This is a genomic window from Bradyrhizobium sp. BRP56 (genome assembly GCF_020194035.1).
In the GTDB taxonomy this organism is placed as follows: domain Bacteria; phylum Pseudomonadota; class Alphaproteobacteria; order Rhizobiales; family Xanthobacteraceae; genus Bradyrhizobium; species Bradyrhizobium australafricanum.
On the sequence record NZ_JADYVV010000015.1, the window covers coordinates 57,672 to 115,342 of the forward strand.

Here is a 57,671-nt window from a genome sequence, read left to right on the forward strand (position 1 = left end):
GATGCGTAGTTGCCAAGCCGCACTGCGACCGCCCGCCCGTCACCGAGTAGTGCGTTGGCCGTGAAGCCGCAGCATATCGCTTCGACCGCCCGGGCAAACTTCTCCTGGTCCGTAGCCCTGCGCTTGCGTTGACGGAGCCCTTGACCATCCTCATCGGCCAGAAGCGATGCAGTGAGCTGCGCGATGAACGCCTTGAGGTCAGGTGCGGCGGCACGCCATCGAGTTTCTAGCGCTACGGGTTTGGGCGCGGTGGTCATGCTGTAGAGTCCGCCTCAAAGTGACTGGCTTGATGCACGAGGATGGACGGACGGTCGCCCCGGCACTTGATCGGTCACACGTGCCACGGAGGAAATTCGGAGGCTAGCAAGGAGGTAACCCGGGATGCCGGCCGTATCGCCTCACCTTCAGGGCCAACACAGCAGCCATGTGCTCAGCGGTGGCCCATTCGCAGATGTCCTCAACGCGCTGCCCCATGATTCTGAGCACCTGCCCCGAGCTACGCGGGAACTTGTGCAACTCGCTGCGGTGCTTCCGGTCCCGGATGTAGAGCTCATTGACGACGTGATGCCCGGACGCCAGCCGATGCAGCGCCTTGGCGACCTGCACTAGCCGGAATTCCTTCACGCGGTGCGGACGCGGGTCTTCTTCAATGAGGGTGGAGATGGCGATGTGAACAGCAAGGAGTCGCTCGGGCTTCACCCCCTTCTTGCGCAGCCGTCCGAACGCAATGGCTGCCCGCGCCTTCGCCGACATGCCGCGCAACCGCGTGGCAATCTCAAAGGGTGATTGCTCCAGCAGCAGCGCCAGATGCATCACGGCGTCTTTGATGAACGTATCGGCGTGCAGCCGTAGCCGGACGTATGACAGCGCGGCCTTGAGGTACGGCGCCAACTCACCGGCCGCGTAACTGCGCTTCCAGTGGCTCCCGTGCCTCGCCTTATGCTCAACGTGTCTGCGACAATGGGAGGACGCAAGCCCCTTCCCCGCCGCCTGCATCGTCGGTTGTGCACAACCCGCGACCACGCAGCGGTCACCCGCGTGGCCGGACCTGAGGCGAGCCGAAAGCCACTGCTGTCCGTTCTTCACGAGACGTACTTGCGCATCTGATCCGCGTAACCGCCGATGAGCCGCAGATATTCGATGGTGGTCGCGATGTCCTCATGCCCGAGGTACTGCCGCAATATCTCGGTCGGCATGCCGTTATCGTTTGCCCGTCGCGCGAACGTCCGGCGGAGTGCCTTGAGGGTGGCCGTCTTATTCCTCTCCAGACCGAACGCCACGCGGACGTGGTGCCATTTCTTCTTGGCTACCTCATAGCTGAGGTCCACATACGCCTCTAGTGCCAGTGCACGGGCATCCGATGGCGAGAAGTGAAAGAGGAAGCTATCACCGCGTCCGTGCCTCAACCTGTACTTCGCGATGGTGAGTGCTTCAGTGAACAATGGAATGGTGCGCTCCGCTGTTGCTGTCTTCGTTCCTGGTATCGTGCACTCACCGGCCTCAAAGTTGAAATGGTCGCGTTGCAACCGCAGCGCTTCCTCAACGCGGCAACCCGTGTGAGTGATGAAGGTGATGAAGTCGGCTAGGTCGTTCTCACCGCGTTCGTAACACCACGTCACGATCTTCGGCTCTAGCTCGGGCTTTAGCCACCACTTCAGCACCTTGGCTTGAGAGCGCCACGGCATGCCCGGCGCATTGAACGGGAGGCGTGGATCAAATGGATTCCGCAGCTCAGCCGCGAACTCGGTGTACAGAGCGGAGTAAAACGAGAGCTTCAGGTTGATGGTGGCCGGTGCGTTCCCTGCCTGCTCACATTTCGCGGCGAATGCGGCTAGGTCGTCAGTAGTGAGGTCTTCAAGACACCGTCCGGCAAAGAACTCCTTCGCTTCCCGCCCGTATTGAGCGATGCGCCGTGCGGTCCGCGCTCCCTGATAGCGACGGGGAATGATTCTCGTGACAGCGTCCGCAACGAGTAGTCCCCTCTTAACGTCCAGCATTCATCAGCCTCCTCATCCCAACATCAAAGGCTTCAAGAGCCCCAGCGCAGAAGATGACGGCACGCGGATTCCCGGTCAAGAAGAATGCTCCGCGAATACTTCGCAAGAAGGCCACTCAACTCAATGAGGTAACTACATAAACAGGATACTCTATGTATTTCCGCGATGAGGTGTATGTGGTGCAAGTATAGATGGCGTGAGGCGACACTAGACCACCATGCCCTTAGCCAGCAGGTGCGAGGAGTTGCGGAGGCACTGGCTGGCAGTCGGTCCACGTAATGCCCGGCACGATGTAACGCTCGGGGTTGAGCCTGAAGTCTGCCAAGACATCCTTGTTGATGGCCTTCGCTATCGCCCCGCATCCTTCAAGCCAAAACCCCTCCTGCGGCGAGGCAGGCGCTCGTTTAATGATGTGCGGCAGCTTGCCTATACGGTCCAGCTCTGCCCAAGCAGGAAGACCATCCATCGTGAGGTCTCCAGAGCGCAGCGATTGACTCACTCGCTTCTGTGCAGTGATCCAGACATGCTCCTTGCTGATGCACGCGATTGTCTCGCCCTCGCCCCGATCCACCACTTGGAGAGCGTGAAGGATGGCGCGAGCTAACCACGTGTCGGTTGCCCGTTCGCAGCCTCCCAGCACGTAGAGCTGAGGCGCGCCGTGAGGCGGGATGTGGAGTGCACACGCAGCCATCGGTGCTAAACCATCGATACGGATCAATGGCTTGATGCACGTTGCCGCGACCACAAGGAGGTGCTCCATCGTTGCTTTCACATTCCGATGGCCTTAAGGGGCGGCTCTGTGGTTGGTGAGGATGCTGGTGAGCTGCTGGGCAGGTTTACCTTTGGCAGGCTGAGACCATACGGCCTGAGCAATTGATCCAGCGCATTCATCCTCGCCTGCCCCGCCACAGCCGGCACGCTCTTGGCGCCACTCGCTACGGCCTTAGCCACGTCCAGCTTGTGCTGCATGACCGCCTCCTGTAGCTCGGGGCTCTCACTGAGGGTTTGCTCCCATGCGGCCTCACGGTACTTCTTCATGACATCCATGAGCGCGCTCTCCTTGGTGCCTTCGTCCGCAGCCGCGCCATGAGGCAGCTCCCTGTATCCATCAGATGTCACGAGGTCTGTGAGCGTCTCCTTCAGCGACACGCCGTCACCCGGCCGGGCTGATAGCTCAAGATATCGATCGTATGCGGTGCGCCCTGCGGCCGGTCCGGACTTCAAGGTGAACTCCCTGAGGTCCACACCATCCTTCTTCGGTGCGGGAGGATCGAAATAGCGTCCGGTGTATTGGAAGCTTTCACCCAGGGCGTCCGCCAGCGCTCCGGCATTACGCTGGGACACCGTGAGCCCTTGCGGCGCCAACACCACATCACCGAAGAGATCACGCTGAGGCGGCAGCTTGCTGGACCAGCCCGGCACCTTCGCCATCAGGGCATCGGTGACGGTTCGCACCTCATGGACCACCGGGTCCGGATTGACCATCGGCATGAATGAGGAGAACGGCAACAAGCCCGGTGCGGTACGGCGTGCAAGGCTCGCTATCTTGTCGTCATCGTTCATCGCCGCAATGAAGTCCCCGACGCTCTTGAGGTACGACTTATCCTTGAGGCGGTTGGCGAGTGCGAGCACCACAGAGGTGGCCAGTCCATGCTGGTCATCTTCACGGAGCTGTCCGGAGTTGATGAGCGATGCCGCGTCCGCCACCAGGACCATCGGCATGCTGACGGGGTCGTAAGGATTCAATTCAAAGAACTGACGTTCCCCCTTCTCATCGGTCCACGCGATGGAGAACTGACGGTTGCCCTGCTTGCGCCATTCCTTGGCCTGCTCCGGGTCCTGTGGTCCTGATCCTGTGAGGCGGCCCGATGCCCAAAGGCTGTACGCCATACCCGAAAGCGCTACGCCAAGGGTCATCTGCCCGGCAGCCCGTGCCTGTGCCTCCATGCCGGCCGCACCAGTGAAGGCGTTGAGGTATTCCTTCTGAAGCAGGTTCAGACCGGGGCTCAGCTTGATGCCGTACCGGAAGAGGTTCGCTGGTGTCTTGATGAAGGGGGTGAGGATGCGAAGGTACGCTTGATCGGCGGCAATGGAGGCGTAGCTCTGGGCGATGGAGCGACGCTGAAGCCACGTGTTATCCGCACTCACGAACGCCTGTTGGAAGGTGGAGGTTTGCGCCTCGGCAATGGCGTCCTTATCTACCCCTCGGCCCAAGTCGTCCACAGACGCATCCAACCGAGATGACACGTAGTCGCGATACGCCTTGCTCCCTGCGGTAAGTCCCTGCTGGTCTGCCTCAATGCTGGCCTTCGCCGCCACGATGGCGCGATACCTCAGCGTCTTCACCATCTCATCTGCCGCCCCCATCACACGCAACGACCCGAACACGGCGGCCTTGCCAAACATCGTGGCAGTCATGGCGTTCACCGCAAGATCATCCACGGAGTTGATCGGGCGGAAGCCCTGCGCCAGCTCTGCAAGGTTGTCGGTGGCGGTTGCCGTGAAGTGCTCGGTGGACTTCGGGACCAGGATTGAGTCCCCCTCAATGAAAGCATTCTTGGCCGCGTTCCATCCATCGCTGAGCATTGATCCGAGGTACGTCACCTCCCGAAGGGACTGCTGCCTGACAGCGTTCGCTCCCGCCACCATCGCTGCGTCACCCCGCACTGCGCCAACGCCGCGAAGGATGGCACTGCCGATGCCCGCCTCAAGAGGACGCCACACGAGCATGGCGGAGGACGTGGCCATGTTGACCACCTGCGTCTTCCAGCCCCAAAGAAGGTTGGCCGCCTGCATGCCCGCGATGGGATCGATGATGCGTTGAGCCCATGTGATGCGCGAGGCCTTGGCTAGGAGCTTGGGGTCTCCGCCCGTCTCATTGACCAGCCTGAGGAGTTGCTCGGGGTCTGCGGTGGTGATGTTGGCTAGCTGATCGTCGGTGATCCGGAACTCTCCACGCATGCGGCGCATGGTGCGGGCGGCATTCGACACGATGGCCTTCGCGTTGCCATACATCGTAGTGGCCATTGCCATGCGGTGCTGGAGAGCCGCGAGCGCCTCCTCTCTGGACCCAAAGCCGATGAGGTTGTCATTGCTGATGCGTGAGGCCAGCTCATAAGCGTCCTGATAGGCCTTATTCGCGATGAGGAAGGAGGTCTCCATGTTGGTGGCCATGTCGGGCGCACCATCACCAGCGGCTTTAAGGGCGCCCATGAGGTCGGCCGGGCTTTCGTTCCAAGTGGCAGCACGCTGCTTGACCATCGCCTCCACAGCTTGGTCGCTCAGCACTCCCTCGGCGTCACCCCCACGCCTCGCATTGATATGCGCCGATTGCTCACTGATGAGGTGGTCCATCCACGCCTTGGTGTTCTCCGTGGTGTTGAGCTTCTGCCACGGGATGAGGCCGGATGTCTCAGGCTTGAACTCGTAGCCCGCCGCGATGGCGTCCATGCGGGAGCCATAGGTGGTGAGCGCGGTGGTGTCCGCCCTTACCTGCGAGAGGACCCGTTCAACCTGTCCGCCAGACAGGCCAACGTCAGCTCCGAGTCCCTCTTGTCGAAGTTTGAACTCACCTCCGCCATCGCCCGGGCGAGGCCCCGACACTCCGAGAGCATCTGCTGCTTCACTCGCTCCGGGCTCGCGGGTCCCAGAAGCCACTGGAGGAAGTTCACGAGAACCGCCAGCACCATCGCCAGGGACACTCCCGCTGACAGAATTGTCCACGCTCTCTGCCGCGAGGTCCCGGCTCGATACTCCGCTATCTCCGCCTGCAACGCTTTGCGCATCATGGCCCGCTCCCGCCCCTTGTTCGCCCTCTAGCTTGATTCCTCCGGACTCCTCGCGCAAGCCCCCTGAAGATGGTGATGCTAAATTCTCGCCCGGTGCGCTGGCCTCATGGTGTGCGTTCGCGAATGCCGCATCCGCCTCTTCAGCAGCTTTATTGGCACCAGCAACGTCACCCGCCCGAAACAGCTTGATGCTCTTCGCCGCGAGCACCATGGCGCCCGCAAGAGCCGCGTCCATCACCACGCCCTCAACGGCATTCTTCGCGCGGCCCTCCAGGTCTGTGTCTCCCGGCTTGGCCGCAAGGTAACTGCTGATGGGATTGGCGAGCGCGGGGTACTGCTCAACGAGATTGCTAAGCCGCTCCTCATGCGGGTCCATGAAGCCGAAGCCCGCCGCCGCGCCGCGAGCAGCCTCATAGCTCCAGTGGATAAACCGCCCGGCGTCCTTGGCCTTCGCCGCTAGCCCGGTCACCGCGCCGATCTTGCCGAGACCCATGAAGCCGACGCCGAACTGCGAGACACTCTCGGCGACGCCGTTGAATGCGCTCTGCTTCCGGAGGTCGCTGCTGCGGTTTTCGATCCACTGACGCACCGACCATTTGTCCTGTTGGTCAGGTTCGCCACCCGAGAAGAGGTCTTTCAGTTCGATAGCCGATTTGGCTGCGCCGATAGCCATGGAGCCAAGCGCCTGCCCAACCTGCCTGTTGCTGGCGGTGATTGCTTCGTCGGTGTTGCTGGACCAAATGGAGGGCTGCTGCTGCGACGCCGCTGAGGATTGGCCACCATCGTCATCGAACTTGAGCTGGTCTAGCTGGTCATCGAAAGATAGGCTGTCTAGCTGATCCTCGAATGACTGCGAGGGCTGCTGCTGTTGAGCGGTAGTTGTGCTGGCGGTGGAATCTGTGGCGGCGCTGCCTGCGTCCATGTTCGGGTCGGTGGCCATGGCAATAGTCCTCGTTGCTCCCCGCTAGGCCTAGGGGGAGAGATGAAGGTGATGAAAGATGCTGTTGGATGGAGGGCCGAGCGTACTCAGTCGGTGCTAGAGTCGCTGGCGTCGCTCACTCGCCTGCTACCGGAAGCCAATGCCTGTTGGTACGGGATGCCGAGAAGCTTGGAGGTCCACACGGCCATGAACTCACGGGACGTGATGTTGTCCACTGAGCCAAAGAGGCGCTTCATGTTGTCGGGCACGTTGCCCCAAATGGCCTGCTTCGCCCAGCCCGGACCCTTACGCTGCCCCTCGCCCGTTGAGTACATGTTCTCCCATGCCGGGCTCTCGGGGTTGCGCTCATGAGCCCTGAGGCCCGCCTCTCCCTGCTGATGCATGAGGTACAGCTCGGTGGCGCTGGGCTCTCGGCCGAACTCACGCCTGAAGGCGACCTCCTTGCGCTGGATGATCTTGACGCCCGCCTCCAAGTTCTGGCGAGGATCGAAGATGTCATCTCCCCCGTATTGCGCGAACTCCTTCTGCGAGAGCTGAAGCAATCCGTGGTAGCTGCCCGTGGAGGCGTTCGGGTTGCCGCTGGACTCAATGCTCACCATCACGGCCAGCTTGTTGGGGTCCATCCCGTTCGCCTGGGCCACTTGCTGAATGAGGCTTCCCTGCGAGCCACCGAGTATCCGTTGGGCACGCGCCGAGTCCATCACCTCCGTGCTGGTGGAAGTCGCCCGCTGCTGCGCGGGTGCGTCCGGTACATCGGCCGACGTGCCGCTGAGGTTAACTCCGAGCCTGTCCGCTACCTGTCGCGCAACGGCCGCCACTGCGGGAGGCACGTTGGCAGCGCCGTATGAGGTTGGGGAGAACGGCAGAGCCTCGCTGCGCGGCCCTGATGCGGGTGCATTCGGTGCGGCCGGCGAGTTGCCCGGAGTCGGAGGCGGAGCGAACTGCCGCTGCCACTGCCTAAGGACTCGCTCAAGCGGCTGGCCATTCCGCTGCGCCCATGCGGAGGCCTTGGAGATTTGGTCCGGTGTGAACGCACCCTGTAGGTCGGCTGGAAGACCGGGCTGCTGCGGTGATGCTGGTGACGCTGGCTGAGTTGGTGTGGCTGAGCCTTGAGGTGGAGAGGGATTGGTGATGTTCTGCAATGCCCGCTTCGCCGCCTCGCCGACATTCTGCGGGGTGAACGGGGTCTGCGGGATGTCCTGCATGGACGGTGGCAGCGTGAAGGTGCTCGGCTTGCCCAACCCCGCCGGTGTGAACTTGCGGAATATCTCCTCGCCCCGCGTGGCAGCCTCCTTCTCCTGGTCCAGCACCGATGCACCGGGATTTTGGAGAGCCCATTGCATCAGGCCGAAGCGATAGTTGAACAGCGCTTGCCGGGCCTCGGGCGTCAACACGGGCGGCGCACCTATCGGGCGGCTCTTGGAGAACTTGGAGTCAACACCCTGCTCTTCTAGCTGAGAGATGTACATCCGCGCGGCGGAGGTGGTGAGGATGCTGCTGCCGGACTTGTTGTAATCCTGCACACTCTTGATGAAGGTGAACGCTTTCGACACGTTGTCCTGCGAGCGAACGTCCCCCGCTCTGATCGCGGACATGAGCTTGTCCATCCCATCACCGCCACCCTCAAGGATGTCCGTGAACAGGTCATTTACCTTGCGCGGATCATCGGCGGTCTGAGACTGAAGGACCTGATCGCGCCACTTCATGATGTCCAGCTTGAAGTCCCCGTCCACCTTCTGCACGGTGGAGATGAGACGATCATCCAACGGAGCCTTGGGGTCCTTGAGGAGTTGCTCAATGATGGACGCCTTGGCCGAGTTGGCCGCGAGCTTGTCCTCACGCTCCTGCTGAAGCCGCGCCTCCGTGGTCTCCTTCTTCCACATCTCCGTGAGTGTGCTCTCGGTCTTCAGCTTCACGTCACGGCCATAAGGCGTGTCCGAAAGCTTCGGCCCCGCGCTGCTCTTGTTCTCTAGGAGCGAGAGGAGGTCGGGGTCACGATACTGAAGGGTCTTCGCCTGAATGGCATCGACCACGGCGTTATCGATCTGCTCGCGCTTCATGCCCATGTCGTACCCGCGCTGGCGGATCGTTTGGAGCGTTCCCGCGAGTGCGCCCATGTCGGGCTTGTAGAGTTCACCGTCACCAGCGTCTTGGCGCCAGTCCTGCATCACGTCATCGATGGCACCACCAGCCGCCGCGCCGAAACCCGCGATGGCCGTGTACTGCGCGTTCTGCTCAACGCTCTTCTGCCACTTGTCGTGATAGCGGTTGTGGACCTCGTTGAGGTGCGGGATGAGTCCCTTGAGGAACCACTGGTTGTTGTTCTTGATGGTCCCGTTAGCCTGCCCTCGGAACCAATCCTCAAAGGCCTGAGGGTTGGGATCGTTCTTTCCCTCCCACTTCTCATAGGAGGCCGCGAAGTTCGACTCCAAGCCGTAGCCGGCAGCAGCGCCCATCGCCTGGTTAGCACCGCGCTGGTACCACGGGCTGGCGTTCGCGGGAATCTCCCCAGAGCGGACACCCTCGGCGTAACCCTGATAGGTGCCGTTGAGGAAGTCCGCTTGGCCCTTGAGGAAGTCTGCCTGCTGTTGCTCCTTCTGCTGCTCGCCGGCCCATGACGAGAGGTCGGAGGACAGAGAGGACAGAGCTTGAGCCACACCATGCAGCGGGCTCGGCGCGGGAGTTGCCGGACGGTCATAGAGGCCGAGAGGCGTTGCAACGGGCGTGAGGGCCTCGTTGATCTTGATCTCGGGTGTAGCGGGACGCGCCATCAGCTCGCCCTCCCCGCCTTGAGGACGCGAACGCCTCCGAGTGCTGCCATCAAGCCGCGACGAATGAGATAATGCCGCAGGCCGGTGTACTCCTCACGGTCCAGGCAGTTAACAGCCGCTTCGATGTCTTCGCCGCAATGCCGGATGAGAAACTGCGCATCCTCAGCATCAACGCCAGCGTTTGGGTCCGGTGCGATGAGGTTGATGAGGCGGGTGAAGTCAGCGAGCGTCATACCTGCAAGCGCTTCGGCCAAGCTTATCGGTGAAGGCGTGCGTGATGGTTCGGTGGTGGTCGATGCCATCCGTTGCGTGTCCTGATGTTGATGATGGTGGTGAGGTGGCGGGAGAGCCCGTGCCTAAGCGAGCCGCTCTAAGAACTCGCCGCACAGATTCTGAGCGTCATAGTAAGAGTGAATTGCCGCCGAAGATGCCAACGGCGCTCGCGTCGTAGTAACAGGGTAAAGCCGCGCGGACCTTCACGCCCTAGTAGAAGGCAATTGGCGGCGTGCTCCAGCAGAAGACGACGCGTCGTCATAGTAGGTGGGAATAGGCCGGGCGCTGCATCGACTATCCGTAAGGGTATAGACCAACGGACAACAGCCAATCGGACGCAAAGCCTGTCCGTAAGGGTTGACTTCCGCTCTACGGACAGATTATATACGGACATCATCCTAACGGACAGGAGGACCAGGATGACGACCGTTCTGTACGCCCGCGTCTCGACTTCGGACCAAACGCTAGACCATCAGCGAACGCAGGCTGAGGCCGCTGGCTTCACGATTGACGAGGTGGTCGCCGATGATGGTGTGTCGGGCATCACCACCCGCCTCGCGCACAGACCCCAAGGCCGCAGGCTCTGGGACATGCTGCGCAAGGGTGACACCCTCGTGGTGCGTTGGGTAGATCGCCTTGGCCGCAACTATGAGGATGTCAGCGACACCATCCGCGAGTTCATGCGCCGTGGCGTTGTCATCCGTACCGTTATCAACAACATGACCTTCGACGGCGCGACCAAAGACCCGATGCAGCAGGCGGTGAGAGATGCGCTCATCGGCTTCATGGCCGCACTCTCGCAGGCCCAGGCGGAGGCAAACAAGGAAGCGCAAACGGCGGGCATCGCCCATGCCAAAGCAAACGTGCTGAACTACCTAGGCCGCAAGCCGAGCTTCACGCGGCAACAGCTCAAGGCCGTCCACGACATGCTTGAGCGCGAGGAAGGCACGAGCAGCATCGCAGCGGCAACGGGGCTGAGCCGGCAAGCTGTCCTGCGCATCAAAGCAGACCCCGCAGGTGCCGAGCAGATGTTGGCGCGTTGGGAAGCCGCTGAGGAAGCACGCAGACAGGCTTGAGGTCTCCGCCCTCTCCTAGCCCTTGCTCTTGGTCGGCTCTCGCCCTCACCCTCCTAGGGCCGGGCCTGCCGAGGGCATACGGGGGAAAAAGCAGCAGCCGCGCCTCGGGCGTACCCTTCGCGTTTGTGACCCTAAAATGAGCCCGGGCCTAGCTCTGGGGATCGAAGAGAGAAGGCCGCACCCGATTCTTAGGCAGCCGGCCGGCCGCTTGTAGCTGCGCAATTTGCTCTGCGTTCGGATCAGGATGTTCTTTCAGCACATCGTTGAACACCCTTGAACGAAGGCACCGACCGACCACTAATTGCATATCGTTGATCGGGTCTTCTCCATACCGATCATAATACTTCGAGTACTTTCGCGAGTCGTACACATCGGGCGCGCCGCCGTGCAGCACTGAGTTGCGCAAATCCATAAGGAGGTTTAGGCGCGCTTCAGGCACGTGTGACCCGAGCGTGGCACGGACGCCATCGATGATTGACCGCGTGGCGATTCCGTCCTCACCAAATATAGCATCAAGCGTCATGCACAGGATCGGAAACCGCTCAGCGGGATCTAGTGGCCACGCCCTATAGAAATACTCTAGCGCCTTGATCTGCCTCGTGACATCTGCGGCATTTGAGACGAGTTTCGACGCAAGCATGTCTAGCCACTGCACGTCCTGGTCTTGAATAATGATATCGGAGGCTAGAGCCGGCGTGTGTGGGTCGCCGCGACTGAATGTGACCATACCGCCATCCGTGATCGTGCAGCGGCCTCCAAACATCTTCCGTCCGGAAAACAGATGTCGCTGATAGGCTACCGGAGTTAGTGCTAAGGCTCCGAGGATGGCAGCCTTGATCTTGTTGGCCGCGAGGAAATCGGGCGACCTCACCCCAAGCCAAACAGAGGGTGTGTCGCGGACGCCGGGCAAATCCGAGAAAGGGGGAAATGCATCACCAACTAGATTGGACACTCCGGGCAACAGAGGTTGCAGAGAGGGTGTACTTGCGGCGACAAGGAAGAATGGCTCCGAAGAAAATTCCGTCTTCGCGACCACGGGAATTATAGGGAAAAGCGTCACCTCGTTGCGCGGTTGGAATACCGACGATTCAGCGAGGGCGTCGGCAAAGGCAGACTTGGTAGACCCACTAATCGCTGCCGAGTAGCTGCCGGCGAACCTCTGAAGAAACGTCTCGTCGGCAAGCAGCCCGTAGTGCTCAATCACGAAGCTCCGAAGCATTCCCGAGATTGCGCTTATTGGCAGATACTTGAGATAGGGCGGACCATTCTTGCGCACATAGAGTGCGGCTCGGACTAGCTTGACTGGATCAATGTATATCTCGATGCCCATGCGCCTTTCGAACGGAGGAGCTCCCGGCCGCATGCCAAAAAAGAACGATGCTTTTAAGAGGTAATCGCCGGGCTGCCTGTATATTGCGTCCAGTATCAACTCCGCCGCCTGATCGTGAATGGCGCTCTTCATGGCGATGGACGACTTCCGGAACGGTCAACACGATATATAACTTGATGATCAAGGCCTTTGGCGGATGCGTCCTTGATCCAGACAAAACGGTCCCCTGCACGATCATAGCGAAATCTATTCTGTAGCGCGCCAGTCTCTCGGTAAATTTCCAAGACGTCTCCCTTTAGCTGCCAGCGGGTTTCATTGTGATTCCCCCCTTCTCCGAACAGGCCGCCGTTCAAGAAATCAAGTTGCTTTACTCTCGATCTGGTTGGATCAAAGGTGAGCATCCAAGTCTCATTCAGCAGCCTGCTTTCGAGCGGGGCCGCAAGTCTTGCGGGAGGCTTGGGAAGTTTCCTCAATGGCTTGGAAGGCGGTTCGGTGGAAGTGTCGGGTGGGTAGCTGACTTCCCAGAGCTGATTGAAAATTTCCTGATAGGAATTCACAACGTTTTCAAACCGTCTCTTTGTGACCGTAAAACTTGGTCGAGAATTGGCCTTCGAGAATGGCGCTACCAACTCGACATGGACCCAACCGGTGCTCTTGTCAGAATCGCCGATCAAGACAGATTGCTGCACCATCGCCTCGCACCACCGAACCTCAATCTTGATATCATCACGGCAGACTGCTGTTGCTCTCAGCACAGACTCGGACAAGTTTGGCTCGCCCGTGCTCTGTTCATAAAATCGGAATGAATCACTACGGGGGTCGGGGAGGATCAATCGCCGAATGCGACGGAACCGTTTCGAGTCGTTCCGGATGAAGGATCGACCGGTAATATAAATCGCATCAATCGATTCAGTGCCTCCGATTAGATCATCGAAGCTCCGGTGCTGCTCCAAGGCTACCCGAGATGAGAAGAAGTCAGCACCGAAGCCAATCATCGCTCGCCCATGCCGCGCCAGTAGCCAGCTAGCGAGCTGCCTCAGTCCGACCCACCGCAACCATCGGGAATTCGAAATGGCTTGAAGTAAACTCTGCGCCCAATCCGGCATGGTGATTCCGAGCACCGCGATTCGCCACCAATAATAGCTGAATCGGAACTCGGAACGTCGAGCAGCCCGGAAAGACGGGGCGTTTTCACTTGAACAAAGCGTTGAAGTCAGGCGTTAGGGGCAGCGTTGGGGTACGCGACCGCGCTGCCGCTCTAGTCGGCTGATTTCACTGGGAAAATCTGAAGACCACGGAATTGGCTGGGGAACCTGGATTCGAACCAAGACAAACAGAGTCAGAGTCTGTTGTGCTACCGTTACACCATTCCCCAAGAATCGTCCGTGGTATCAACAGCTTAGCTGAATGACTGGACATCTCAGTGCAGCGGGTTCGCCTGCCAAATCAGCGCCCGCGCGAGAGCGACCTTCTACCCGCTTGGTCCCACGCTTGGCAAGCATTGTTGGCGAGGAATGGGCGTGAAAATCGCGGCCCGAAGGCCTGCCCGCCAAGCCTCAGTACAGCCCGCCTGTCCCTGACCGCATCACGGCCCGATCGGCGTCCGGCGAAATGCCCTGCTGGGTGCCGTCGATCACGTCGGTGCCGGCGACCATCCCGGGATCATTGAACGGCGGCGCCTGGCCCGGCTTGAAGGCTTCGAGCACCACGCCCCTGTTCTGGCCAGGCGCGGCGCGCTGGCCGGTCTTGGCATCGACCAGGACCAGCCGGATGCCGACCGGCTGCTTGAACGGGGTGGCGGGCTTGTCGGCCAGCGCGAGCTTCAGGAAGTCGCGCGCGATCGGCGCCGCGGTATGGCCGGCCTGCGCGTTGCGGCCGAGCGAGCGCGGCTTGTCGTAGCCGACATAGAGACCGACCACGAGGTCCGGCGAGAAGCCGACGAACCAAAGATCCTTGGCCTCGTTCGAGGTGCCGGTCTTGCCGGCAAGCGGCTTGCCGACGTCCTTCAGCGCGGTGCCGGTACCGGCCTGAATCACGCCCTCCATCAGCGAGGTGATCTGGTAGGCGGACATCGCGTCGAGCACCCGCTCGCGGCGGTCGACGAGTTGCGGCTCCGGCTGGCTCTTCCAGCCCTCCGGCGCGTCGCAGCCGCGGCATTCGCGCTGATCGTGCTTGAAGATGGTGTGGCCGTAGCGGTCCTGGATGCGGTCGATCAGGGTCGGCTTCACGCGGACGCCGCCATTGGCGATCATCGAATAGGCCGTGGCCATCCGCATCACCGTGGTCTCGCCGGCGCCGAGCGCATAGGCGAGATAGTTCGGCAACTCGTCATAGACGCCGAAGCGCTTGGCATACTCGCCGATCAGCGGCATGCCGATTTCCTGCGCCAGCCGCACGGTCACCGTGTTGAGCGACAGCCGCAGCGCGTTGCGCAGCGTCACCTGGCCCTGATACTTGCCGGTGGAGAAGTTTTCGGGCCGCCAGATGTTGCCCTGCCCCTGGTCGATCTCGATCGGCGCGTCGATCATCATGGTCGATCCGGTGTAGCCGTTGTCGAGCGCCGACGAATAGACGATCGGCTTGAAGGTCGAGCCGGGCTGCCGATAGGCCTGCGTCGCGCGGTTGAACTGGCTCTGGTCGAACGAGAAGCCGCCGACCATCGCCAGCACGCGGCCGGTGTGCGGATCCATCGCCACCATCGCGCCCGACAGTTCGGGGATCTGGCGCAGCCGGTACTGGCCTTCGATGCGCTGGCCGTCCTTGCTGAAGAGCGGGTCGGCGTAGATCACGTCGCCGGGCTGCAGCACCTGCGCCACCGATGTCGGCGTCTTGCCCTTGCTCTTGGCCCAGCGCACGCCGTCCATCGTGATGATGCCGGTCTCGCGCTGCTTGCTGATGGCGCCGCCGAGCTCGCGGCCCGGCTGGAATCCGATCCGCGCCGACTGGTCGTTGCTCTCCAGCACCACCGCCATCCGCCACGGCGAGATGTCGGACAGCGACTTGATCTCGGCGAGCGGCACGCCCCAGTCACTGGTCAGGTCGAGCCTCTGGATCGCACCGCGATAGCCCTGCTGCTCGTCATAGTTGACGAGCCCGGCCACCATGGCCTTGCGCGCCATCACCTGGACCTTGGGGTCGAGCGTGGTACGCACCGACAGGCCGCCTTCATAGAGCTTCTTCTCGCCATAGCGCTCGAAGATGTCGCGGCGGACTTCTTCCGAGAAGTATTCGCCGGCGAAGGTGTGCGCGCCATTGCTGCGGTTGGTGACGGTCAGCGGCTCCTTGCGCGCCTTGTCGGCGTCGGCCGCGGTGATCCAGCCGTTCTCCTGCAGGCGATCGATCACGTAGTTGCGGCGCTCGACGGCGCGCGCGCGGTTGCGCACCGGATGCAGGCTGGCCGGCATTTTCGGCAGCGCCGCCAGATAGGCCGCTTCCGCGACCGTCAGTTCATTGACGGACTTGTCGAAATACACCAGCGAGGCCGCCGCGATGCCGTAGGCGCCAAGGCCGAGATAGATTTCGTTGAGATAGAGCTCGAGGATCTTGTCCTTGGAGTAAGCCCGCTCGATTCGCATCGCCAGCAAGGCTTCCTTGATCTTGCGGGTGAACGACACCTCGTTGGTCAGAAGGAAGTTCTTGGCGACCTGCTGGGTGATCGTCGAGGCGCCCTGCGGCCGCCGGTTGGAACCGAAGTTCTGGATGTAGGCGACGCCGGCGCGCGCCATGCCGGTGTAGTCGACGCCGCCATGCTCGTAGAAATTCTTGTCCTCGGCGGCGAGGAACGCGTTGATCACGAGCTTCGGCACCGCCTGGATCGGCAGATAAAGCCTGCGCTCCTTGGCGTATTCGCCGAGCAGCGAGCCGTCGGCCGCGTGCACGCGGGTCATCACCGGCGGCTCGTAGTTCTGGAGCTGCGAATACTCGGGCAGGTCCTTGGAGAAATGCCAGAACAGCCCTGCGACCGCGGCCAGACCAGCCAGGAACAGGATGGTGCCTGCGGTGAACAGGAACCCGAAGAACCGCAACAGAAATTTCATCGACCAGATTTCCGTGGCGAATACGTCGCTCGTTCTGAGCGCGCTGCGTGCCACTTAGGCCGCCCGGTATATCGGTCGCTCCATGGACCTGCAATTCAACACCAGAGAATTAAAGCAAGCCAGGCGTCAAACTTATGCCATAGAGCCCGGCTCGCGCCCGCAGCCAAATCGGCAGACCTCGCCGACTGGCGGTGCGCGCGGAGGCCGCATCGATCTTCGCTGCAGCGCTGCGCGATTCGCGCGCCCGCCTGATAGCGCCGCGGTCTCGATACGCTTGCGCGGAGAGCACGCTACGAAGAAAAGCGCGGGCCGGACGGATCGATTCCCCTATCCGGCCGACGATTTGGGTGCTGCGACATCAGAAACCGGTGGACAGAACTGGTGCGCCAGTCACATTAAGGATTTGTTAACTATAACTACCGCAAGTTGTTGGGCATACACCGACTCGCGACGGGCTGATTTGGATGGCACTGCGCGGATTCAAACGGCCATTTACGGCCGACCCTAACGTTCTTGGATTTCCAAGATCACCCGCATCGGCCATGGGCACAGAAGCCTTGGACCTCGTCTACCAGGCGGCGGATTTGTTCCGCAGCATCGAGGACAGGGCTCGCGCCGGCGAAGCGCGCGCCGAGGCCGCCGAACAGGCGCAGCTCGAAATCATTGCCGCCACCGAGCGCAAATTGAGGGATGCGTCGCGGGCGCTTGAGGAAGCCCGACGGCGCATCGAGTCCCAACAGGAGCAACTCGATGCGGCCGAATTCCGCGCCCAGGCCGCCGAAGCCGAGGCGCGCGAAGCCAAGCAATCCCTGGCTCTGATCGAAGACGCGATCCGCCAGCGCTTGCTGCTGACCGGCGGGCAAAAGGACGGCAGGTCGACCGCCGTCGCCTAACCGCAGCACGGATCAATTGGAGCGGCAGCCCGCACGAGCGGAGCGACATGCGGGAGCTCAACAAGACCCGGATATCGCTTCGCTCATCCGGGCTACGGATTGTCGCTAGCTAGCCGTCACCATCAATAGCCCGCGGCGAGCCCCGAATTGCGGCGCGGGTCGTTCGCGCCATAGAAGCGGTTGCTGCCGACCGGCTTGCCGCCCAGCGACGGCGCGCCAATGATGATCACCGCGAGGTGGTTGGCCGGATGCGGCGGGCCGAATTTATGGCCCATGCCCTCCAGGATCCTCTGCGTATCCGGCGACAGCGTGTAGTCCTCGAGGTTGGTCGCCTCGGGAAGCCACTGCTGGTGGAAGCGCGGCATGTCCACGGCCTCCTGCGCGTTCATGCCGTAGTCGATGGCGTTGATCATCGTCAGCAGCACGGCGGTGATGATGCGGCTGCCGCCCGGGGTGCCCATCACGATGACCGGCTTGCCGTCCTTGGAGACGATGGTCGGACTCATCGAGGACAGCGGACGCTTGCCGGGGACGATCGCGTTGGCCTCCCCCTGCACCAGCCCATACAGGTTCGGCACGCCGACCTTGGCGGTGAAGTCGTCCATCTCGTCGTTCAGCAGCACGCCGGTCTTGGCCGCCGTCACCTTGGCACCGAACCAGTCGTTCAGCGTGTAGGTGACCGACACCGCATTGCCGTCCTTGTCGGCAATCGAATAGTGCGTGGTGTTGCTGCCTTCGTGCGGAGGAACGCCGGGCTTGATGTCCCTGGACACGCCGGCCTTGGCTGGATCGATCGCGGCACGGATCTTCGCGGCGTAGGTCTTGTCGAGCAGGCGCTCGAGCGGATTTTTCACGAAGTCCGGATCGCCGAGATAGCTGTTGCGATCGACATAGGCGTGGCGCATTGCCTCGATCTGGTAGTGTACCGCCTGCGCCGAATGGTAGCCGAGCTCCTTCAGCGGATAGCCCTCGAGGATGTTGAGCATCTCGCAGATCACCACGCCGCCCGAACTGGGTGGCGGCGCCGAGACCACGTGGTAACCGCGATAGTCACATTCGACCGGCGCCAGCTCGCGAACCCTGTAGTTGTCCAGATCCTCCTGCGTCAGCAAGCCCTTGCCGGCCTGGCTCGCGGCGACGATCGCCGCACCGACCCAGCCCTTGTAGAAGCCATCCGTGCCGCGCTTGCTGATCTCGCGCAGCGTCTCGGCGAGCTCATGCTGCGTCAGCCGCTCGCCGACCTGGAACGGGTTTCCATTATTGAGGAAGATCGCGGCCGAGGGCGGATCCTGGCGAAGATCGTCGACCGCAGAATCCAACATCTGAATGTCGCCCCGGTCGAGCACGAAACCGTCCTCTGCGAGTTGCAGCGCCGGCGCGATCACGTCGGCGCGCTTCATGGTGCCGTATTTCTCGCGCGCATATTCCATGCCCGCGACCGAACCGGGCACGCCGACAGCGAGATGGCCCTTGGTGGAGAGGCCGGCGACAATCTTGCCTTCCTTGTCGAGATACATGTCGGCGGTGGCGCCCTTCGGCGCGGTCTCGCGGAAATCCAGGAAGGTCTTGCGGCCGTCGGCGAACTGGATGGTCATGAATCCGCCGCCACCGAGATTGCCGGCGGCGGGATAGGCCACTGCAAGCGCATAACCGACGGCGACCGCCGCATCGACCGCATTGCCGCCCCGCTTCAACACCTCGACGCCGACCTGCGTGGCAAGATGTTGCGCGGAAACCACCATGCCGTTCTCGGCGGCGACCGGCGCAACCGAGGCCGCGCGACCGGGAACTGCCGACACGATGCCGACCGAGACGAGCGCGGCGACCATCCATCGCGCGCGTGCATTTGGATTTTTCATGAAGCCTCCCGGGACCTGCGCCGGCTGTCGCGGCTTACAGCGCTATCTCAACGCGTACATCTAGCAGGGCGCACGCGCGCGCACTATAGGCCCGCGCGGTCTCCACCGCTCGCCCGCAGCCGGCTATGCCGTCTGCCATAGGCCGCATAGATCACAAGCCCGATCAGTAGCCACACCGCGAGCCTGATCCAGGTGTCGAGCGGCAGGCCGAACATCAGGAACAGCGAGGTTGCAGCGGCAGCCGGGGCCACCAGCCAGATCGCCGGCGCCTTGAACGGACGCGGCAATTCCGGATCGCGCACGCGCAGCACCAGCGTGCCGATCGAGACCACCGTGAATGCGAACAGCGTGCCGATCGAGACCAGTTCGCCGACCAGCCCGATCGGCAACAGCCCGCCGAGAACAGCGGCGATGGTGCCGGCGAAGATGGTCGAGACATAGGGTGTCTGGAAGCGCGGGTGGATTTTGGCGGCAAAGCCCGGCAGCAATCCGTCATGCGCCATGGCGCGAAAGATCCGCGGTTGCGCCAGCAGCATGATGAGGATCACCGATGTCAATCCGAACAGGATGCCGAGCTTGATGAACGGACCGAGCCAGCCGATGCCGACCGCATCGATGCCGACGGCGATCGGATCGGGCACGCTGAGCCGATCATAGGGCACGATGCCGGTCAGCACGAATCCGACCGCGACATAGAGCGCGGCGCAGATCACGAGCGAGCCGAGAATGCCGATCGGCATGTCGCGCTCCGGCGTCTTCGCCTCCTGCGCCGCGGTCGAGATCGCATCGAAGCCGATATAGGCGAAGAACACCACCGCCGCGCCGCGGACCACGCCGGACCAGCCGAACACGCCAGGACCGGCATTCGGCGGGATCAGCGCGCCCTCCGGATTGCTCGCCGTCACCCAGTTCGCCAGCGTCACCGAGGAAGCCGCGGTGGCGAGAAACAGCGCGATCACGACGAGCTTGACCACAACGACGAAGCTGGTGAAGCGCGCGGACTCGCGAATGCCGACCACCAGCAGCGTGGTCACGAAGGCGATGATCGCCATCGACGGGATGTTGATGACCGCACCGGTCGACGACCACGCGCCGGTGTTGACGTCGTAGGCGAGCGGCGCCGAGGTGAATTGCGGCGGCAGGTTGATGCCGATATCGCGCATCAGACTGACGAAATAGCCGGACCACCCGACCGAGACCGCGATCGCGCCGACCGCGTATTCGAGGATCAGGTCCCAGCCGATGATCCAGGCGATCAGCTCGCCGAGCGTGGCATAGGCATAGGTGTAGGCGCTGCCGCAGATCGGCACCGTCGACGACATCTCGGCGTAGCACAGGCCGGCGAAGGCGCAGGCCACCGCACCAATCATGAAGGAGAGCGTGACCGCGGGACCGGCATTGGCGGCAGCCGCGTGGCCCGTCAGCACGAAGATGCCGGCGCCGATGATGCCGCCGATGCCGAGCGTGACCAGTTGCAACGCCGACAGCGACCGCCTGAAGATCGGCGTCTCCACGTCGCCGTCGGCCCGCGCCGCCTCCCGCAACAGGTCCGAGGTCGACTTTCGGTCCCAGAAACCGGCCAGGGTGTCTGTCACGCCGGGTGCCCTCCGCCGCCCGGGTCCGGCGGGACCCGACACGATCGGCAGACTATAACGCGGCTAACGTCCAGTCGTTCGCGCGCCGGGCGAATGCCGGCGCCCTTATCCACCGCCAAGCGCGGTGCAGGGTCTTATCGGCAGGGATGGCGGCGGCCGTCGCGGCCAAGGAAGGTACCGGACGCCGGATCGAATGAACGGTAACGCGCGCAGGCGGAAGATGGCTCCGCCGCGGACATGGCGCCGTAGGCGTTCGCCGGATTGCTGCCGCGCTGCGCGGCCTCCTGGGCCTCACCCCATGGCGTCAGGGCGCCGCCATTGATCGCGCTGCGTCCGGGATTCTGCGCGTCGAAATATGCCGGCTCCGACATCTGGGCCGCGACCGGCGTAAACGTCATTCCCACGAGCAGCATGGCGGCTGCGACTGCCCATGACCTGGTCATGCGGCCTCTCCTATCGATCATAAACGTGTGCCGGATGACGGCCGAGCCGCCCCCAAACGGAGATAGGGACGGCAATCCTCCGGGCACAGGGGCCACGACGTCACGATGCTGCGAGCAAGCCAGCCGTGGCCCGCCGCTCAATGGTTATGCACGTCCGGCCGCGGGTCGGAGACGAACCCGTCGCGGTTCGGCATCTTGATCGTGGCGAGCGACTTGGCGTCGAGCACCGCATTGGCCGGCACGATGCCGTTCAGGCTGAGGATGTAGGCGGACACCGCGTAGACGTCCTCATTGCTCAGCGACTGCGGCGCGTTCTGCGGCATCGCGCGGCGGATGTAGTCGAACAGCGTCGGGGCATAGGGCCAATAGCTGCCGACGGTGCGGATCGGTTTTGGGCTCGCCAGCGTGCCCTGTCCGCCGACCAGGCGGTCGCCGACGCCGCCCTGCCCGCTGTCGCCATGGCACGCCGCGCATTGCTCGCTGAACACCGTGCGGCCGCGCTCGACGCTGCCGCTGCCCGGCGGCAGGTTGGAGCCGTCACGGCCGATATCGATATTCCAGCCGGCGATCTCGGCAGGCGTCGCCGCACGCCCGATGCCAAAGCGATCCTCGGCCTGCCCGGCAGTGGCGAACATCGCGACCGCACTCACAAGGAACGCCGCCTTGAGCTTAAGCCTGGCCATTGGTCACCTCACCATTCGCATCGATGCGCCAGGGCCAGATCGCGTTGTTGTGGTAGAACGAGTTGAGACCGCGCACCTTGACCAATTCCGCCAGCGTCGGCTGCACGTATCCGGTCTCGTCGATGGCGCGGCTCTGGATCACGGCGGGTTTGCCGTCCCAATGCCAGGGCAAGCGGAAGCGCGTGAGCGCGCGCGTCAACACCGGCTCCTGCAATTCGGCCTGCTGCCAGCTCTTGCCCTCGTCGAGCGAGACCTCGACGCTCTTGATCTTGCCGTGACCGCTCCAGGCGATCCCGGTAATCTCGTGAAAGCCCTGCGTCGTCAGCTTCTGCCCGCCGGACGGCCGCGTGATGATCGACTTGGCTTCCATGTAGAAGGTGAATTCGCGCGACGTGCCGTCGGGCATCGGGTCGGTGTATTTCGAGGTCTCCTCGCGCGAATAGGCCGGCTCGGCGACGACCTTGAGCCGGCGCAGCCACTTCACGTTCATGTTGCCCTCGAAGCCGGGCAGCAACAGGCGCAGCGGATAGCCCTGCTGCGGGCGCAGCCGCTCGCCATTCTGGCTGTAGACCAGCATGGCGTCGTCGAGGCATTTCTCGATCGGGATCGAGCGCGTCAACGCAGCGGCGTCGGCGCCTTCGGCCACGATCCATTTGGCGCCCGCCTGCAGGCCCGCCTCGTCCAGCACCGTCTTGAGCGGCACGCCGGTCCATTCCGCACAGCTCAGAAGGCCGACGAGGTCGGAGGCCGTCTTGCCGTACGGCTTGGTGTAGACCGGATTGCCGGAGCACTCGAGGAAGTGGATGCGCGACTGCGACGGAAAGCGGCGGATGTCCTCCATCGTGAACACCAGCGGGCGATCGACCATGCCATGCAGCACCAGCCGGTGCTCGGCCGGGTCGATGGTCGGCACGCCGCCATGGTGGCGTTCGTAGAACAAACCGTTCGGCGTGATGATGCCGTCGAGCTCCTGCAGCGGCGTGCGGCCCGAAGCGGAGATGTATTGCGGCAGCGTCTTCGAGATGTTCTTGACGACAGCCTTCTCGTGAACCGACGGCGTGCCATAGGGCTGGCTTCCCATCGGGTCGCCGGGCGCTTTCATCCATTCCGGCACATTGGGCGGAAGATTATTCCCCTGTTCGGCAAGCGCGGTAGAACCGGCAACTCCCGATATCGCGGAGCCACCGGCCAGTGCTGCACCGGCCTGAAGGAATCGCCTGCGAGACGCCTCTCGCACGCGCTTGTCCGTCGTGTGTTCACTCATCGACGTTTTCCTCTGACGTTACCAGAGCATGATCCGGAAAAGTGCGAAGCAGTCTTCCGAAAAGATCATGCCAGGACAACAATCCAAAGCGCGATGACGATTCATCGGGCTTTGGTGCAGCCTAACACCAAAGGGCTGAGGCGAGGCAATGCTCTATCGCGCAGAGCTGCATCGACAGCGCGTCGTGGCCGCTGCTTACCGGTCCCGACCTTTGTTGCCACTCACATCCGTTCGCCTGGCAATTGACTGGCTTGCTTCACCCATGCGGTGAACTGGGCTTCGTCGAGCTCGTCGTTCTCGTGAATGTCGAGATAGCGCGTGTGCTGCTGCTTGGACTCGCCCGGCGGCACCGGATGCAGTGACGCGCCGCGAAAGAACGCCACCTTGACGTAGCGCGTGAAGACATGGATGCCGAGGAACCAGCCGTCCCCTTCCATGCCGTAGAGCGGCGAGTTCCACTTCACCGCCTTGTGCACGCCGGGGACGGCACGCACGATGAGCGCGTCAAGCTTGCGTCCGACGTCGCGCTTCCACCCGGGCATCGCGGCGATATAGGCTTGCACCGGAGCATCGCCATAGCCTTTTGCGATCTGCGGATTGCCGCCCGCGAGCAGACGCGGCTTTGCAGAGCCACGCTTCGCGGCGCTCTTTTTCGCCCCCTTCGCCGACGTCTTTCGCGTCTTGCCAGCCATTGTGCCCACTCTCACCGGTTCACGTCTCGCGCGGCGCGGCGCCCGCCGCCGCGAACCGGATCATATCGGTTGCGCGTCGGTGTTGTCGTCAGCGAGCGCGCGTGTTCGCGGCGGCGTATCAACGCGCTCGGGCGGCTTTTCGTGCGGCGGTCTCGCATCTAGTCGATCACTGGCGGGGTGCCGTGGGTATGGAACGACTCGATCGTCTTCAACCCCCACGCCTGTCCCTTCCTGCGCTCTTCCTCGGTCCACACGATCGGCTTCCAGTCCGGCGCGAGGATCAGGCGTGCGCCGGCGTTGGCGACCTCGACGCGGTTGCCGCCGGGTTCATAGACATAGAGGAAGAAGGTCTGCTGGATCGCGTGCTTGTGCGGCCCGGTCTCGATATGCACCCCCTGCTCGAGAAAAATATCCGCGGCCCGCAGGATCTCCTCGCGGTTGTCGAGCGCATAGGTGACATGGTGAAACCGGCCGCGCTTGCCGTAGTGGTCGCGCGTATAGGCGAAGTCGTAGCTCTTGTTCGACATCGTCATCCACATCGCGGCTTCCGTGCCGTCGTTGAGCACGATCTGCTCGGTGGTGCGGCAGCCGAGGTAGTTTTCGAAGAACAGGCGGTTGGCCTTGATGTCGACCGCGAGGCAATTGAGATGGTCAAGCCGGCGGACATTGACGCCGCGCGCTGGAAAGCGCTGCGCCTGGTTTTTCAGCGCGGGCTTCAGCTCGACCGGCGCCTCGTACCACTCGGTCTCGTAATAGAGCTCGATGACATGACCGTCGGGATCGCGGCAGCGGAATGCCGGCCCCTGCCCCATGTCACCGTCGATCCAGCCGATATCGAAGCCCGAGCCCTTCAGCGCGGCAACGCGGCGTTCGAGCGCCTGCGGGCTGCGCGCCCGCAGCGCCATGTGTTCCATCCCTGAAGTTTTCGACGCCGTCAGCTTCAGCGAATAGCGCTCGTAATCGTCCCAGCCGCGCAGATAGACCGACTCGCCCTTGCGGCCGCTGACGGTCATGCCCATGACGTCGACAAAGAATTTCAGGCTCTCGTCCGGCTTCGGCGTCAAAAGCTCCATGTGCCCGAGATGTGCGAGATCGAAGATCGGTTCCGGCTGCATGGACGGTCTCCCTCCGCGACGACGCCGGATCGACGACTTGCGGTTGGACAGGTGAGCGGCGCGCCGATTTGTACTAGTGTACAAATGATTAGGTCCCGTCAACAAATTACTGGCGACGGCAATTGCGCTCGCAGGGCATTCCGTCGCCGGAATCACCTCGTGAAAGCGGTCGAGACAGGCGTCAGGCGACCGAGACGGCCTTCTCGCGATCCGACGACAGGAGCTTGCGGATTTCAGCCGATGACACCGGCCGGCTGAACAGATAGCCCTGCATCTCGGTGCAGCCGAGGATGCGCAGCAGGTTGCGCTGCTGCTCGGTCTCGACGCCCTCCGCAGTCGTGGTCATGTCGCTGGCAGCGGCGATGTTGACGACGGCCTGGACGATCGTGGACGACGCGCCGGTGCCGGCGAGATCCTTGATGAAGGCGCGATCGATCTTGATCTTGTCGAAGGGGAAGCGCTGCAGATAGCTCAGCGAGGAATAGCCGGTGCCGAAATCGTCGAGCGCGATACGGACGCCGAGTTCGCGGAGCTGATGCAGGATATCGAGCGCAGCCTCGTCGTCGCGGATCAGCACCGCCTCGGTGATCTCGAGCTCGAGCCGCGAAGGTGCAAGACCTGTCGCGGCGAGCGCGGCGGCGACGTTGAGCGCCAGCGTCTGGCTCTTGAACTGGATCGGAGACACGTTCACCGCGACATGAACATGCTCCGGCCAGTTCATCGCCTCGCGGCACGCGGTGTTGAGCACCCAGTGACCGAGATCGTTGATCAGGCCGGTGTCCTCGGCGATCGGGATGAAATCCGCCGGCGAGATGGTGCCGCGTTCGGGATGACGCCAGCGCACCAGCGCCTCGCAGCAACTGACCTGGCCCTCCTCGAGATGGAGCAGCGGCTGATAGTGCAGCTCGAAGCTGCCGTCGGCGATCGCCTGGCGCAACTCGAGCTCGAGGCTGCGCCGCGCCTTGGCGCGTGCGTCCATGCCGGTCTCGAAGAACCGGTAAGTGCGGCGGCCGTCGCTCTTGGCTCCGTAGAGCGCGAGGTCGGCATTGCGCAGCAATTGATCGATGTCGAGGCCGTCGGCGGGCGCAACGGCGATGCCGATGCTGGCATCGGTGGTGATCAGATGCCCGCTGCAGTCGATCGGCCGGCGGATCGACTGATAGATCGCAGCGAGGAGCTGCATGGTCTCGGTCTGATCGCGGACGGCGGTCTGGATCACGGCAAACTCGTCACCGCCGAGCCGCGCCGCGACGTCGGTGTCCCCAACGCAGCCGCGCAGGCGGTCGGCGATCGCCCTGAGCAATTCGTCGCCGATCTGATGGCCGAGCGCGTCGTTGACGGCCTTGAACTCGTCGATGTCGATATACATGACCGCGAGCTGCTGATCCGGCCGGATCGCCTTCAGCGCCCGCTCCAGGCGTTCGCGGAACAGCACGCGGTTCGGCAGGTCGGTCAGCGCATCATAGTGCGCCATGTGGGCGATCTTGTTCTCGGTGCGCGCACGCTCGGTGACATCCTGGATGGTCGCCACCCAGCCGCCTTCCGGCAGCGGCTTGTTGACGATCTCGATCGCGCGCCCGCCCGGCGCCTGCGTCAGCTGACGCGTGGCGCGGCCAAGCTTCACGTTGCCGATGATGGCGTCGCAGAAGTCGTCGACATCGCCGTCGAACGAGCCCGTCTCCTGTCTATGCGCAATCAGCCGGTGCATCGTGCAGCCGGGCTTGGCGACGTCGGGCGAAAGCCCGAACATCTCGATGTAGGGGCGGTTGCAGATGATGATGCGCGCCGATGCATCGTAGAGCACGAGGCCCTGCGGAATGTTGTTCACGGCGGTCATGAGATTGCGACGTTCGGTGGCGAGTCGCTCGTCGGAGATTTCGTGCCGCTTGAGCAACAGGAAGACGATCACGGCCATGATCGCGAATGCCGCCATCAGCAGGCCTTCGCGCTCGCTCCATTGCGCGGTCGCGCTTCCGAGCAGGCTGCCGACCAACAGGCCGGCACAGAACGCCAGCCCCTTGGTCGAGCCGGCGTCGGCATTTCCTGACGATGAATTGCGGTGTTCGATGCGCACGCTGATCTCTCCCAGGGCGCGGCATCGTTACGCAGCACAAATGGAAAGGTCGTTACAACTCGCAGTTAGCAATCGGTTACGCGATACCGGGCGACAGCGTATGACAAATCGCGCCCAATGCCCCGTAAACCTACGGAGCTGCCGATGCACTCCTCAGAGATGGTGAATCCCGCTTTAACGGAAAAACCAGGAAACAAACGCGGCTGTGCCGGAAAGCGACGATTCCGCCGCCGATGCGCGCGACAGCGCATAATCTCCCGGTACGATAGAAACAAATCGTCACCGGGAAGGTGTAGATTTAGCCGATGCGGAACCCCGGCGATTTAACGGTTTTTCCAATCCCGGGCGGGCATATTGGTCCGGACATTTAGATTTTGAGAACGAGCCAGGCTGGAACTGTGACACCCTTCGGACGTGTGATCTCTGTGCGCGGCTCGCAGGCCCGGGTTGGGCTGCTGGCGGGCGGCCAGATGCAACTTTCAGAGATGCGAGCGACCGTCGGCCGGTTCGTCAGTATCCGCTGCGCGAGCTCGGTCATCGTCGCCATGATCACCGAAGTGACGTGCGAGAACCTGCCGGCGTCCGACGAATACATGGCGACCGCCTCGGTCGACCTGCTGGGCGAGATCCTGGGCGGCGACCGCCCGAAATTCCAGCGCGGTGTCACCCACTATCCGACCATCGGCGACAGCACCGATCTGATCACGAACCAGGAGCTGCGCACGGTCTATGCGCCGAGCGGCTCGGACCAGATCAATGTCGGCACGCTGCAGCAGGATCGTTCTGTCATCGCCTATGTCGACGTCGAGGAGATGCTCTCCAAGCACTTCGCGGTGCTCGGCTCGACCGGCGTCGGCAAGTCGACCGGCGTGTCGCTGCTGCTCAACGAGATCCTGAAGTCGCGGCCGAACCTGCGCATCTTCCTGCTCGACGTGCACAACGAATACGGCCGCTGCTTCGGCGAGCGCGCGCAGGTGCTCAACCCGCGGAACCTGAAGCTGCCGTTCTGGCTGTTCAACTTCGAAGAGATCGTCGACGTGTTGTTCGGCGGCCGGCCCGGCGTGCCCGAGGAGCTCGACATTCTCGCCGAAGTGATCCCGATGGCGAAGGGCATCTACACCCAGTACCAGAACTCCGACCGGGTCGGTCTCGGGCTGAAGCGCATCGACCCCAAGCAGGTCGGCTACACCGTCGATACGCCAGTGCCCTATCGCCTCGTCGACCTGATCTCGCTGATCGACGAGCGCATGGGCAAGCTGGAGAACCGCTCCTCGCGTATCATCTATCACAAGCTGATCTCGCGCATCGACGCGGTGCGCAACGATCCGCGCTACGCCTTCATGTTCGACAATGCCAATGTCGGCGGCGATACCATGGCCGAGGTGATCAGCCATCTGTTCCGCCTGCCCGCCAACGGCAAGCCGATGACGATCATGCAGCTCGCCGGCTTCCCCGCCGAAGTCGTCGATTCCGTGGTGTCGGTGCTGTGCCGCATGGCGTTCGATTTCGGGCTGTGGAGCGACGGCGTCTCGCCGATGCTGTTCGTCTGCGAGGAAGCGCACCGCTATGCCTCCGCCGACCGCAATATCGGCTTCGGGCCGACCCGCAAGGCGGTGTCGCGCATCGCCAAGGAAGGCCGCAAATACGGCGTCTATCTCGGCCTGATCACCCAGCGTCCGGCCGAGCTCGACGCGACCATCATCTCCCAGTGCAACACGCTGTTCACGATGCGCCTCGCCAACGACCGCGACCAGGCGCTGCTGCGCTCCGCGGTCTCGGACGCCGCCGCCAACCTGCTGTCCTTCGTGCCCTCGCTCGGCACCCGCGAGGTGCTCGCGTTCGGCGAAGGCGTGGCGCTGCCGACCCGGTTGCGCTTCAAGGAGGTGCCGCCGCACCAGCTGCCGCGCGGCGAGGCCACCATCGCCACGGTACCGTCGGTGACCGCCGGCCATGACATGCATTTCGTCAGCGCCGTGCTGGAGCGCTGGCGCGGCGCCACCTCGCATCGCGATAGCCCGAGCGGCGACGCCAACTTCAACTCTCCGGCGCCGGCGCGCACCATGGCGCCGGCCGAGGCGCCGATGCTGCAGCCCTCGCTCGGCCTCGATCCGGACCGCTTCTCGCTTCTGAAGAAGCCGCTGCGTTAGCCGAATTCCGCCAAGGTGCCGATGCGCCTTGCGCCCGACCCGTCATCGACTATGGTCTCGGCGTGACGCCGCATCCAGGCGGCACGCCGGAACCATCTCATGACGCAGCCGACTGCAAATCGCTTCCCGACGCCCGCTCTCGACAAGCTCCCCGAGGACATCCGCGCCCGCATCCTGGCGGTGCAGGAGAAATCCGGCTTCGTGCCGAACGTCTTCCTCACCTTGGCCTATCGCCCCGACGAGTTTCGCGCCTTCTTCGCCTATCACGACGCGCTGATGGAAAAGGACTCCGGCCTCTCGAAGGCCGAGCGCGAGATGATCGTGGTGGCGACCAGCGCCGCCAACCAGTGCCAGTATTGCGTGATCGCCCACGGCGCGATCCTGCGCATCCGCGCCAAGAATCCCGAGATCGCCGACCAGATCGCGGTCAACTACCGCAAGGCCGACATCACGCCGCGGCAGCGCGCGATGCTCGACTTCGCCATGAAGGTGAGCCGCGCAGCCGAGGAAGTCTCGGAGGCGGACTTCGCCGCGCTTGCCGCCCAAGGCTTCAGCGACGACGACGTCTGGGACATCGCCGCGGTTGCGGCATTCTTCGCGCTGTCGAACCGGCTCGCCAACGTCACCGGCATGCGGCCGAACAGCGAGTTCTACATGCTCGGCCGGCAGCCGAAATAGAGGACGCCTTGGCGGACTGGAGCGAGATCGTCCTGCGTCTCGGCGCGGCCACCCTTGCCGGCTGCGCGATCGGGCTCGACCGTGACCTGCGCGGCAAGCCGATCGGCCTGAAGACGCTGGGTCTCGTCAGCCTTTCGACGGCCATGGTCGTGCTGTTGGCATTGCAGGCCGTCGAGCCCGGCAAGTTCACCGACGCGGTGAGTCGCGTGATCCAGGGCGTGCTCACTGGCATCGGATTCCTCGGCGCCGGCGTGATCGTGCGGCAGGGCGACCGCTTCCAGGTCCGCGGCCTGACCAGCGCCGCATGCGCGTTCTTCGCCGCTTGCGTCGGCATCGTCTGCGGCGCCGGACATTGGCCGATCGTCGTCACCGCCGTCGCGCTGGCGTTCCTGCTGTTGACCTTCGGCAAGCGGACCGAGCGGTGGCTGCACCACGCGCTCGGCGGCAGGGAGGATCAGCACAGGCCGGAGGCCGCGGCAGATCAGTCGTCAGATGCCGGCCCGCACCAGCCGGGCAAATAGACTGCGTCCTTGCTGCGGCCGAGCGCCAGTCCCTTCTCCAGCGCCTTGGCGAAATTATTCTCCACCGTCTTGCGCGGGATGTGGCGGCGCAGGAAATCGGCCCACAGGAATTCGCTGAATGGCGTCGTGTCCTTGGCAAAGCCGCCCGCCCGGCGCATCTCGCCGGCGAGGCTGCGGAACGGATCGTCCCTGAGGTCCTTGATCGATTTCGGAATGTCTTTGAAGTGGCGGCGCTCGCCCTTGGAATCGTAGGGATAGACCCAGCGCTTGTTGTCCATCACGCCCCAGAACACGTCACGCTCGACCATCGTGAGATCGCCGATCACCGTGACCAGGATGTCCTTGACGCCCTCATCGTGCAGCGCCCGCGCCATGTGATGGTGATCGACCACGTAGTAGCGATCGTCGGGACCATGGACGACCGGGATCATGTGCTTGCCCAGCAGTTCGGCGCGCTTCTTGTCCGACTTGTGCTCGCGCCAGCGCTTCCGCTTCTCCGTCACCTCCTGCATGCCGACCGTCATCTGGGTCGGCCGCAGCGACAGGATCGGGACCGGTTTGACGTAAGGCTCGCGCGTGTGGGCCATGATTTATGCTCCCTTTTGACCGGCACTCCGGAACGGGTTCCACTATGTCATGAGCCCGCAGGCGGGTGAAAGAGTCCGGTGCGCCGGAATGGCTTCACGAAGCGGTGGGGGCCGATGGCCGGATGGTCCGGCCTCGGCTGTCGATGCTCCCGGGCTGTCAATGCCCGGGCGCGCAGCCTCAACCTCCGTGACGGCGTTGCAGCGCAAAACTGTGCATGCGCGAAGGTCGAACGAATATGTCGACATGGTCATCGCCGAGCATCCCGCGCGCCGCAGCAGCCGCCTCGACGGCAAGCCAGTTCCTGGAGGTGATCGACGCATGAATACCACCTCTGCGCGCACCAAGATTTTAGGTGTGAAGTGCAGCGAACATGCTAAACATAACCGGCGACGCGACCGGACTGACAACAGTGAAGACGCAGCGGCCAATCTCCTCGGATGCCGAGCACGTTGTGCTCAAATTCCGGCCGCGTACCTCGGCGCAGCCGCCCGGCAAGCGCGAGGAGCCGCACCGAACGACGCGCCCGGCTTCCGTTGCCAACGATCTCTCTCGCTATGAGAAGCCGCGCGAGGAGCCGGACGATTTCCGCCAGCGCATGCTCGCCAACATCGCCGCCTTCGCCTTCACGGTGGCGCTCACCGCGATCGGCATCTGGCTTGCCATGAGCATCGCCGATTTGCGCAAGACCCAGGATTGCGTGCTGATGGGCCGCCGGGATTGCGCGAAGATTACGGTGATGCCGCGCAGCTAGGCTGGCCGGAACCCTGCCTAAAACCGTCCTTGCGATGCCGGCCAAGCTCCATTGAACTAACGGCCCTGCTCCGATATACGGGCACACGACTCCGGCACCAGCAATCGGGCATTCCGGGGCAACGCGCCCGCCTCCTCTGAGCCGACCCGGAATTACCTTCAATATATCAAAGGCTTAATGATGTCACCCACATTCGAGCAGATCGCCAACATTATCGCGGAGACCTGCGACATCCCGCGCGACACGATCAAGCCGGAGAGCCACGCGATCGACGATCTGGGGATCGACAGCCTCGACTTCCTCGACATCGCCTTTGCCATCGACAAGGCCTTCGGGATCAAGATGCCGCTCGAAAAGTGGACCCAGGAGGTCAACGACGGCAAGGCCACGACGGAGCAGTATTTCGTGTTGAAGAATCTCGCCGACCGCATCGACGAGCTGGTTGCAGCCAAGAACGCGGGCACGGGCACGGGCTCGTAATCGCCCATCATGCAGCTCGAGATCTTTCAGCTGATTGATCGGATCGTCGACCTCAACCTCGACGCAAGGACCATTGTCGTCGAGGCGGATGTTCCGCCCGACAGCCATTCGGTGTTCGCGGGGCACTTCCCGGGCTACCCGATCATGCCCGGCGTACTGCTGACCGAAGCAATGGCCCAGAGCTCGGGCTGGCTGATCCTTGGTCTGACCAAGTTCGAGCGCATGCCCTTCCTCGCCATGGTCAAGGAAGCCAAGATGCGCGGCTTCGTCAGCCCCGGCTCGGTCCTGACCATCGAGGCCAAGATCGAGCACGAAGGTTCAGGCTTCGCCGTGACCTCGGCGAAGGTTCGCGTCGGCAAGGAGCTCAAGTGCAATGCCGAGCTGACCTTCCGTCACATCCCCTTCCCCAGCCCGGACTTGCGCGTGCACATGGATGCGATGGCCGCCAAGATCGGGTTTCCGCAGCAGGCAATGAGTAATGGCTGAGAAGGAAGTCTGGATCACCGGCGTAGGCCTGCTCTCCTCGCTTGGCGAGGGACTGGATGCGCATTGGGAGGCGCTCGGCGCCCGGCGCGTCAATGCCGACGAGAAGCGTCTCGCGCCATACGTGATCCATCCGATCGCTCCCGTCAGCTTCGACGCCCAGATCCCGAAGAAGGGCGATCAGCGTCAGATGGAAACGTGGCAGCGGATCGGCACCTATGCCGCCGGGCTGGCGCTCGATTCCGCCGGCGTCAAAGGCAATCAGGAAATCCTGTCGCGGATGGACATGATCATCGCAGCCGGTGGCGGCGAGCGTGACCTCACTGTCGACCTCGCGATCATGAACGCCGACGCACAGGGCAAGTTGCCGCCAGCCCTGCTCAACGAGAAGCTGATGAACGAGCTGCGCCCGACGCTGTTCCTGGCGCAGCTCTCCAACCTGCTCGCCGGCAACATCGCGATCGTTCACGGCGTGTGCGGGACCTCCCGCACCTTCATGGGCGAGGAAGCCTCGAGCATCGACGCGGCACGGATCGCGGTCGCGCGCATCGGGGCCGGCCAGAGTGACATCGCCTTGGTCGGCGCCGCTCATAACGGCGATCGCGGCGACCTCTTGATGCTTTATGCATTCGGCGATCTCGCCCTCAAGGACCAGCATAGCTCGGTCTGGGCCCGCAGGAACAACCCGGGCTTTGCCATCGGCTCCGCCGGCGCCTTCCTCGTGATGGAATCGCGCGAACATGCCGAGGCCCGCGGCGCAAAGCCGTACGCCAAGCTGACCAAGGTGGTCGCCGACCTTGCCCGACGCAAGGAGCCGGGCGCCGTGACGAAATCGCTGCAGGCGTTGTGGCCGCAGCTCGGCGTCAGCGGCGACAGCGGTATCCTGATCACGGGTGCGACCGGCGCCGAGCCTGCGACCGCCGAAGAGCGCGCATTCCTCAGCCAGCATGCCGGCTTTGCCGTCCGCGCCACCGGAACGACCTTTGGCCACACCATGGAGGCGCAGTTCCCGCTCGGGCTCGCGCTGGCCGCGCTGTCGATCTCGCGCGGCGCGCTCTATCCGGCCAACGACCCGACCGGGCTGGAGGTTGAAAAGACCGAAGCGCCAACCCAGATTGTCGTGTTGGGGGTCGGCCACTGGCAGGGCGAAGGCATGGCACTGGTCGAGGCCGTCAAGTAATTCGGCGCAAGCACCGACGGGGACACCATGACAGCACCACGCGATAAATTCGGCCGACCGATCGTCGTCGTGACCGGCATGGGAATCGTGACGTCGCTCGGCGGCGGCAAGACCGACAATTGGAAGCGCCTCACCGCGGGTGAGTCCGGCATCAAGACCGTCACACGCTTCCCGCTCGACAGTATGAAGACGACGATGGCCGGCGCCGTCGATTTCGTCACCGTCGACCCATTCTCCTCGACCAGCCTGTCGCAGCGTCTGGCGGAGATCGCGACCGAAGAAGCGCTCGAGCAAGCCGGCATCGGCAGCAAGGGCGACTTTCCCGGCCCGCTGTTTCTGGCAGTCGCCCCGATCGAGACCGAGTGGCCGCAGCGGCTCGAAGTCGCGCGCGAGGTTCCGACCAAGGACTTTGGAATCATCGAATACCTGGCGACCTGCAGCGGCGGGAAGTTCGCGCACTTTCACCGGCGCTTCACCTTCGGCTCCGTCGCGCTCAACCTCGCCGAGACCTTCGGTACCAAAGGGTCCCCGATTTCGCTGTCGACGGCTTGCGCGTCCGGTGCGACCGCGATCCAGCTCGGCGTCGAGGCGATCCGCCGCGGCGAAACCGATGCGACGCTGTGCGTCGCAACCGACGGCTCGGTGAACCCGGAAGCCATGGTGCGCTTCTCGCTGCTGTCGGCTCTCTCCACCCAGAACGACCCGCCGCAAGCCGCCTCGAAACCGTTCTCGAAGAACCGCGACGGCTTCGTGATGGCCGAAGGCGCCGGCGCGCTGGTGCTCGAGAGCTACGAGGCCGCGATGGCCCGCGGCGCGCGCATCCTCGGCGTCGTCGCCGGCTGCGGCGAGCTCACCGATTCCTTCCATCGCACCCGCTCGGCCCCGGACGGCAAGCCGGCGATCGGCTGCGTGCGCAAGACGCTCGCCGATGCTGGAATGGAGCCCGAGCAAATCGATCACATCAACGCGCACGGGACCTCGACGCCGGAAAACGACAAGATGGAGTATCTTGCGACGTCGGCCGTGTTTGGCGAACACACCAAAAACATTCCGGTGTCGTCGAACAAGTCGATGGTCGGCCACACCATCTCGGCCGCCGGTGCAGTCGAGGCGATCTTCTCGCTGCTCACGCTCGAGCATCAGCGGATTCCGCCGACGATCAATTACGAGGTGCCTGATCCCGCGATCCCGTTCGACGTAGTCGGCAACAAGGCGCGCGATGCCAAGGTGACCGCCGTGATGTCGAACTCGTTCGGGTTCGGCGGGCAGAACGCCTCACTGATCCTGACGCGCGAGCCGGCCTAGCGCCCTCGCCTCATCAGATGAAACGCCTGCTCCTTCGCACCAGGGCGCACCTGCGTGACGCCGCGAAGCCCGTGACCGACGCGGCGATCGGCGGGCTGACGATCGGCCTGCTGCGTGCAACGCGCTATTTCGATCCCGAGAAGACCGCAAGGTTCTTCGGCCGCGCCGCCCATTTCATCGGCCGCCGGCTGCGCGAGGATCGCATCGGCCGCGAGAACCTCAAGGCCGCCTTCCCGGAAAAGTCACCGGAGGAGATCGAGGAGATCCTGACGGGTGTCTGGCACAACCTCGGACGCATCGGCGCTGAATTCGCGCACATCGACCGCATCTGGGACCACGATCCCCAGAATCCCGACAAGCCGGGTCGCGTCGAATTCTCGGCGCGCAGCAAGCAGCTGTTCGACCAGTTGCGCGACGACGGCAAGCCGGCACTGTTCTTCGCCGCACATCTCGGCAACTGGGAGCTCTCTCCAATTGCCGCCGCAGCGCATGGGCTCGACGCCACCATCCTGTTTCGGCGGCCGAACATCGAAGCCGCCGACCGCGCCATCGAGCGCATCCGCGCAGTCAACCTGGGCACATTGGTCCCGGCCGGCCGCGACGCGCCGCTCAAGCTGGCGCAGGCGCTGAAGAACGGCCAGCACGTCGCGATGCTGGTCGATCAGTATTTGACCAACGGCGTTCCCGTCACCTTCTTCGGCCGCAAGACCACAGCGAATCCGCTGCTGGCGCGCCTGCGCCGGCAGATCGATTGCCCCATCCACGGCACGCGGATCATCCGCCTGCCCGACGGCCGCTTCCGCGGCGAGGTCACCGAGGAAATCAAGCCGGTGTTCGACGCATCCGGCCAGATCGATATCCAGGGCACCATGCAGGCGATCACCGACGTCGTCGAGGGCTGGGTCCGCGAATATCCGGATCAGTGGCTCTGGCTGCACCGGCGCTGGCGGTAGGCTGGCAGCCCTACCTCGTCATTGCGAGGAGCGAAGCGACGAAGCAATCCATGCTTCAGCAGGTGCGACGCGATGGATTGCTTCGCGGAGCCTGTCGTCGGGCGCGCGTTCGCGCGACCCGTTGGCTCGCAATGACGGATAGACCTATTTCCCGGTCTTCATCCTCGTCCACAGCCGGTTGATGATCCGCTGCGTCGCGGGATCGCGCGCCGTGATCACGAACAGCTTCTTCTGCATCGCTTCGTCGGGATAGATGTTCTTGTCGTTGAAGATCTTCGGATCGATCAGCTTCTGGCTCGCCAGATTGCCGTTGGCGTAGGACAGGAAGTTCGAGTTCTTCGCCGCGATCTCGGGGCGGTAGAGGTAGTTGATCAGCTCATAGGCCTCGGCGACGTTCTTCGCGTCCGACGGAATCGCGAGATTGTCGAAGAACATCTGCGCGCCCTCCTTCGGGATCGTGTAACCGATCTCGACGCCGGTGTTGGCTTCCGCCGCCCGGCTGCGCGCCTGCATGATGTCGCCCGACCATCCGACCACGAAGCAGATTTCGCCCGAGGCCAGCGCGCTGAGATATTCGGACGAGTGGAATTTGCGTACATAGGGCCGGATCTTGATGACGAGATCGGCGGCCTTCTCGAGGTCGGCCTGCTTGGTCGAGTTCGGATCGAGGCCGAGATAGCTTAGCGCCGCCGGCAGGATGTCGTCGGCGGAATCCAGCATGTGGATGCCGCAATCCTTGAACTTGGCGAGGTTCTCCGGCTTGAACACCATGTCCCAGCTGTCGATCTTCGCATCAGGCCCGAGAATCTTCTCCGCGATCTTGACGTTGTAGCCGATGCCGGTGGTGCCCCACATGTAGTTGGCGCCGTAGCTATTGCCGGGATCGTAAGTCGCAAGCTGCTCCGTCACCACGGGCCATGCATTGGCGAGGTTCGGCAGCTTCGACTTGTCGAGCTTGAGGAACACCTTCGCGGTGATCTGGCGCTGCAGGAAGTAGCCGGTCGGCACCACGACGTCATAGCCCGACTTGCCGGCGAGCAGCCGCGTCTCCAGCGTCTCGTTGGCGTCGAACGTGTCGTAGACGACCTTGATGCCGGTTTCCTTGGTGAAGTCCTCGAGGACTCCCGGCGCCATGTAGTTCGACCAGTTGTAGAAGTTGACCGTGCGCTCCTCGGCGTCGGCGGAGGCCGAGAGCAGCAGGACCGTCGCGACCGCGCCGACGAAGCTGACGAGACGACGGTTCTGCTCTCGCATTCTGGCTTACCTCTTGCGGCGGTGGACGGCGTCCGACAACCGCTCCAGCGCGGCATCGAGCGTCGAGTCTTTCTTGGCGAAACAAAAACGCACGACCGATGTCACCGCATCCTGCTCGTAGAATGCCGACACCGGGATCGCCGCAACCTTGTAGTCCTGCACGATCCGCCAGCAGAACTCGGCATCGGTCTCGTTGAGCCCGAGCGGCGACAGGTCCACGGTGAGGAAGTAGGTCCCCTGCGACTTCAGCACCGGAAAGCCGATGCTCTCCAATCCCTTGGTCAGGCGGTCACGGCTCCGCGCCATGTCCTTGCGCATGTCGAGGAAATAGTCGTCGGGCTTGCCGAGGCCATATGCCACCGCCGCTTGCAAATTGGGCGCCGTCGTGAAGGTGAGGAACTGGTGCACCTTCGCAGCGACGCGCAGCAGCGGCGGCGCGGCGCAGACGAAGCCGATCTTCCATCCGGTCAGCGAGAAGATCTTGCCGGCGCTGCCGACCTTGATCGTGCGGTCGCGCATGCCCGGAATCGTGATCAGCGGGATGTGCTCGCGGCCGTCGAACACCACGTGTTCCCAGACCTCGTCGCAGATCGCGACCACGTCGAATTCCTGGCAGAACCGCGCCAGCAGTTCGAGGTCCTCGCGCGGATAGACCACCGCCGCCGGATTGAGCGGATTGTTGAACAGCACCGCCTTGGTCTTGTGATTGAAGACGCTGCGCAGCATCTCCTCGCTCAGCCGCCACTCCGGCGGTTCGAGCCGCAGCAGCCGCGGAATGCCGCCGGCCTGGCGGATGATCGGCAGATAGGAATCATAGACCGGCTGGAAACACACCACCTCGTCACCGGGCTCGACCACGGAGAGGATCGAGGAGGTCAGCGCCTCGGTGCCGCCCGAGGTGACCATCACCTCGGTCATCGGATCGAGCTTGAGCCCGTGCCAGTGGCCGTAATGCGATGCGATCGCCTGACGGAGCTCCGGGATGCCCATCATCGACGGATATTGATTATAGCCGTTGATCGAGGCGTCCGCGGCGGCGCGGCGGATGTCCTCCGGACCGGGATCGTCGGGAAAGCCCTGGCCGAGATTGATGGCGTTGTTGTCGCGCGCGGCCTGCGACATCGCCTCGAAGATGGTGACAGGAAGGTCCGCGAAGACCTTGTTCATGGAAGTCATGTCAGGGATCAGCCGCCGGCCTTGGTCGGCAGTCCCGCCGCCTTCCAGCCGATGATGCCACCCGCCAGGTGCTTGTCATAGGGCAGGCCCGCGGCCTGGGCGGCCAGCGAGGCCGTCACGGAGCGCTTGCCGGAGCGGCAGGCAAACACCACCTGCTTGCCCTGCGGATCGGGAATCGCCGCCGGATCGAACGTCGACAGCGGCACTACGACGCCATCGGGATAGGCCTCGACGGCGACCTCGTTCGGCTCACGGACGTCGACCAGCAGATAGCGGCCTTCCGCTATGCCCTTCGACACCTCGTCCGGAAACAAATCTTCCACCTTGTGGTCCGCCACGGAAATATCCTCCCGATATCAGCTTGGCGAGCGTCGCGCGGCCCGCCGGTCCGGGCCGCAAAGTCGCCTCTTGCGCGGAGAAAATCAAGCGTCCGAAACGGGTTAGATGCCACGCCGAAACGCTGGTTCGCAGACCCTAAATCGTCACCTGCGTGCCGACCTCGACCACCCGCCCGGTCGGGATCTGGAAATAGTCGGTGGCGTCGTTCGAGGAGCGGCTCAGCGCGATGAACAGATGGTCCTGCCAGCTCGGCATGCCCGAATGCGCCGCCGGCTTCAGCGCACGGCGGGAGAGGAAGAATGAGGTCGACATGATGTCGAACTGCCAGCCGAGCTTGCGGGCAATCGCCAGCGTCTTCGGCACGTTCGGCTGTTCCATGAAGCCGAACTTCAGCGTCACCTTGGAGAAGGTCTCACTCAACTGCTCCATCCGCACCCGCTCGGACGGATCGATCCGCGGCGTCGGCGCGGTCTCGATGGTCAGGATGACGTTCTTCTCGTGCAGCACCTTGTAGTGCTTGAGGCTGTGCATCAGCGCGGTCGGCGCGCTGACGGGATCGCTGGTCAGGAACACCGCGGTGCCGGAGACCCGTTGCGGCGGCCGCTTCTCCAGCATCGCGACGAGATCGGCGAGCGGGAATTCCAGCTTGCGCGACTTCTCGAACAACAGCCGGCTGCCGCGCCGCCAAGTGTACATCACCACGATCATGGCGCCGCCAAGCGCGAGTGGCACCCAGCCGCCCTCGAACACCTTGAGCAGGTTGGCGGCCAGGAAGGTGATGTCGAGGAACAGGAAGGGCGCGACCAGCGCGGCGGCCGCGATCGGCGACCAGCGCCAGACCTTCCAGATCACGACAAAGCCCATCATCGCCGTCACCACCATGGTGCCGGTCACCGAGATGCCGTAAGCCGAGGCCAGTGCGCTCGACGAACGGAACATCAGCACCAGCACGATGACCGCGATGAACAGGAAGCGGTTGATGCGCGGCATATAGATCTGCCCGGAATGCGCTTCCGAGGTGTGGCGGATCTCGAACCGCGGCAACAGGCCGAGCTGGATCGCCTGCCGCGTCAGCGAATACGCACCGGTGATGACGGCCTGGCTCGCGATCACGGTCGCCATGGTCGCCAGCGCTACCATCGGGATCAGCGCCCAGTCCGGGAACATCAGGAAGAACGGGTTCTCGATGCCCTTGGGATTGCCGATCAGGAGCGCGCCCTGCCCCAGATAGTTCAGCGCCAGCGACGGCAGCACGATGAACAGCCACGCGGTCTGGATAGGGCGTTTGCCGAAATGGCCGAGGTCGGCATAGAGCGCCTCGGCGCCGGTTACCGCGAGGAAGACCGCACCGAGCGTGATGAAGCCGATCACGCCGTGATGCAGCATGAACGACACCGCGAGAATCGGATTGAGCGCGTATAGCACTTCGGGATGCCGCACGATCTGCGGCAGCGCCGCGACCGCGATCAGGGCGAACCACACGCACATCACCGGGCCGAAGAAGGCCGCGACGCGCGCGGTGCCGCGCGACTGCACCGCGAACAGGACGACAAGGATCACCACCGTGAGCGGCACGACATAGGGATCGAATGTCGAGGTGACGAGCTTGATGCCCTCGATTGCCGACAGCACCGAGAGCGCCGGCGTGATGACGGCGTCGCCATAGAACAGCGCGCCGCTGATGATGCCGAGCAGCACGATCGCGGCGCCGCCCTTGGTCGCCGCGCGCTGCGCCAGCGCCATCAGCGCCAGTGTGCCGCCCTCGCCATTGTTGTCGGCGCGCAGCAGGATCACGACGTATTTCAGCGTGACGACCACGATCAATGCCCAGAGGATCAGCGAGAGCACGCCGAGCACCGCATGCGCCGTCACCGCGCCCTCGCCGCCGGCGGCCGCAACGACGGCCTCGCGCAAGGCGTAAAGCGGGCTGGTGCCGATGTCGCCATAGACGACACCGATGCTGCCGAGCATCAGGGCCTTGAAGGTGGCGGTTGAATGCGCCTCACCATTGCCGTTTGCCGCCGGCGTTTCCGCCGCGGTGATCGCACTCTCGGATGACATGGGGAAGCTGTGCCTCTGTCTTCTGCCGCACCGCACAATGCCGGGTCGCAGCGCTATACTCCCGGCAGGAATGCATAGGTTAGCCCGGATTCAGGCCTCCGCCATGCACATCACGCATGGGTCACGTCCGATCAATGTCAGAATTCTGCGCCCGGTCAGATAGTTACCTGGGTACCCACTTCAACCACCCGGCCGGTCGGGATCTGGAAATAGTCGGTGGCATCATTGGCGGACCGGCTCATCGCGATGAACAGGTGGTCCTGCCATTGCGGCATGCCGGACTGGGCCGACGGCTTCAGCGAGCGGCGCGACACGAAGAACGAGGTCGACATGATGTCGAACTGCCAGCCGAGCTTGCGCGCGACCGCCAGCGCCTTGGGCACATTCGGCGATTCCATGTAGCCGAAGCGCAGCCGCACCGCGGTGAACTTGTCGCTCACCTTCTCCATGTTGACGCGCTCGGATAGATCGACGCGCGGCGTCGGTGCGGTCTCGATGGTTAGGATCACGTTGTGCTCGTGCAGCACCTTGTTGTGCTTGAGATTGTGCAGCAACGCGGTCGGCACGAAGCTCGGATCGCTGGTCAGGAACACCGCGGTGCCCTTGACGATATGCGGCGGCCGCTTCTCCAGACTGTGGATCAGGTCGCGCAGCGGCACCTCGATGCGTCGGGTCTTGGCTACCAGGATGGCGGCGCCGCGGCGCCAGGTCCAGATCATCGTCGCCATGACGACGCCGAACAGCAGCGGCACCCACGCGCCCTCGAACAGCTTCAGGAGATTGGCGCTGAAGAAGGTCATGTCGACGATCACGAACGGCAGGATCAATGCCGCCGCCGACGCCACGCGCCAGTTCCACAGCTTCCAGATCACGATGAAGCCCATGATGCCGTCGGCGACCATGGTGGTGGAGACAGCGATGCCATAGGCTGACGCCAGCCCGCTCGAGGTGCGAAATAGCAGCACCAGCAGCAGCACGCCGATCAACAGCAGGCGGTTGACGCGCGGCAGATAGATCTGACCGGCATGGGTCTCCGAGGTGTAGCGGACCTCGAAGCGCGGCAAGAGCCCGAGCTGCACCGCCTGGCTGATCAGCGAATAGGCGCCGGTGATGACCGCCTGGCTCGCGATCACTGTCGCGGCGGTGGCGAGCCCGACCAGGGGCAGCAGCAGCACGTCGGGCACCATGCGGTAGAACGAGTTCTCGATCGCGCTGGGATCGGACAGCACCAGCGCGCCCTGCCCGAAATAGTTCAGCAGCAGCGACGGCAGCACGAAGAACAACCAGCCGGACTGAATCGGCTTGCGGCCGAAATGCCCGAGATCGGCATACAGCGCCTCGCCGCCGGTCACCGCGAGGAACACCGCGCCCAGCGTCACCAGGCCGATGGTGCCGTGGGTCAGCATGAACTGGAGCGCGTAATAGGGATTGATCGCCGCCAGCACCGACGGGTCGTCCATGATGTGAACGAGCCCCATCACCGCCAGCGAGGCGAACCACACCACCATCACCGGACCGAAGGCGGAAGCAACGCGCGCGGTGCCAGAACTCTGCACAGAGAACAGCACGACCAGGATCAGGATCGTCAGCGGCACCACATAGTGCTCGAGATGCGGGGTGGCGAGCTTGAGGCCTTCGACCGCCGACAGCACCGAGATCGCCGGCGTGATCATGGAATCGCCGATGAACATCGAGGCGCCGACCACGCCGAGCGCGAGCAGCGGCCAGCTGCGCCGACCGATCGCGCGCTGGCCGAGCGCCATCAGCGAGAGCGTGCCGCCCTCGCCATTGTTGTCGGCGCGCAGCAGCAACAGCACGTATTTCGCGGTGACGACGGTGAACAGCGCCCACAGGATCAGGCTGAGCACGCCCAGCACCATGATGCGGGTGACCGGCTGGCCGTGCGCGGCGCCGCCGACCGCCTCACGGAATGCGTAGAGCGGCGAAGTTCCGATATCGCCGAACACCACCCCGATGCTGCCGAGTGTCAGGGCCCAGAAGCTGGAGGTCGGTTGTCCTTCCTGAGCTTCGGTAGATGAGACGCTGACAGCCATGGCGAGGTTGGAACGCCCGATCGGTTGATTTGATCCGCGCGGCTATCGACGCTTCCGCTTCGCGTGTCAACCGCGCAACGATGGTAGTTGACGGTAGTATGGTAACCCAGAGCTACGGCTTCAGATCCGGCGGCAGTGGCGGATTTTCCCGCATCAACGTTATGGTCACGCGACGGTTGGCCGGCAGCGTCGGATCGTCGGGAAACAGCGGCTGGCCGTCGGCCTTGCCGGAAACCGCGAAAATATGCGACGGCGGCAGCCCTTCCCGCTCCAGGATCTGCCGCACCGCGTTGGCGCGGTCCGCGGACAGGTCGAAGCCGTCATAATCGCTGCGCGCCGGCACGAAGCCTGCGGCTGTATGCCCCACGATCGCAACCCGCAGCGGCGTCGCCTTCAGCGGCGCGGCCAGCTTCTGGATCAGCCGGCGGGTGCGGTCGTACGGCTCCCTGGAACCGTCCGCGAACATCGAGCGGCCGTCCTGGTCGACGATCTCGAGGTTGAGCCCCTCCTTGGTCTCCTCGAACATGATGTTCTTGGAGATCTCGGTCAGCTCCGGCATGTCCTGCAGCGCCTGGCGAAGCGAGGCCGAGGCGAGAGCGAATTCGCGGTCTATCTTCAGCCGCGCGCCGTTGATCTGGCTGCGCTCCTTCTCGTCCGGCGTCGGATTGGCGGAGGACTCTTCCGGCGAGATGTGCTCGACGTTCTTCAGTTTCGGCCGGGTCGGCAGACCGTCGGACTCGACGATGCCGGAATAGCGCACATTGGTCTGCACGCCGAACGCATCGCGCATCGAGCCGGCGACGATCTTCAGCTTGTTGTTGTCCATGGTGGAGAACGCGACGAGCATCACGAAGAAGCTCATCATCAGGCCCATCAAATCGGCGAAGGTCACGAACCAGCCGTGACCTCCGGTATGGGCGTCGCCGCGCTTTTTCTTGGCCATCGCTGCGTTTCCCGAAAGCGCGGTCCGGTCAGGCCGGAACCGGCTCGCCTTCCTCCTGGCGATGCTTCTCCGGCAGGTAGGCCAGCAGCATCTCGCGCACCAGCGCCGGGCTCTTGGAGTCGCGGATCATCAGGATGCCGTCGATGATCAGCGTGCGGTTGGTCTCCTCGTCGAGCAGCTTGCCGTGCAGCTTGTCGGCGATCGGCAGGCAGAACAAATTGGCGACCAGTGCGCCGTACAGCGTCGCGAGCAGCGCGGTCGCCATGAACGGGCCGAGCTTGGAGGGGTCGGTCATGTTGGCGAACATCTGCACCATGCCGATCAGCGTGCCGATCATGCCGAACGCCGGCGCGCAGTCGCCGATCGCGCGATAGATCTTGCTGCCCTCGTCGAGGTGCATCAGGAAGTTGTCGCGGTCGCGTTCCATGTTGTCGCGGATGAATTCGAGGTCGTAACCGTCGGCGACGTAACGGATGCCTTTGGCGAGGAACGGCTCGTCGGTCTCGACCTTTTCCAGGCCGACCGGTCCTTGCTTGCGGGCGATCTCGGCGATGCGGGCGAGCTCGTCGACGAGATCGCGGGCCGACAGGCGGCTCATGGTGAAGGCGAATTTGGCGCCGAGCGGCAGCCCGTGCAGCATCACGCCGAGCGGAAAACGGATCATCGTCGCCGCGATCGAGCCGCCGAAGATGATGATCATGGCGTGTTCGGAGATGAACATGTGCAGGTCGCCGCCCATGAACATCATCACTGCGATGACGATGATGCCAGCCAACAGCCCGGCGCCAGTCATGATATCCATAGGAGACTCCAACGCGTACGCAACCTGCCCGTCCTGGACGGCGCGCAGCCCAAGGCGGGCCGCGTGGAAAACCCTAACGTTAACGCCATTAAGGACGCGTTACCGAATTTGGTAGGGATAACAACGGGTAAACGCCGGTCTTTTCGCGATGTCGTTGAAGATGCTGGCTTTCCGCATGCGAGCCTGCCGTTGCATGTGCAAAACCCCTCCCCGTAGAACAACGGCCATGGGATAGGTTTGCCGGAAGCGTCTTCGCGCGAAACGGCTAACGGTTCGCGTGAAGAAAACGCGTCAGCACAAGAATCCGGGGCCCCGTTCCGATTCAATCGGAGCGGAAAAGGCTCTCGAGGAAACCAACCAATGAGCAGGACAGGATGAAGGCGGTCGTCGTCGAGCAATACGCACCCATCGATCAGATCGGGCTGAGGGAGATCCCCACCCCCGAACCCGGCCTCGGACAGATCCGCGTCCGGGTCCACGCCGCGAGCATCGGCTTCGTGGATGGGCTGAAGGTCGAGGGCCGCTACCAGACCAAGGATGCCTTGCCGTTTACGCCGGGCGCGGAATTCGCCGGCGTGGTCGATGCGGTCGCAGGTGACGTCGCCGGCATCGCGCCGGGCATGCGGGTGATGGGCGCGGCGCGCTCGGGCGCGCTGGCCGAGCACATCGTGGTGCCACCCGACGCCGTCGAGATCATGCCCGACGGACTGTCGATGGAGGCCGCCGCGGCCTTTCGCACCAATTACCTCACCGCGCTCTATGCGCTCGGCGAGCGCGGCTCGCTCAAGGCCGGCGAGCAGTTGCTGGTGCTCGGCGCCGCCGGCGGCACCGGCATCGCCGCCATTCAAGTCGGCAAGCTGCTCGGCGCGCGCATCGTCGCCGCGGCCTCGACCGAGGAGAAGCGCAACTTCGCCGCAAGCTTCGGTGCCGACGCGGTCGTCGACTACACGAAGCCCGACTGGCGCGACGCGCTGAAGGACGCGACCGGCGGCCATGGCGCCGACGTGATCTTCGATCCGGTCGGCGGCGAGGTCTCGCTGCAGGCGTTCCGCTCGATCGCCTGGAACGGCCGCCATGTCGTGGTCGGCTTCGCGGCCGGCAGCATTCCCGCATTGCCGTTCAATCTGCCGCTCCTGAAAGGCGGCCTCCTGATTGGCGTCGATGCCGCCCAGATCGCGCGCCGCGAGCCTGAAGCGCAGGCGCGCGTGATGACGCAATTGTCGGCATGGCTGAACGATGGTCGACTGACGCCTGTTGTCGGCAAGGTGTTCGCATTCGACGATTTTCGCGCAGCCTTCACCACCATGCAGACCCGTGCGGCGCTCGGCAAGATGGTGGTGCGGATCGGGTCGTGAGAGAGGCAGCGCTATCGCCTCATCCTTGCTGTCGTCCCTGCGAAAGCAGGGACCCATACGCCGCGGCGGATGTTGTGAACAGGGCTCGTCATTCCAGCGAAGCACACCGATCAGCACTTGTGGTTATGGGTCCCTGCTTTCGCAAAGACGACATCGAATATGTGGTTCGGCCGGTGAGTCAAACATCCGCATTCTCGCGACATGATCTGCCCGAGCTTTGTCGCGAAAATTATCACAGGTAATTGTTGCGCGGTTCTGTGCCGCCTTAGCGTTGCGGAGTACGGCATTCGGGGACGAAAAATGCAGGACATGCTGACGCATCTCGAAAAGCTTCGCCGTGACGCGGCGGAATGTGCGTTGATCCGAGACCTGGCGACTGACATGCGCAAGCGCGAGTTGTTCAGCAAGCTCGCCGAACATCTCACGGCCCTTGCCGCCGAGGTGGAGGAAACCATCAACGCAGCACGCAAGGAGGACCAAGTCATCTAGCGAGGCCTACGTCGTGCGTTCGAAAGTATCGACACTTGTCGTGACGGCTCGCCACCAGTTCACGAGCTTCAGGGCCGTCGCTTCGCCCTCGCGGGCCGCGACCAGCGCCTTGTCCGACATGGCAATTTGCCGGATGGAACCAGCGTCGCAACGGCGCATTGTCATTTCACCCATCGGTTGACAGGTAATATGCCGCCAGTATCGGTAGACGTGCCGATGCTGTAGCATTGCTGGTTCGCCGAGGAGCCTATTCGCCGCAATGTGTTGTATTTCAGGATTCTTTGTCTTGGCACTTTTTGCACATCGAGCATCGAGCATCACGTCGCGATCGCGCGGGCGGATTACCACCAAAGAGGCGCGATGAAGACCGACAAGGCCATCTGGTACGTCTCGTTCGCCATGCGAAATCCTGACGCCGGACATCACCGCTTCGCGCGCCAGACCCGTACCTTCACGACCGAGCAGGACGCCAAGGCGTTTGCGCGCACCCTGCTCGTTCAGACGCAGGACGTCAGCGCCGGAACGATCAATCCGCACATACCGAGACGCGTGATCGCGCCGGCCGCGATCACGGCCTGGGCCGGCGACAGCTGAGCCTTCGCCGCCGTTCCTTCCTACAGGAAGCGTGAAGGCGCAAACGGGGCGAGCGGGATCTCCGGCGCCTTGCCGCTCAGGAGTTGCGCGACCAGCCGGCCGGTGCGGGCCGATCCGACCAGGCCGACATGGCCGTGGCCGAAGGCGTAAACCACGTCGCGCGTGGCACGGGCATAACCGATGCAGGGGCGCCCGTCCGGCATGCTCGGCCGATGGCCGAACCAGGTCTTGATCCGCGATGGCGGAATATCCCTCGGCAGCTTCGGGAACATGCTGAAGAGATGCTCGCGCAGGATTTCGGCGCGCTTCCAGTTCGGCGCGGCGTCAAGCCCCGCGATCTCCACCGTGCCGGCGGCGCGCAGGCCCTTGTCGGTCCAGTTGACGACCATCTTGGCATCGGAGGCCATCATCGAATTGCGCGGGCCGGATTCCGGATTCTCGATCATGACGTGATAGCCGCGCTCGGTCTCCAGCGGCAGCGGATCGCCGATCGAGGCGGTCAATTGCCTGGAGCGCGCGCCCGCGGCGACGACGGCGGCGTCGCAGGCGATCTCGCCGCTCTCGGTGATCACAGCGACAAGCCTGTCACCGGCGAGCCTGAGGCCCGTGGCCTTGGCGGCGACGCGTTCGGCGCCGTTCGCGATGGCGTGGGCGGCGAGCGCCGCGACATAGGCGCCGGGATCGCGGCAGCGTCCCGCCTCCTCCACCACGACGCCGAATTTGTAGCGCGGATGCAGATCGGGCTCGCGCTGGCGCATCTCGTCTTCATCGAGCTCCAGCCATTCGATGCCGACGCGCTTGCGGATGCGCCAGCCGAGATCGCGGTCGAACGGCGCGCGTGAGGGAAACACATGCATCACCCCGCGCCGCTCGATCAATTCGCCCACGCCGGCTTCCTCGGCGAGCTGCCGGTGCAGCAGCGGTGCATCCTTCAGGAGATCGCGCATCGCCCGCGCGGTGGCCTCGACCTGCGCCTCGGTCCGGCTCGACAACAGATATTTGACCAGCCACGGCAAGGCCTTCGGCAGGTACGACCAGCGGATCGCCAGCGGACCGAGCGGATCCATCAGATAGCCCGGCACCTTCTTCCAGGTGCCCGGCTCGGCCGGCGGGATCACCGAATGCGACGACAGCCAGCCGGCGTTGCCGTAGCTCGCGGCCTGCGTGCCGCCGGGCTCACCCGGATCGATCAAGGTTACGCTGTGGCCCGCACGCAGCGCCTCGATGGCGCTGATGACGCCGACCGCGCCGGCCCCGATGATCGCGACGTGACGGGACTCTTGTTTGGGCATGATCTCCTCGGAAAACCGCTTCGCACTTTTCCGGATCATGCCCTAGCGCGTGGCCTGCGGCGCAAAATCCTTGCCGACCGACAGCGCGCGCTGATCGACCAGGCAGTGCAGGATCGCCGGCTTGCCGGAGGCCAGCGCGCGCTCGAACGCGGGCGCGAAGTCTTCGGTGCGCTCGACCCGCTCGCCATGGCCGCCGAACGCCTTGGCATAAAGCGCGAAGTCCGGGTTCTTGAGCTGGGTGCCGACGACGCGGCCCGGATAATCGCGCTCCTGATGCATGCGGATGGTGCCGTATTGCGCGTTGTCGATGACGACGACGATCAGCGGCGCGTCATACTGCACGGCGGTGGCGAACTCCTGCCCGTTCATCAGGAAGCAGCCGTCGCCGGCGAACGCCACGACGACGCGGTCGGGATGATGCCGCTTGGCCATCACAGCCGCCGGCACGCCGTAGCCCATCGAGCCCGAGGTCGGCGCGAGCTGCGCGGCGAAAGCGTGGAAGCGATGGTGGCGGTGAATCCAGCCGGCATAATTGCCGGCGCCGTTGCAGACGATGGCATCCTTCGGCAGGCGGTCGCGCAGCCAGGTCACGACCTCGCCATACTGGAAGCTGCCCGGCAGCTCGCGCGGCTTGTCGGTCCAGGCGAGGTAATCCGCGTGCGCCTTGGCCGCCTCGCCCTTCCAGGCCGGCGCGACCGCCGGCTTCATGGTCTCGACCGCGGCGGCAAAGGCCGCAGGCGTCGCCTGGATCGCCAGCGCCGGCTGGTAGACGCGGCCGAGCTCCTCTGCGCCGGGATGGACATGGATCAGTTTCTGGCTCGGCACCGGAATGTCGAGCAGCGTGTAGGACGAGGACGGCATTTCCGACATGCGGCCGCCGATCAACAGAATGACATCGGCGCCGGTGATGCGATCCCTCAGCTTCGGGCTCGGGCCGATGCCAAGATCGCCGGCATAATGCGAATGGTCGGCGTCGAACAGCGAGGCGCGGCGGAACGAGGTTGTAACCGGCAGGTCGAAGCGCTCGGCGAAGCGCGCGATGCCCTTGGCGGCCTCCGCGGTCCAGGCCGAGCCGCCGAGCACCACGATCGGCGCCTTGGCGCCGGCGAGCATGCCGCCGAGGCGCTCGAGATCGGCCGGCGCCGGCCAGGTCGCCGCAGGCTCGACCTTCGGCGCGTCGGCGACCGCGGCGGTTTCAGTCAGCATATTCTCCGGCAGCGAGATCACCACCGGACCGGGCCGGCCCTGCAGCGCGACGCGGAAGGCACGCGCGACCAGTTCCGGAATGCGATCCGGACGATCGATCTCGACCGCCCATTTCGCCATCGTGCCGAACACCGCCTTGTAGTCGAGTTCCTGGAACGCCTCGCGCTCGCGCATGCCTGTGTCGACCTGGCCGACGAACAGGATCATCGGGGTGGAGTCCTGCATCGCGATGTGCACGCCATGGGCGGCATTGGTCGAGCCCGGACCGCGGGTGACGAAGCAGATGCCCGGACGTCCCGTCAGCTTGCCATAGGCCTCCGCCATCATCGCGGCCCCGCCCTCGGCGCGGCAGATCACGACGTCGATCGGGCTATCGTGCAAAGCGTCGAGCGCCGCCAGATAGCTCTCGCCCGGCACACAGGTGACGCGTTCCACCCCTTGCGCGACCAGCTGGTCGATCAAGATCTGGCCTCCGGTGCGGGCATTGCTTTTGGTCATGAGGGCTCCCTGCAAGTACTGGCGCGCGTTTGGGCTTCGCGCGGATCGTGGTCCCACGGGGTATGATAGACGGAAATGGGGTGCAAGGCCGAAGCTGCGTCTCGCGGCCGCAGCGGCGTCAAGCCATGCGGTAGGCAATGGGCAATGCAGTTTCGTCATCGATTTCCGCAGAGCGGACGATCGCCGGCTGGATTGAAGCCGCCGGCCGGCAAGCAGCGCAGGTCACGATCGTCCGGCTCGAGGGCGATCTCGTTGCGCTCGCGCGGGACCACGACGCCGGTCTGTGACCCCGATCGGGTCTCGCGCGGCATGATCAACCTGCGCGGGCTCCTTTCACGAACACCCGCATCGACGATGCGGCAGCCTGTCATCACGGAGGCGCCGACCGACGCAACAGAGCGCAGGCGAAAGAATGCTCGCACGCCACGTTGCCAAGACCGACAGCGCGTGGCCGCCGAGACGATTGCAGTCAGGAGCTCTCCGCTGCGCGCGATGGCGTGGCACAATCTGCATGAGCCACCACGTTATGTGCACGATAACAATCATTAGGAGCGCACGCGTGTGCTTCCGTAAGATTACGGTGCAGCGATCGGCCGCTTCACATCTTCGTCGCAGGATCGCGCGGATTTCACGGCAAATCGCGGTGTTGTGCGACGTTTTTCGGCTGCGCTCATCGCGAGCATCGCGCGTTCGACCTTGCGCGATCGCATGCGGCGCATTGCGTGCCCTTCTTGGTGGAATTCGAATCGCTTACCGTTCCACACAGTCAGAAATTGTAAATCGTGTAACGCACCTGCGTGGGGCCGGCGGTGGAAGGCATTCCGCTGCCGATCAGGTGCACCGTTTCAATTCACCAAGATCATTATCAAGGCTGGAGGCAATGCATGTTGGGGATGAAGAGCGTCGCAAGCGTGATCGGCTCGGACAGTTCGTACCGGCTGTTCGACGACATGCCGATCAGTGTCATGCTCTGCGAGCTGGACAATTTCAAAATCACCTACATCAACGAGTCGACGCGGCAGAACCTGAAGAAGATCGAGCATGTGCTGCCGGTGAAGGTCGACGCGCTGATCGGGCAATCGATCGATATATTTCACAAGAACCCGCAGCATCAGCGCCGGCTGCTGTCCGACCCGAAGAACCTGCCGCACAAGGCGCGCATCACCATCGGCGGCGAGACGCTCGATCTCACCGTGACAGCCATGACCAATTCGCGCGGCCGCTACACCGGCCCGATGCTGACCTGGGAGCTCGCGACCGAGAAGGCGCGGCTTGAAACGCAGACCGAACGGCTGTTGCAGATGCTCGACAACATGCCGATCAACATCATGATGTGCGACACCGACTTCAACATCACCTACATCAACCAGACCAGCCTCAAGACGCTCGACACCGTGAAGCATCTGCTTCCGGTGGCGCCGGACAAGATCCTCGGCAACTCGTTCGACATCTTCCACAAGAACCCGGCGCACCAGCGCCGCATCGTCGGCGATCCCAAGAACCTGCCGCATGCGGCCAAGATCAAGCTCGGTCCGGAAACGCTCGACCTGCGGGTCTCCGGGCTTACCGACAAGCGCGGCAACTACACCGGCGCGATGCTGAGCTGGTCGGTTGTGACAGGCAATGTGAAGCTGGCGGACGATTTCGAGAAGGACGTGAAGGGCCTTGCGGGGATGCTGGCGTCGGCGTCGACGCAAATGCAGGGCACGGCGCGATCGCTGACGACGACCGCCGAATTCGTCAATCAGCGCTCGGCGAGCGCGGCGTCCGCGTCCGAGGAACTGTCGTCCTCGGTCAACGAGATCAGCCGCCAGGTGGCCGAGGCGAGCCGCATTGCCCGCATGGCGGTCGACGAAGCCGAGAAGTCCGACAAGCTGGTCGCGGGTCTCGTGACCATGGCGCAGAAGATCGGCGACGTCGTCGCCCTGATCAGCCAGATCGCCGGCCAGACCAACCTGCTTGCGCTCAACGCAACCATCGAGTCCGCGCGGGCCGGTGAGGCCGGACGCGGTTTCGCCGTCGTCGCCTCCGAGGTGAAGGCGCTGGCCAACCAGACCGCCAAGGCCACGGAAGACATTTCGGCGCAGATCAACGAGATGCAGGCCGCGACCGGCAACACCGCCACGGCGTTGAAGGCGATCTCGCAGGTCATCGTCCAGATCAGCGAGATCTCGACCGTGATCGCCAGCGCGGTCGAGGAACAGGCCGCGGCCACCAAGGAGGTCACCGCCAACATCAACGGCACGACCAAGGCGATCGACGATGCCAGCAAGGCCGCCGAGAACGTGCTGGCGGCCTCCGGAGAGCTCGCCAGCAACGCCTCAGAGCTGGAAGTTCAGGTCGACAAGTTCCTCAAGAACGTGCGCGCGATGTAGCGGCGCGCGAAGAACATGAGCGCGCGCCCGCCTCTCCGCGTCATTCCGGGGCGATGCGCGAACGTCGAACCCGGAATCTCAAGCCGCAACTTCGAGATTCCGGGTTCACGCTTCGCGTGCCCCGGAACGACGGCCAAAGACGCGCTTGCCTACAGCGAGCGCGCGATCAGGAGCTTCATGATTTCGTTGGTGCCGCCATAGATCTTCTGGATGCGGGAATCGATGAACATGCGCGAGATCGGATATTCCTGCATGTAGCCGTAGCCGCCATGCAGCTGCAGGCATTCGTCGGCGGTCTCGACCTGCTTCTGCGAGCACCACCATTTCGCCATCGACGCCGTCACGGTGTCGAGGTCGCCGGCGACCAGGCGCTCGACGCACCAGTCGACGAACACGCGGGCGATCATCGCCTCGGTCTTGCGCTCGGCGAGCTTGAAGGCGGTGTTCTGGAATTCGAGCAGCGGCTTGCCGAATGCGGTGCGCTCCTTGGTGTACTCGGCGGTGATCCTGACCGCACGCTCCATCGAGGCGACCGCGCCGATCGCGAGCGACAGCCGCTCCTGCGGCAATTGCTGCATCAGCTGTACGAAGCCGTTGCCCTCCTCGGCGCCGAGCAGGTTCTCCGGCGGCACCGTGACGTTATCGAAGAACAGCTCCGACGTGTCTGATGCGTGCAGCCCGATTTTGTCGAGGTTGCGCCCGCGCCGGTACCCCTCGGCGCCCGCGGTTTCAACGACAATCAGCGAGATGCCCTTGGCGCCCGGAGCCCCGGTCCGCGCCACCACGATGACGAGATCGGCGGCCTGGCCGTTGGTGATGAAAGTTTTCTGGCCGTTGATGACGTAGGAATTGCCCTGCTTCTTCGCCGTGGTCTTGACGGCCTGCAGATCGGAGCCGGTGCCCGGCTCGGTCATCGCAATGGCGCCGACCATCTCGCCCGACGCCATCTTCGGCAGCCAGCGTTTCTTCTGCTCCTCCGAGCCATAGTTGACGATGTAATGCGCGACAATCGCGCTGTGCACGGAGACGCCGGTGGTCAGCTCCGGCACCGTGCTCTCGAGGTCGTCGAGGACGGCGGCGTCATAGGCGAAGCTGGCCCCTAAGCCGCCATAGGCCTCGGGCACGCTCGGCAGCAACGCGCCCATCTCGCCGAGCGCGCGCCAGGCCGAGCGATCGACGAGCTTCTGCTCGCGCCATTTTTCGGCGTGCGGCGCCAGATCCTTGGCGAGGAATTTGCGGAACTGGTCTCGGAAAGTGTCCAGCTCCTCGGTCATCCAGGACGATCGGTAGTGCATTCTGCCCTCGTATTAAATCAGAAGACCGCCGCCGGCGACGATCACCTGACCACTGATGTAATTCGATTCCGGAGCGCAGAACAGATAGACCGCATCGGCCGCCTCCTCCGGCGTGCCGCCGCGGCCGAGCGGGATCATGCGGCCCATCGCCTCCAGCATCTGCGGCTGGACGCCGACCTTGATGTCGCGGCCGGCGACGTCGATGGTCTTCTGCTGGGTCTCGATCGGCTGGGTCAGGCGGGTGTTGATCAGGCCGAACGCCACGCAATTGACGTTGACCTTGTAGCGGCCCCACTCCTTGCACATCGTGCGCGTCAGCCCGATCAGCGAGGCTTTGGCGGACGAATAGCTGGCCTGCCCGGCATTGCCGTAGAGGCCCGCGATCGAGGAGATGTTGACGACCTTGCGGAATACCTCGCGGCCCGCCTCGGCCTCCCTCTTCGCCATCACCCGGATCGGCTCCGACGCCGCGCGCAGGATGCGGAACGGGGCGACCAGATGGACGTCGAGCATCGCCTGGAACTGCTCGTCGGTCATCTTCTGGATCGTCGAGTCCCAGGTGTAGCCGGCATTGTTGACGATGATGTCGAGACCGCCGAACTGCTCGATCGCGGCGCCGACGAAGCGATCGGCAAAGCCGGCTTCGGTCACGCTGCCATTGACCGCGATCGCCTCGCCGCCCATGGCCTTGATCTCGGCGACGACCGCGTCGCCCGGCTCGGCATCGAGATCATTGACCACGACACGCGCGCCCTCGCTGGCGAGCTTCAACGCAATCGCGCGCCCGATGCCGCGGCCGGAGCCTGAGACGAGCGCGACTTTGCCTTGCAGCTTTGACATTCAAACCTCCCTCAAACAACGTGATCTTTGCGGTATGCCCGCCTCACCTCGCCCCGCCTGCGGGGAGAGGTCGGAACGCATCGTCAGATGCGTTCCGGGTGAGGGGTACAGGTCTCACCACCTCCAGAGTGTGCGGAAGCAGCCCCTCACCCCAACCCTCTCCCCGCAAGAGCGGGGCGAGGGAGCGCACAATCCTTCGTGGCGAGACCTTCGCGCTACAGCGCGATAACCGCCTCGCCGGTGAGCTTCACCTCGCCGTTCTGATCCCTGGTGGTCAGCGCAAGTTTTGCGCGCCTCTCACCGCCCTGCTCGACCAGCTCGGTCACCGTGCCCTCGCAGGTCAGCTTCGCGCCGAGCTGGGTGATCGCCGCAAAGCGGGTCGAGAACGAGCGGATGCGCGACGGCGCCACCGCGTCGGTCAGCGCCTGGCCGAGATAGCCCATCACCAGCATGCCGTGCGCGAACACGTCGGGGAAGCCGGCCGCCTTCGCGAAATCGATGTCGACATGGATCGGATTGTGATCGCCGGAGGCGCCGCAATACAGCGCGAGGCGATGGCGGGTGATCGGTGGAAACTCCTTGTGGACGATGCGGTCGCCGACAGAGGGAGAGCTGCTCATGACGGCCTCGCATTGCGTACCACGACGGTGCGCGAGACATCGGCGACATGGACACCGTTCTGGTTGGTGACCGGGGTGTCGACCACGATCAGCGTCATCGCCCCGCCCTTCTTGTCGGTCACGCCAGTGACGCGCGGGCGGAACGTCAGCGTGTCGCCGACGACCACGGGCGCGTGATAGTCGAAGCGCTGCTCGCCGTGCAGCACGCGGGCCAGATCGATGTCGAGCGCCGTGAGGAACTCGAACGGGTCCGGTGCATCCATCATCTCGAGGCAGAACAGATAGGTCGGCGGCACTGGCGCTGCCGTGAAGCCGGCCGCCTGTGCGGCCGCCTCGTCGCGATAGACGGCATTCGTCTCGCCGAGCGTATCGAGGAAGAAGCGCAGCCGCCCCGGCTCGACGCGCGCGGTCACGGGCGTAAATGGACGCCCGACAGCGGATTGATCGACCATGACGACCTCAGGCGCGTTCGTAGAGCGTCACGACGCAGGCGCCGCCGAGGCCGAGATTGTGCTGCAAACCGATCCGCGCGCCCTCCACCTGCGTCGCCGCAGCGGTGCCGCGCAGCTGCCGCGTCAGCTCATAGCACTGCGCAAGCCCGGTGGCGCCGAGCGGATGGCCCTTCGACAGCAGCCCGCCGGACGGGTTGGTGACGATCCTGCCGCCATAGGAGTTGTCGCCGTCGTCGATGAACTTCGCGGCCTCGCCCTCGCCGCACAGGCCGAGCCCCTCATAGGTGATCAGCTCGTTGTGCGCGAAGCAGTCGTGCAGCTCGACGACGTCGAGATCATCAGGCCCGATACCGGCGGCCTCGTAGACCTTTTTGGCAGCATCGCGCGCCATGTCATAGCCGACCACCTGCATCATGTCGGAGGCACCGAAGGTCGACGGCGTATCCGTGGTCATCGCCTGCGCAGCGATGCGGACTTGCTTGTTGAGGCCGTGCTGGTCGGCGAATTTCTCCGAGACCAGGATCGCGGCGGCGCCGCCGCAGGTCGGCGGGCACGCCATCAGCCGCGTCATCACGCCGGGCCAGATCACCTGGTCGTTCATCACGTCGTCGGCGGTGACCTCTTTGCGGAACAGCGCCAGCGGATTGTTCTTGGCGTGACGGCTCGCCTTGGCGCGCACTTTTGCAAAGGCGGTGAGCGGCGTGCCGTATTTCTTCATGTGGCTGAGGCCGGCGCCGCCGAAATAGCGCAGCGCCAGCGGCACGCCGGGCGCGTCGACCAGCTTGTCGGCCGCGGCGTCGAAATCGTCGAACGCACTGGGACGGTCGGTGAACACGGCCCCGAGCGCGCCGGGCTTCATCTGCTCGAAGCCGAGCGCCATCACGCAATCGGCCGCGCCTGACTCGATCGCCTGCCGCGCCAGGAACAGCGCGGTCGAGCCGGTCGAACAGTTGTTGTTGACGTTGACGATCGGGATGCCGGTCATGCCGACCGGATAGAGCGCGCGCTGGCCGCAGGTGGAGTCGCCATAGACGTAGCCGACATAGGCCTGCTGCACGCGGCCGTAGTCGAGCCCGGCGTCGGCGAGCGCCAGCTTCGCTGCCTCCGCGCCCATCACGTGATACGGCGCATTGGCGCCGGGCTTGACGAACGGGATCATGCCGACCCCGGCAACATAGGTGCGTGACGTCATCGCGTGTCCTCCCGGAAATTACCCACTGGACTATTTATTACCCATGGGTAATATACGGGCGATCTTCCGGAGTCAATGCGACAACAGCCGACGCGATGGACGCCCACTCCCCCTCTTCCAGCAACGAGTCGCCCTGGCTGCCGTTCGAGAGCCGGCGCCGCGCCCGCGACGAGAAGCGCGAGGCAGTGCTGCGCACGGCCGTAGCCCTGTTCCTCGAACAGGGCTATCACCGTGCCACGCTGAACGACGTCGCCAAGCGGCTCAACATCACCAAGCCGGCGCTCTACAACTACTTCCGCGGCAAGGACGAGATCCTGTTCGAGTGCTGGTCGATCGGCAATGAGCTGGTCGACGAATGCATTGCCGAGACTTCGGCAGGCGGCGGCTCAGGGCTCGACAAGCTGCGCAAGCTCACCGTCCGCTATGCCGAGCTGATGACCGCGGACTACGGCAAGAGCCTGGTCCGGTTCGACATCCGCGACCTCAGCGAGGACAACCGCAAGATCGTGCAGACGGCGAAGCGGCGGATCGACCGCGCCTTCCGCGACTATATCGCACAGGGCGTCGCGGACGGTTCGGTGAAACCGTGCGACCCGAAGCTCGCGGCTTTCGCGATCGCCGGCTCGCTGAACTGGATCGGCCACTGGTTCCAGCCGGGCGGCGAGCTGAGCGGACGCGCCGTCGCCGAGGAATTCGCGATCCGCCTCACCGAAGGCATCGCCAAAACAACAACGCAAATGACATCAACGCGCAAGACAACGGCGCACGAGAAGGCGGACAAACCGCCTCGCAAGGGAAACGCATCAAGGGAGGAGACGAGTGAACATCACACACGGACTGCGGCGCGCGCTGCAGGTCAATCCAAACGGGCTCGCAGTCGTCTGCGGTGAGCGGCGGCGCAACTGGCGCGAGGTCGGC

52 protein-coding genes and 1 tRNA gene (2 of these 53 cut by a window edge) are annotated in these 57,671 nt (G+C 63.9%); 18 read left to right on the forward strand and 35 right to left on the reverse strand.

Annotated features, from left to right (window positions below; genetic code table 11):
* The 7 genes from I6F38_RS13275 to I6F38_RS13310 form a co-directional block, all read right to left on the reverse strand.
* Positions 1–257: the 5' end (the start) of a hypothetical protein gene (locus I6F38_RS13275; RefSeq protein WP_225160645.1), read on the reverse strand. Its footprint begins 1,045 nt before the window's first position; 257 of the gene's 1,302 nt are visible here — the first part of the coding sequence; its start codon is at positions 255–257; its stop codon lies off the left edge, out of view.
* 103 nt (positions 258–360) lie between these two features.
* Positions 361–891, reverse strand: a complete 531-nt coding sequence (locus tag I6F38_RS13280; RefSeq protein ID WP_225160646.1) for a hypothetical protein — start codon at positions 889–891, stop codon at positions 361–363.
* A gap of 191 nt (positions 892–1,082) precedes the next feature.
* Positions 1,083–1,997 (reverse strand): site-specific integrase, encoded by a 915-nt coding sequence (locus I6F38_RS13285; protein ID WP_225160647.1) that lies wholly within the window; start codon positions 1,995–1,997, stop codon positions 1,083–1,085.
* A gap of 223 nt (positions 1,998–2,220) precedes the next feature.
* Entirely contained in the window at positions 2,221–2,757 is a 537-nt protein-coding gene (locus I6F38_RS13290) for a hypothetical protein (protein WP_225160648.1), read from the reverse strand.
* An 8-nt stretch (positions 2,758–2,765) separates the two neighbouring features.
* A complete protein-coding gene (locus tag I6F38_RS13295) occupies positions 2,766–6,725 on the reverse strand; it encodes a hypothetical protein (RefSeq protein ID WP_225160649.1) in 3,960 nt (1,319 codons plus the stop codon).
* A gap of 86 nt (positions 6,726–6,811) precedes the next feature.
* Entirely contained in the window at positions 6,812–9,496 is a 2,685-nt protein-coding gene (locus I6F38_RS13305; RefSeq protein ID WP_225160650.1) for a transglycosylase SLT domain-containing protein, read from the reverse strand.
* Positions 9,496–9,798: a hypothetical protein gene (locus tag I6F38_RS13310; RefSeq protein ID WP_225160651.1), complete on the reverse strand. Its 303-nt coding sequence runs from the start codon at positions 9,796–9,798 to the stop codon at positions 9,496–9,498. The genes I6F38_RS13305 and I6F38_RS13310 overlap by 1 nt, the downstream gene beginning before the upstream one ends.
* 390 nt (positions 9,799–10,188) lie before the next feature.
* Between I6F38_RS13310 and I6F38_RS13315 the strand changes: the two genes are divergently transcribed.
* The gene (locus I6F38_RS13315) at positions 10,189–10,845 is read left to right on the forward strand and encodes a recombinase family protein (protein WP_225160652.1); all 657 of its coding nucleotides are present in this window, start codon (positions 10,189–10,191) and stop codon (positions 10,843–10,845) included.
* A 148-nt stretch (positions 10,846–10,993) separates the two neighbouring features.
* On the opposite strand, the gene I6F38_RS13320 is transcribed toward I6F38_RS13315, so the two are convergent.
* The 4 genes from I6F38_RS13320 to I6F38_RS13335 form a co-directional block, all read right to left on the reverse strand.
* Positions 10,994–12,307, reverse strand: a complete 1,314-nt coding sequence (locus tag I6F38_RS13320; protein ID WP_225160653.1) for a hypothetical protein — start codon at positions 12,305–12,307, stop codon at positions 10,994–10,996.
* The gene (locus I6F38_RS13325; RefSeq protein WP_225160654.1) at positions 12,304–13,296 is read right to left on the reverse strand and encodes a hypothetical protein; all 993 of its coding nucleotides are present in this window, start codon (positions 13,294–13,296) and stop codon (positions 12,304–12,306) included. The genes I6F38_RS13320 and I6F38_RS13325 overlap by 4 nt, the downstream gene beginning before the upstream one ends.
* A gap of 180 nt (positions 13,297–13,476) precedes the next feature.
* A tRNA-Gln gene (locus I6F38_RS13330) sits at positions 13,477–13,550 on the reverse strand.
* Between the two features lie 181 nt (positions 13,551–13,731).
* Entirely contained in the window at positions 13,732–16,212 is a 2,481-nt protein-coding gene (locus I6F38_RS13335) for a penicillin-binding protein 1A (protein WP_225160655.1), read from the reverse strand.
* Between the two features lie 557 nt (positions 16,213–16,769).
* Here I6F38_RS13335 and I6F38_RS13340 point away from each other — a divergent pair.
* Positions 16,770–17,105, forward strand: a complete 336-nt coding sequence (locus I6F38_RS13340; RefSeq protein WP_225160656.1) for a hypothetical protein — start codon at positions 16,770–16,772, stop codon at positions 17,103–17,105.
* Positions 17,106–17,227: 122 nt separating this feature from the next.
* Here the strand turns inward: I6F38_RS13340 and ggt are convergent, their stop codons facing one another.
* From ggt to I6F38_RS13380, 8 genes are all read right to left on the reverse strand, one after another.
* Complete coding sequence (ggt, locus tag I6F38_RS13345) at positions 17,228–18,964, reverse strand: gamma-glutamyltransferase (RefSeq protein ID WP_225160657.1); 1,737 nt, start codon at positions 18,962–18,964, stop codon at positions 17,228–17,230.
* Between the two features lie 83 nt (positions 18,965–19,047).
* Positions 19,048–20,559, reverse strand: a complete 1,512-nt coding sequence (locus I6F38_RS13350) for an amino acid permease (protein ID WP_225160658.1) — start codon at positions 20,557–20,559, stop codon at positions 19,048–19,050.
* 134 nt (positions 20,560–20,693) lie between these two features.
* Positions 20,694–21,002, reverse strand: a complete 309-nt coding sequence (locus I6F38_RS13355) for a BA14K family protein (RefSeq protein ID WP_225160659.1) — start codon at positions 21,000–21,002, stop codon at positions 20,694–20,696.
* Between the two features lie 137 nt (positions 21,003–21,139).
* On the reverse strand, positions 21,140–21,637 hold the full coding sequence (locus tag I6F38_RS13360) for a cytochrome c (RefSeq protein ID WP_225160698.1): 498 nt from the start codon (positions 21,635–21,637) through the stop codon (positions 21,140–21,142).
* Positions 21,638–21,671: 34 nt separating this feature from the next.
* Entirely contained in the window at positions 21,672–22,949 is a 1,278-nt protein-coding gene (gene soxC, locus I6F38_RS13365) for a sulfite dehydrogenase (RefSeq protein ID WP_028334303.1), read from the reverse strand.
* 221 nt (positions 22,950–23,170) lie between these two features.
* Positions 23,171–23,641 carry a DUF1801 domain-containing protein gene (locus tag I6F38_RS13370; RefSeq protein WP_141340570.1) on the reverse strand — a complete coding sequence of 157 codons (471 nt, stop codon included), beginning with the start codon at positions 23,639–23,641 and terminating at the stop codon, positions 23,171–23,173.
* Between the two features lie 158 nt (positions 23,642–23,799).
* Entirely contained in the window at positions 23,800–24,756 is a 957-nt protein-coding gene (locus tag I6F38_RS13375; protein WP_225160660.1) for a catechol 2,3-dioxygenase, read from the reverse strand.
* Between the two features lie 181 nt (positions 24,757–24,937).
* The gene (locus I6F38_RS13380; RefSeq protein WP_346657111.1) at positions 24,938–26,830 is read right to left on the reverse strand and encodes an EAL domain-containing protein; all 1,893 of its coding nucleotides are present in this window, start codon (positions 26,828–26,830) and stop codon (positions 24,938–24,940) included.
* Between the two features lie 398 nt (positions 26,831–27,228).
* Here I6F38_RS13380 and I6F38_RS13385 point away from each other — a divergent pair, with 398 nt between their 5' ends.
* The 3 genes from I6F38_RS13385 (at position 27,229) to I6F38_RS13395 (ending at position 30,176) form a co-directional block, all read left to right on the forward strand.
* Positions 27,229–28,977 carry an ATP-binding protein gene (locus I6F38_RS13385; RefSeq protein WP_137479616.1) on the forward strand — a complete coding sequence of 583 codons (1,749 nt, stop codon included), beginning with the start codon at positions 27,229–27,231 and terminating at the stop codon, positions 28,975–28,977.
* Between the two features lie 99 nt (positions 28,978–29,076).
* A complete protein-coding gene (locus tag I6F38_RS13390) occupies positions 29,077–29,655 on the forward strand; it encodes a peroxidase-related enzyme (RefSeq protein ID WP_225160661.1) in 579 nt (192 codons plus the stop codon).
* Positions 29,656–29,663: 8 nt separating this feature from the next.
* Complete coding sequence (locus tag I6F38_RS13395) at positions 29,664–30,176, forward strand: MgtC/SapB family protein (protein ID WP_225160662.1); 513 nt, start codon at positions 29,664–29,666, stop codon at positions 30,174–30,176.
* Here I6F38_RS13395 and I6F38_RS13400 read toward each other — a convergent pair.
* On the reverse strand, positions 30,137–30,763 hold the full coding sequence (locus I6F38_RS13400) for a ParB-like protein (protein ID WP_057019711.1): 627 nt from the start codon (positions 30,761–30,763) through the stop codon (positions 30,137–30,139). The two genes, I6F38_RS13395 and I6F38_RS13400, sit on opposite strands and share 40 nt — an antisense overlap.
* Before the next feature lie 410 nt (positions 30,764–31,173).
* Here I6F38_RS13400 and I6F38_RS13405 point away from each other — a divergent pair, with 410 nt between their 5' ends.
* From I6F38_RS13405 to I6F38_RS13430, 6 genes are all read left to right on the forward strand, one after another.
* Positions 31,174–31,515, forward strand: coding sequence for a hypothetical protein (locus I6F38_RS13405; protein WP_057019710.1), 342 nt, complete (start codon positions 31,174–31,176; stop codon positions 31,513–31,515).
* Positions 31,516–31,695: 180 nt separating this feature from the next.
* Positions 31,696–31,995: an acyl carrier protein gene (locus I6F38_RS13410; RefSeq protein WP_225160699.1), complete on the forward strand. Its 300-nt coding sequence runs from the start codon at positions 31,696–31,698 to the stop codon at positions 31,993–31,995.
* Between the two features lie 9 nt (positions 31,996–32,004).
* Complete coding sequence (locus I6F38_RS13415; RefSeq protein WP_057019709.1) at positions 32,005–32,481, forward strand: 3-hydroxyacyl-ACP dehydratase FabZ family protein; 477 nt, start codon at positions 32,005–32,007, stop codon at positions 32,479–32,481.
* On the forward strand, positions 32,474–33,658 hold the full coding sequence (locus I6F38_RS13420; protein ID WP_225160663.1) for a beta-ketoacyl-ACP synthase: 1,185 nt from the start codon (positions 32,474–32,476) through the stop codon (positions 33,656–33,658). The genes I6F38_RS13415 and I6F38_RS13420 overlap by 8 nt, the downstream gene beginning before the upstream one ends.
* A 27-nt stretch (positions 33,659–33,685) precedes the next feature.
* Positions 33,686–34,963 (forward strand): beta-ketoacyl-ACP synthase, encoded by a 1,278-nt coding sequence (locus tag I6F38_RS13425; protein ID WP_028344597.1) that lies wholly within the window; start codon positions 33,686–33,688, stop codon positions 34,961–34,963.
* 17 nt (positions 34,964–34,980) lie between these two features.
* Positions 34,981–35,916, forward strand: coding sequence for a lipid A biosynthesis lauroyl acyltransferase (locus tag I6F38_RS13430; RefSeq protein ID WP_225160664.1), 936 nt, complete (start codon positions 34,981–34,983; stop codon positions 35,914–35,916).
* Between the two features lie 144 nt (positions 35,917–36,060).
* Here I6F38_RS13430 and I6F38_RS13435 read toward each other — a convergent pair whose 3' ends face one another.
* From I6F38_RS13435 to I6F38_RS13465, 7 genes are all read right to left on the reverse strand, one after another.
* The gene (locus I6F38_RS13435; RefSeq protein WP_225160665.1) at positions 36,061–37,170 is read right to left on the reverse strand and encodes a polyamine ABC transporter substrate-binding protein; all 1,110 of its coding nucleotides are present in this window, start codon (positions 37,168–37,170) and stop codon (positions 36,061–36,063) included.
* Positions 37,171–37,176: 6 nt separating this feature from the next.
* Positions 37,177–38,346, reverse strand: coding sequence for an aminotransferase (locus I6F38_RS13440; protein WP_050386381.1), 1,170 nt, complete (start codon positions 38,344–38,346; stop codon positions 37,177–37,179).
* An 8-nt stretch (positions 38,347–38,354) separates the two neighbouring features.
* A complete protein-coding gene (locus I6F38_RS13445; protein ID WP_028344593.1) occupies positions 38,355–38,684 on the reverse strand; it encodes a rhodanese-like domain-containing protein in 330 nt (109 codons plus the stop codon).
* A 136-nt stretch (positions 38,685–38,820) separates the two neighbouring features.
* On the reverse strand, positions 38,821–40,746 hold the full coding sequence (locus I6F38_RS13450) for a potassium transporter Kup (protein WP_028334288.1): 1,926 nt from the start codon (positions 40,744–40,746) through the stop codon (positions 38,821–38,823).
* 155 nt (positions 40,747–40,901) lie between these two features.
* Positions 40,902–42,800, reverse strand: a complete 1,899-nt coding sequence (locus tag I6F38_RS13455) for a potassium transporter Kup (RefSeq protein WP_038376908.1) — start codon at positions 42,798–42,800, stop codon at positions 40,902–40,904.
* 112 nt (positions 42,801–42,912) lie between these two features.
* On the reverse strand, positions 42,913–43,743 hold the full coding sequence (locus I6F38_RS13460) for a flagellar motor protein MotB (RefSeq protein WP_028334286.1): 831 nt from the start codon (positions 43,741–43,743) through the stop codon (positions 42,913–42,915).
* 28 nt (positions 43,744–43,771) lie between these two features.
* Complete coding sequence (locus I6F38_RS13465) at positions 43,772–44,545, reverse strand: MotA/TolQ/ExbB proton channel family protein (RefSeq protein ID WP_016848416.1); 774 nt, start codon at positions 44,543–44,545, stop codon at positions 43,772–43,774.
* A gap of 374 nt (positions 44,546–44,919) precedes the next feature.
* On the opposite strand from I6F38_RS13465, the gene I6F38_RS13470 reads away from it, so the two are divergent.
* Positions 44,920–45,900 carry an NADPH:quinone oxidoreductase family protein gene (locus I6F38_RS13470; protein ID WP_225160666.1) on the forward strand — a complete coding sequence of 327 codons (981 nt, stop codon included), beginning with the start codon at positions 44,920–44,922 and terminating at the stop codon, positions 45,898–45,900.
* Positions 45,901–46,200: 300 nt separating this feature from the next.
* Positions 46,201–46,389: a hypothetical protein gene (locus I6F38_RS13475; RefSeq protein ID WP_016848414.1), complete on the forward strand. Its 189-nt coding sequence runs from the start codon at positions 46,201–46,203 to the stop codon at positions 46,387–46,389.
* Between the two features lie 6 nt (positions 46,390–46,395).
* Here I6F38_RS13475 and I6F38_RS13480 read toward each other — a convergent pair whose 3' ends face one another.
* Entirely contained in the window at positions 46,396–46,707 is a 312-nt protein-coding gene (locus I6F38_RS13480; RefSeq protein WP_225160700.1) for a hypothetical protein, read from the reverse strand.
* A gap of 42 nt (positions 46,708–46,749) precedes the next feature.
* On the opposite strand from I6F38_RS13480, the gene I6F38_RS13485 reads away from it, so the two are divergent.
* Positions 46,750–46,983 carry a hypothetical protein gene (locus I6F38_RS13485; RefSeq protein WP_028334283.1) on the forward strand — a complete coding sequence of 78 codons (234 nt, stop codon included), beginning with the start codon at positions 46,750–46,752 and terminating at the stop codon, positions 46,981–46,983.
* Between the two features lie 20 nt (positions 46,984–47,003).
* Here the strand turns inward: I6F38_RS13485 and I6F38_RS13490 are convergent, their stop codons facing one another.
* Positions 47,004–48,275: an FAD-dependent oxidoreductase gene (locus I6F38_RS13490; protein ID WP_225160667.1), complete on the reverse strand. Its 1,272-nt coding sequence runs from the start codon at positions 48,273–48,275 to the stop codon at positions 47,004–47,006.
* A gap of 42 nt (positions 48,276–48,317) precedes the next feature.
* Positions 48,318–49,979 (reverse strand): thiamine pyrophosphate-binding protein, encoded by a 1,662-nt coding sequence (locus tag I6F38_RS13495; protein WP_225160668.1) that lies wholly within the window; start codon positions 49,977–49,979, stop codon positions 48,318–48,320.
* 137 nt (positions 49,980–50,116) lie between these two features.
* Here I6F38_RS13495 and I6F38_RS13500 point away from each other — a divergent pair, with 137 nt between their 5' ends.
* Both I6F38_RS13500 and I6F38_RS13505 read left to right on the forward strand, forming a co-directional pair.
* The gene (locus I6F38_RS13500; RefSeq protein WP_225160669.1) at positions 50,117–50,266 is read left to right on the forward strand and encodes a hypothetical protein; all 150 of its coding nucleotides are present in this window, start codon (positions 50,117–50,119) and stop codon (positions 50,264–50,266) included.
* Positions 50,267–50,863: 597 nt separating this feature from the next.
* Positions 50,864–52,354 carry a methyl-accepting chemotaxis protein gene (locus I6F38_RS13505; RefSeq protein WP_225160670.1) on the forward strand — a complete coding sequence of 497 codons (1,491 nt, stop codon included), beginning with the start codon at positions 50,864–50,866 and terminating at the stop codon, positions 52,352–52,354.
* A 149-nt stretch (positions 52,355–52,503) separates the two neighbouring features.
* On the opposite strand, the gene I6F38_RS13510 is transcribed toward I6F38_RS13505, so the two are convergent.
* The 5 genes from I6F38_RS13510 to I6F38_RS13530 form a co-directional block, all read right to left on the reverse strand.
* Positions 52,504–53,649: an acyl-CoA dehydrogenase family protein gene (locus tag I6F38_RS13510; protein ID WP_057019698.1), complete on the reverse strand. Its 1,146-nt coding sequence runs from the start codon at positions 53,647–53,649 to the stop codon at positions 52,504–52,506.
* Between the two features lie 12 nt (positions 53,650–53,661).
* Positions 53,662–54,489 carry an SDR family oxidoreductase gene (locus tag I6F38_RS13515; RefSeq protein WP_225160671.1) on the reverse strand — a complete coding sequence of 276 codons (828 nt, stop codon included), beginning with the start codon at positions 54,487–54,489 and terminating at the stop codon, positions 53,662–53,664.
* Between the two features lie 215 nt (positions 54,490–54,704).
* Positions 54,705–55,109, reverse strand: a complete 405-nt coding sequence (locus tag I6F38_RS13520; RefSeq protein WP_225160672.1) for a MaoC family dehydratase — start codon at positions 55,107–55,109, stop codon at positions 54,705–54,707.
* Positions 55,106–55,561 (reverse strand): MaoC family dehydratase N-terminal domain-containing protein, encoded by a 456-nt coding sequence (locus I6F38_RS13525; RefSeq protein WP_225160673.1) that lies wholly within the window; start codon positions 55,559–55,561, stop codon positions 55,106–55,108. The genes I6F38_RS13520 and I6F38_RS13525 overlap by 4 nt, the downstream gene beginning before the upstream one ends.
* Positions 55,562–55,568: 7 nt before the next feature.
* Entirely contained in the window at positions 55,569–56,753 is a 1,185-nt protein-coding gene (locus I6F38_RS13530) for a lipid-transfer protein (RefSeq protein ID WP_225160674.1), read from the reverse strand.
* Between the two features lie 95 nt (positions 56,754–56,848).
* Here I6F38_RS13530 and I6F38_RS13535 point away from each other — a divergent pair, with 95 nt between their 5' ends.
* Both I6F38_RS13535 and I6F38_RS13540 read left to right on the forward strand, forming a co-directional pair.
* Positions 56,849–57,643 carry a TetR/AcrR family transcriptional regulator gene (locus tag I6F38_RS13535; RefSeq protein WP_225160675.1) on the forward strand — a complete coding sequence of 265 codons (795 nt, stop codon included), beginning with the start codon at positions 56,849–56,851 and terminating at the stop codon, positions 57,641–57,643.
* Positions 57,573–57,671: the beginning of a long-chain fatty acid--CoA ligase gene (locus I6F38_RS13540; protein WP_225160676.1), read on the forward strand. Its footprint extends 1,458 nt past the window's final position; 99 of the gene's 1,557 nt are visible here — the first part of the coding sequence; its start codon is at positions 57,573–57,575; the stop codon falls past the right edge of the window. Before I6F38_RS13535 ends, I6F38_RS13540 begins: the two co-directional genes overlap by 71 nt.

Bases quoted from the DNA above. Each gene is read 5' to 3' on its own strand.
- I6F38_RS13285 (WP_225160647.1), bottom strand. From the start codon at position 1,997: ATGCTGGACGTTAAGAGGGGACTACTCGTTGCGGACGCTGTCACGAGA.
- I6F38_RS13290 (WP_225160648.1), bottom strand. From the start codon at position 2,757: ATGGAGCACCTCCTTGTGGTCGCGGCAACGTGCATCAAGCCATTGATC.
- I6F38_RS13295 (WP_225160649.1), bottom strand. From the start codon at position 6,725: ATGGCCACCGACCCGAACATGGACGCAGGCAGCGCCGCCACAGATTCC.
- I6F38_RS13305 (WP_225160650.1), bottom strand. From the start codon at position 9,496: ATGGCGCGTCCCGCTACACCCGAGATCAAGATCAACGAGGCCCTCACG.
- I6F38_RS13310 (WP_225160651.1), bottom strand. From the start codon at position 9,798: ATGGCATCGACCACCACCGAACCATCACGCACGCCTTCACCGATAAGC.
- I6F38_RS13315 (WP_225160652.1), top strand. From the start codon at position 10,189: ATGACGACCGTTCTGTACGCCCGCGTCTCGACTTCGGACCAAACGCTA.
- I6F38_RS13320 (WP_225160653.1), bottom strand. From the start codon at position 12,307: ATGAAGAGCGCCATTCACGATCAGGCGGCGGAGTTGATACTGGACGCA.
- I6F38_RS13335 (WP_225160655.1), bottom strand. From the start codon at position 16,212: ATGAAATTTCTGTTGCGGTTCTTCGGGTTCCTGTTCACCGCAGGCACC.
- ggt (WP_225160657.1), bottom strand. From the start codon at position 18,964: ATGAAAAATCCAAATGCACGCGCGCGATGGATGGTCGCCGCGCTCGTC.
- I6F38_RS13355 (WP_225160659.1), bottom strand. From the start codon at position 21,002: ATGACCAGGTCATGGGCAGTCGCAGCCGCCATGCTGCTCGTGGGAATG.
- I6F38_RS13360 (WP_225160698.1), bottom strand. From the start codon at position 21,637: ATGTTCGCCACTGCCGGGCAGGCCGAGGATCGCTTTGGCATCGGGCGT.
- soxC (WP_028334303.1), bottom strand. From the start codon at position 22,949: ATGAGTGAACACACGACGGACAAGCGCGTGCGAGAGGCGTCTCGCAGG.
- I6F38_RS13370 (WP_141340570.1), bottom strand. From the start codon at position 23,641: ATGGCTGGCAAGACGCGAAAGACGTCGGCGAAGGGGGCGAAAAAGAGC.
- I6F38_RS13375 (WP_225160660.1), bottom strand. From the start codon at position 24,756: ATGCAGCCGGAACCGATCTTCGATCTCGCACATCTCGGGCACATGGAG.
- I6F38_RS13390 (WP_225160661.1), top strand. From the start codon at position 29,077: ATGACGCAGCCGACTGCAAATCGCTTCCCGACGCCCGCTCTCGACAAG.
- I6F38_RS13400 (WP_057019711.1), bottom strand. From the start codon at position 30,763: ATGGCCCACACGCGCGAGCCTTACGTCAAACCGGTCCCGATCCTGTCG.
- I6F38_RS13410 (WP_225160699.1), top strand. From the start codon at position 31,696: ATGTCACCCACATTCGAGCAGATCGCCAACATTATCGCGGAGACCTGC.
- I6F38_RS13415 (WP_057019709.1), top strand. From the start codon at position 32,005: ATGCAGCTCGAGATCTTTCAGCTGATTGATCGGATCGTCGACCTCAAC.
- I6F38_RS13420 (WP_225160663.1), top strand. From the start codon at position 32,474: ATGGCTGAGAAGGAAGTCTGGATCACCGGCGTAGGCCTGCTCTCCTCG.
- I6F38_RS13425 (WP_028344597.1), top strand. From the start codon at position 33,686: ATGACAGCACCACGCGATAAATTCGGCCGACCGATCGTCGTCGTGACC.
- I6F38_RS13430 (WP_225160664.1), top strand. From the start codon at position 34,981: ATGAAACGCCTGCTCCTTCGCACCAGGGCGCACCTGCGTGACGCCGCG.
- I6F38_RS13435 (WP_225160665.1), bottom strand. From the start codon at position 37,170: ATGCGAGAGCAGAACCGTCGTCTCGTCAGCTTCGTCGGCGCGGTCGCG.
- I6F38_RS13440 (WP_050386381.1), bottom strand. From the start codon at position 38,346: ATGACTTCCATGAACAAGGTCTTCGCGGACCTTCCTGTCACCATCTTC.
- I6F38_RS13450 (WP_028334288.1), bottom strand. From the start codon at position 40,746: ATGTCATCCGAGAGTGCGATCACCGCGGCGGAAACGCCGGCGGCAAAC.
- I6F38_RS13455 (WP_038376908.1), bottom strand. From the start codon at position 42,800: ATGGCTGTCAGCGTCTCATCTACCGAAGCTCAGGAAGGACAACCGACC.
- I6F38_RS13460 (WP_028334286.1), bottom strand. From the start codon at position 43,743: ATGGCCAAGAAAAAGCGCGGCGACGCCCATACCGGAGGTCACGGCTGG.
- I6F38_RS13465 (WP_016848416.1), bottom strand. From the start codon at position 44,545: ATGGATATCATGACTGGCGCCGGGCTGTTGGCTGGCATCATCGTCATC.
- I6F38_RS13470 (WP_225160666.1), top strand. From the start codon at position 44,920: ATGAAGGCGGTCGTCGTCGAGCAATACGCACCCATCGATCAGATCGGG.
- I6F38_RS13475 (WP_016848414.1), top strand. From the start codon at position 46,201: ATGCAGGACATGCTGACGCATCTCGAAAAGCTTCGCCGTGACGCGGCG.
- I6F38_RS13480 (WP_225160700.1), bottom strand. From the start codon at position 46,707: ATGCTCGATGCTCGATGTGCAAAAAGTGCCAAGACAAAGAATCCTGAA.
- I6F38_RS13485 (WP_028334283.1), top strand. From the start codon at position 46,750: ATGAAGACCGACAAGGCCATCTGGTACGTCTCGTTCGCCATGCGAAAT.
- I6F38_RS13490 (WP_225160667.1), bottom strand. From the start codon at position 48,275: ATGCCCAAACAAGAGTCCCGTCACGTCGCGATCATCGGGGCCGGCGCG.
- I6F38_RS13495 (WP_225160668.1), bottom strand. From the start codon at position 49,979: ATGACCAAAAGCAATGCCCGCACCGGAGGCCAGATCTTGATCGACCAG.
- I6F38_RS13500 (WP_225160669.1), top strand. From the start codon at position 50,117: ATGGGCAATGCAGTTTCGTCATCGATTTCCGCAGAGCGGACGATCGCC.
- I6F38_RS13505 (WP_225160670.1), top strand. From the start codon at position 50,864: ATGTTGGGGATGAAGAGCGTCGCAAGCGTGATCGGCTCGGACAGTTCG.
- I6F38_RS13510 (WP_057019698.1), bottom strand. From the start codon at position 53,649: ATGCACTACCGATCGTCCTGGATGACCGAGGAGCTGGACACTTTCCGA.
- I6F38_RS13515 (WP_225160671.1), bottom strand. From the start codon at position 54,489: ATGTCAAAGCTGCAAGGCAAAGTCGCGCTCGTCTCAGGCTCCGGCCGC.
- I6F38_RS13520 (WP_225160672.1), bottom strand. From the start codon at position 55,109: ATGAGCAGCTCTCCCTCTGTCGGCGACCGCATCGTCCACAAGGAGTTT.
- I6F38_RS13525 (WP_225160673.1), bottom strand. From the start codon at position 55,561: ATGGTCGATCAATCCGCTGTCGGGCGTCCATTTACGCCCGTGACCGCG.
- I6F38_RS13530 (WP_225160674.1), bottom strand. From the start codon at position 56,753: ATGACGTCACGCACCTATGTTGCCGGGGTCGGCATGATCCCGTTCGTC.
- I6F38_RS13535 (WP_225160675.1), top strand. From the start codon at position 56,849: ATGGACGCCCACTCCCCCTCTTCCAGCAACGAGTCGCCCTGGCTGCCG.